Here is a 43,634-nt window from a genome sequence, read left to right as displayed (position 1 = left end):
CTCCGGGGGCAAGTGGGACGGGTGCGCCGGGAGGGGCAACATGATCGACCTTGAAGAGCGCCGTGTCAGACAGCGTCGGCGAGCGGGTGCAGCGTCACGCCGAGTTGATGCTCCGGCTCGGCGTGCGGGACACCGTCCGTGCCCAGGAACAGGTAGAAGTACGCCGTTGTCAGCGGCCTCGAAGTTGAGATCCCGCCCACGGTGAGGCCGCTCAGGTTGCCAGCAGAGTAGACATGCGGCAGCCAGTTCGGGCCCACGATCGCTTCCACCCAGGCCCGCGCCTCCGCCGGGTCAACTGCCTGGCGCGTGCCGAGCTGCTTGTGCTTCGCGGCAACCGACAGCGTCAGCACACTCCCTTCCCGGCCCGGCCGCTCCAAGAGCACGGCCTGGTCCATGAAGTCCCCGACGATGGTCAGGACGGCATGCCGGTCGGTCACCGAACGCACTGGTCCGAAACGGTGCGGCACCGTCTGTCCCTCCGCCCGCAACCGCTCCAGCACGGTTGCGGGCACTACGGAGGCCAAGCCGCTATCGGCCGGGTCCGTGGAGAACAGGCCCCGGCGAAAGCGCCGCAGCTCTTCCTCCTGCTTACGCAGGACAGCACGAATATCCACACACATGCCGTCAACGTTACAAGCCGCCCTGTGGAGCAGCGGATCCCCCGCTGCTCCTCGACCAGAACCGACGCGCCGTCCCTGCCCAGGTGAGAGGCGGTGATCAGCCCTCTGCCCGGAGCAGGACGATCACGGTGGCGTCGTCGCGGTATCCGCTCTCGTCCTCCGCGGCCGCCGCGGCCAGGGCGTCCGCGAGCAACTGTGGGTCGGCCGCGTGCTCGCGGCACAGCCGGGCGAGCACCTCCGGGGGCACCTGGTCGGAGATCCCGTCGGACACCAGCAGCACCAACTGGATCTCCGAGGGGATCTGTACCTGCCGACACGTCGCTGCCCCGGCCTGTGCCAGCCCCAGCCGCGACCAGTTGTCGTGGAGCTCCGCCGCCAGCTCCACCGCCGCGCCCCCGTTGATCCGCAGCCACTCGCCCATCGTCTGGTCGGTCGACCACTGCCTGAGCGAGACCCCGTCCCACCCGTACGCCCTGCAGTCCCCGATCCAGTGGACGCTGGTCGGCTGTCCCGGCTGCGCGCAGGCGAAGACCGCGGACGCGTGCGGGGGCCGGTCGTAGGCCGTGGCCATCTGCCCGGCCGCCATCAGGCCGGCCAGCCCGCCCACCGCGGCCCCGATGTGGGTGATCACCCCCGGGGTGATCGCCGCGTACCGGACCACCTCCGGGTGATGGCCGGCCCCGTCGACGACTGCGGCACACACCATCTCCCCGCGGCGCTGCACGTCGGCTCCGTCCGCGCATGGCGGCTCCGTCCCAGGCCGCTGGGCCAGCCCCACCGCGATCTTGTCGGCGGTCACCGTGCGGGCGTTCTGCTCTTCCATCGTCCATGCCTCCGTTCCGGGGGCCGGAGTGGCCCTCGTGCCCTACAGGCCGCGCGGGACAGGAGCGAGCTATTTAACGAAGTTGAGGCGGATGTGACGCCTGTGACGGCGTCGTACGGACGGCTGCCGCGGGAGCCGGAACTAGTGGGATTCGCCGGTGCTCGGCCAGACCGGCTGAGATCATGGCAAGAGGGTCAGCTCATGATCATGGCACGGCAGTGGGGGCGGCGATGGACGAGACGAACACGGTGCGCGCGGTCGCGATCGACTACAAGGCAGTCCTGCACGGGCCCGGGCGCGCGCACGAGGGGATCGCTGAACTGCTGCGGTGGCTCGATCAACGCGATGTGGCTTGGGCGCTGCTGACCAACGACCCAATGGACGCCAAGTCGGCCCTTGCCGCGGCCGGCCTTCCCGAACCGACCCTGCATCTGTGCCGCGACGACATCCCGGACAAGGCGAAGCGCGGAAACAAGGCATGGCTGGAGGCGGTCGCGGACAGACTCAGCCTGCGCATGAACCAGCTCGTCCTCATCGGGACCTCGCAGTTCGACTGGTACACAGGCATCCACGCCGGCGTTGTCCACATCCACGCCCGCTGGGCCAGCCGCCTGGGAGCGCAGATCACCTCCCTGACGTCCGACGAGCCGACCGACGTCATCGAACTCCTGGAGTACTTTCTGCTGCACGAGCCCCGCTGGGCGTTCCGTCTCGATGACGAGGACCGCGCCTTCGCGATCCGCTCGATGCTGCCCTTCAACGCGCGGTTCCCCCGCGGCGGCAGCCGGACCTTCACGATCAAGGACATCTTCACCTACGAAAACACCGTCAAGGTCGGTGACCAGGACGCGCGCGATGTCCTGATGCTGCACCTTCTGTGTGCGGCCTACCTCGACGGCGCGCTGCCTGGTCAGAGCTTCTTCTGCGTGTACCCCAGCAGCACACCGGCCAAGGGCAACCCGCAGCTCGCCGGCTTCCTGCAGCGCGCCAAGGTCATGACCGGCTCCTCCTACAAGGAGGACCTTCTCGAACGCGTCGCCCAGGCCCCGGACACCAGCCTGGAGCGGTACAAGAGGAGCATCGGCCAGTCGACGGGCCGGGACATCTCCATCGCAGCCCAGGCCCGCACCGTACGAGTCAACCCGGCCTACAAGAAGAAGATCGCCGGCAAGACGGTGATCGTCTTCGACGACTTCACCACCGAGGGCAAGTCCCTCGAGTGGGCCCGCACCCTCCTCAGCGAGGCCGGAGCAGCACGGGTCATCGCACTGACCATCGGAAAGTACCCCTCGCGCCACACCGTCTACCGGCTGCGCCCCGGCGTCACGATCGATCCCTTCACCACCAACGACGTCACCCTGGCGCATTTCCAGACGACCACAGGCCCTGGAGGAGCGGAGGAGGGGCCGTCGGTGTTCCTGACGACTGCTATGGAGCACTTTGCCGCCGCTGAGGAGCGCGCCGTCGAACCCCAAACCCCTGATGCGGCCCCTGGCCGGATGGCTCATCCGGCACCCCGCCCGGTTCCTGCTGGCACCCGCTCCCCCATGACCGCCTACAAGATCGCTCGGCAGCGGCACCTCGGGGACATGCTCACCCACCTCCAGCAGCATGCGTACCCCCTCGTCTGGCGCGGCGAGTACTTCGTGCCTACCGGGGAGACGACGACCACCGCCTTGTGGTGGATCGCCCTGCCAGGACAGGTCGAGCAGTGGTACGACACCAGCGAGGCTGAGCGCCTGGTCAGCGGCATCTGTCTGGCGGTAGGGATCATCTGGGAACCGGTCGCGGCGCCCGGCGGGGCCACCCAGCTCGCCGAAGCCCTCGCCCGTATGGAAGAGCGGCGGCAGGGCTGAGGAACCGGCCTGACGGCTCCCTTCCTGTCCGTACGGGGGCTCCGTACGCCATGATGGAAGTGGCCCGAGTACCTCGCTTCATCCTTCGAACATCCCGGGGCCACGAGTAGAAGGACACCCTGATGGACCTCGATATCACCGCTGACCAGCACGATCTGCTGACCCTGTGCGCGCTGCGCGCCGACGATGCAACCCTCGACTGGAACCTGATCGCCCGCGGCGCCCAGAGCCCCGAGGGCCTGGCCGCGCTCATGGACGGACAGCTGCACGAGGACTCGCGCGCCGCGACCAAGAACCGCCCCCTGCTGCAGCAGGCCCTGGCCGCCGGCCTGGACGACGCCCGTGCCCGCGTCGACGACGAGCTCGCCGCCGCCGACAAGGCCGGCGCACGCCTGGTCACCGTCCTGGACAAGGACTACCCGGCGAACCTGCGCGTGATCGGCAACCTGCCGCCATTCCTCTTCTACCGCGGCGAGCTCGACCAGCGCGACGCCCGCTCCATCGCCATCGTCGGCACCCGCCAGGCAACCGAGGACGGGCTGCGCCGGGCGGCACGGATGGCCCGCGAGCTCGTGGACCATGACGTCGTGATCGCCAGCGGTCTCGCCAAGGGCATCGACGCAGCCGCGCATCAGGCAACGCTCACCGCGGGCGGCCGGACCTTCGCCGTCATGGGCACCGGCATCGCCGCCCCGATCTACCCGGCCGAGAACCGTCCGCTAGCGAAGGCGATCCTCAGCGCTGGGGGAGCGCTGCTGAGCCAGTTCTGGCCCACGAGCCCCCCGGCGAAGTACACCTTCCCCCGCCGCAACGTCGTCACGTCCGGCACCACGCTGGGCAGCGTCGTCATCGAGGCCTCGAGCACGTCAGGCGCGAAGATGCAGGCCCGCCTGGCCGCCGAGCACGGCAAGCTCGTCTTCCTGATCCGTTCCCTCGCCGACACCCAGCCCTGGGCCAAGAAGATGCTGGACGAGGGCCGGGCGATCCTGGTCACCGCCTCCAGCGACATCACCGACCGCCTCGGCCAGGCAGCGGACATCCAGGCGGCCGGCCAGCAGCGCCAGCAGCTCGCCCTGGCCGGCCTGTGACGGCAGGTCTCCCCAATCCGGCAGGCTTTCCCAACTGCCCGGTGTGCGCGTACCGCATCACCGGCACCGCCCGCCTTTGCTCCGACTGCGCCGGCCGCACCCTCCAGCCGGTCGCCGAACCCCACTGCCCCGTCTGCTCCCAGGCCGTCGCGCCCGGCAGGCAGTGCAGTAATCGGGTGTGTGCGCTCCCGGAAGCCGAGCGGGGGTTCTCCCGCGTCGACGCGGTGGCCATGTACTCCGGAGCCCTTCGCGACAAAATCCACACGCTGAAGTACGAGGGGAGGGCCGGCTGGGCGATGATCTTCGGCCGGCTCCTCGTCGGCTGGATGGAAAGCCACCCCGAAGCGATGCACGGCGTCGACTACGTCGTCGGCAACCCCACCCACTTCGGCCGCCAGCCCATCCAGCACATCGAGGCGATCATGGACGCCGCCTACACAGAGGACGTGACCCGGGCCTTCCCGCTCAGCCCGCCGGGCGCGCACCGGCTGGTGAAGCACACGGAGACGGCCCGGTCCGCGAACCGCACCCTGGATGAGAAGCGCGCGGCCGCGACCGCGCATGCCGCCGCCCTGACCTGGACCGGAGACACCAGCGACATCAGGGGGGCCACCATCCTGCTCGTCGACGACGTGTTCACCAGCGGATCGCAGCTCCAGCACGTCGCGCTCCGGCTCCGGGCGACCGGAGCCGCCGACGTCCGGGGGCTCGTTCTCGCCCGAGTCCCCTGGAGCGGATGACGCCGCCCCGGACACCGGGACTGGGCCTGTCGGCTGGCTCCGGCCGGTCGGTCAGTGCCGGACGCTTCGTGTCGAACTCACGCGGCTTGCCCAGGACGGTGGTCATATGGCGGCTGAGGCGCTTCGAGGAGATCCGGGAGGAGTAGCCCGGCGCCACCGTCACCAACCCGGGCCGGTGACGCCGTGGTCGGGGCGTCCGCGTCGGGAATCACGACGATCCCGCCGACGTGGTCAGTGACCCATGTCGGAGGAGTCCGGCCTTCCAGGACGTCGCGCACGTAGCCGGGGACCTCCGCCCGCAGACCGCAGAGCACGTGCGCGAGGTACGGCACGGAGAAATGCCCGTAGTCGTTGGGGACGTTCTCGAAAAGGGCGCCGGTGACCGGGGCGGCGCGTTCCATGACCGCCGCACCGGCGAACTGGCCGTGCCTGATCCGCTGAACAGGCCGGAGAAGTTCCTTTGCCACCCGGCGAGATCCTCGCTGCGGCTGCCGCAGGAAGCGCTCGAGGTCCTCGGCCAGCCCGCGCGCGAGGGGCACGATCGGCGCGTCCAGGCCGTCGGGGCTGGCGATGTCTTCGACGGGAACGGCGTCGTGGAAAGCGCTCACGCCTGCGTTCTTGGCGTCCAGGGCGACGGCGGTCTCCGCCACCAGAGCGGAGACAGTGGACACACCGACCCGGTCGCGCTCCTTACAAGGAACGTCGTCATGGGTGCGGTCGCAGGCCAGAGTCGATCGGTACTGAGCGTTCCCGCAGTACAAGACGTACGCGGCGGGGACATGGAAGCGGTTCGCCGCCTTGATCAGCTTCGAGAGCTGCGTCCGGTCGTCGCCGCGCGTCTTGTAGCTGAAGTCGATGCTCCAGCGCTTGCCGTGCAACTTCAAGATCTTCGCCTGGACCAGGAGCCCGTAGCAGGTACCGTCCCGGTCCACCCACCACCACAGCCAGTCGGCTCCGTTCTCCTTCTCCTCGTCGGCTGCGAACTCGACGAACCGGATGCGCGGGTATGCGGCGGACAGGAGCACCTGGGTCGCCGTCACCTCACGGAACATCCCGGCGGCGTCCAGCATCCCAGTCATCAGACGATCCACTGCCGTCCGGCCCTGCCGGAGCGCCTCATTAGGGCTGGTCTCATGCCCGGAGAAGTGACTCAACGCGGCTGCCCTTCTGCGACTTGGCCATGGCTTCCTCATCATCCCCCCGGCACCAGGTCCGTCGTGGCCGATCCGGCGTCCTCGTGACCGCCTCCCGGGCCAGACTGCGCTCGATCCGCGCTGGGTCCCGCCACGCGATCCGGTTCCCCGATATATGCGATAAGAGATCGGATGGCGCGGTACGTTGGCAAGCAGTCCTCCCGGGCGTCGCGTCCCCCCGTGCGCGGCGTCCGGGGGCATACCCGCCGGATCCTGCGTGACCATCGGCCGCCGCCTGTCTGGTCCGCCCGCCATGCGTTCACCGCCATTCGGGCGTAGCGCGCTATTTGCTCTTCGGCAGCAGCGCACGCAGGCGTGGGTAGCGGGCGAGCAGCCGGGACAGGTGGGTGCTGAGGCGGCCCGGCTTGAGCGTGGCAGCGACGTGGGAAAGCCAGAAGTCCTCCACGATGCGCCTGGCGTGCGTCAGGGCGTCCTGGGACGGCGTGGTCTCGTCGTGGTCGGGAAGGTGCCGGCCGTAGACGGGAATCACCTCGATGCCGGCGGCACGCAGCGCGCACAGGCGGTGCTGACCATTGGTCAGATTCTGCTGTCCGGTGTCCCACCAGATGTGGCCCCCTCCGATGAGGGAGCGAAACCAGGCGCGGTCGCGCCCGCTCAGGTGCGTGGCGCGGTAGAGCCGGTCCTGTTCGTCGCTGTCGGGTTCGGCGCGGGCGAAGGCGAGCACGGCCTCGGTGATCGCCCTCCAGTCGTCGGCCTGGTGGTAGGGGCAGGCGGCGAAGTCCTGATCGCTGAGCCGGGTGAACAGCTCGGCGTGGGCGGTTTTGCTGTGACCCTTGGGGTAGGTGGCGGCCAGTGCCTTCGCCCGCTCACCGTAGGGACACTTGAACAGGCCATGTGGCCAGGGAAGTTGGGAGGCGGCGACGGGGCGGATGCCGGTGACGCCGTCCAGGTGAAGAGCCCGCTGGGCGGGGCTGCTGAACCTGCTGGGGTACAAAGCTGCCTCCGAACCAGGCGGCTCCGGCCGTAGACGGGCCTCGGCGTGGAGCTGCTCGGTGAGGTCGGGTTCGGTGACACCGGCCAGTTCGTAGAAGGGACCCTCGTGCCAGGCTTCGTCCTCGTCGGAGCGGCGACGCTCCGGGTTGGGCTGGATCAGGACGGTCACCGGAACCTCGGGCAGCACGAGGATGCCGGACAGGCCGTGGACCGAGGCGAGGGTAAGGCGGCCGCACGCCCAGGCAGGATCGTTCAGCACTGCGTCGAGGGCGTCACCGGCGAGGTGGCCGATCCATTCGACACGGTGGAATCCTTCGTCGATGCGCATGTCCCACTTCGGGTGCCGCAGGGCATGGATCTGCAGGTAGTCACCAACCATGACCATGTGGGCCGGCTTGTCGAACACGGCTGCCCGCTGCCGCGGCGGCTGCGGCTCGGTCTCGGCGGCCGGCGCCACGAGGTCGGGGCCCTGGATGGTGTTGCGAAAGGGGTGCGGTCCGGCGGCCAAGCGGCTTCCGGTGAAAAGGGGCTCTGGTGTCTCTGGCCACCAGGGATGGGCGCAATCCCAGCGGGCCCGGCCGCTGTCGACCTCGCCGAGGGTCCACTGATCACCCTCGCACAGCATGACCGGGCCCGGCATGCCATGACAGAACACGACCGCGATCTGCCGGGCTGCGCGCATACGCACGTGGGTTGAGCCCGGAGCCAGGAAACCGATGTCGGTGATGACCTCCACCCGCTCGATCCGGGCGAACCCCTCGCCGTCCGGCACGCCGTCGACGGCCATCCGTTCCGAAGCAATCTGGAGGTAGTCCCCCGGGCGAAGCGCGGTACTCACGTGCGGAACGGTCATTCCCTACCCCCGGTGCGCCGCCGCGCAGTGCGGCGGTCTGTGATCTCCTCGTGTATACCGCACCGGACCGACAGGTCCTGTCCGGTCTCGCGAGAGGACTAGCGCCGGACGGCCTGTACCGGATGGGACCAACGACCACGCGATGCAGCCGAGTTCGAGAGCTTGTATACGGCTGTGGTGGGGGCCAGAGGGAGGTCGCGGCCGATCCGGGTACGGGGGACGAACCGGCGCTCACGGGTGAACGTCGTGCCCTCCACGGCTCCGTCCTTGTAGACCGGTCCGACGAACCGCCCGCCGCTTTCGCGGATCCCGATCCGCACCCCTGGTTTTCAGTGCGCCCGGCGCCACGTGCCGAACTCGAGGGGCCCCGCGAGTCTGCCGGAGCGGCGCGTTCCTCGGGCGGCTCTTCCGGCGGCGGAGTGTGCCGACAGGCAACTTGTGTCCAGGTGACCATCGACGGCCGCGTATCGGCACAGCGGGTGGCGAGACGTTCTCCGGTTGGCGATGTCGTTGGGGCTTGGGAAACTGGAGGCTATGGGCGTCGATTGGGACGTAACGAGCGAGTGGGCCAAATTCGCTGGAAAGCTCGTTTGTAGGCTGAGCAATGTGCATGATGCTCTCGTCGTTGATGCTCGCGCTGCCGAAGACGACGAGACACGTCAGCACAAAGAGGCGGACCTGACGAGAGCACTTCGTCGCCTGGGAGAGAAGTGCAGGAGTGACAACCTGTGGGAGTCGCTTGATTTGCACAGCCCTGAGTCCGACAGGGATGAGGCCGTAGGGCGCGCTTTTGCGGAGCTGTACCGCGATGTTGCCGCAAAATGCTGGAACCGATATTCAGGGTTGCGTGACATTCCGAGCGATAATCATCCGGCTCGTCTGGCGTTCTATCTGGCGCACCGGTCAACAGATCCCGATTACGACAACAAAAGCATTCACAATGATCATTGCGACAGAGCGATGGGCGTATATTTCGCAGAGGTGACGACGCCGCACAACCTCCATAAATATGTTAAGCAATCGGCTTTGAAGGGGGGTGAGATTCCCCATCCGGGGATCAGGGAGGAGTTGAAAGCGTTCTCGCTGATGTTTTCTCAGGGGTTTGCCGATCGCGTCATTGCCGACGGACTGACCCGGAGTCTCGATACAGATGCCCGTGGGCCTTCCTCTGAGGCCGAGCGGCTCTTTTACCCACTGGCGCCGCCGCGGCTGGCAAAGCTTTTTTCGGAGGGTATGGGAGAAGACCTGAACCCCATGCAGAAGTGGGTTCTCGAGAATCTTCGCAAGGTCGTGGAACAGCGTGCGGCGATGTTGGTCACGGCGCCGACAGGGACGGGGAAGTCTCGGATCGGTCGGGCGGTGCTCGCGTTCGGGGCACACCATGGAGGTTCATCGGCTGTGCAGATCCTTCCGCTAAAGGCGCTGGTGGCTCAGGAGTTCGCAGATTGGGAGGGCCTGCTCGAGCAGGCGCAGCTGAACTGGCAGGTCCTGGCGGCGTCACGGGACTTTCCTCAGTTCGACGGCTTGGTCGCCCGGGGCCGCTTCAAGATCTCTCTGGCGATCTACGAGAGCATCGGGGGGTACTTGGCGGCCGGGTGCCGTCCGCTGAGACGGGCGCGGGTCGTGCTCGTCGATGAACTGCAGTATCTCGCCGACCGTGAGCGCGGTATCAAACTCGAGATTCTTCTGACCCTCATTCGTCTACTTCCGGAGGGTGAGCGTCCCGCACTGGTTGGTCTGTCTGCCACGCTCGATCCGCACAAGGAGCCAGCCTTGCGGCAGTGGCTTGGGGTGAACGAACTGGTTTCGCCTCCGTGCATCCGTCCGGTCCCCGTGGACGCCTACGTGCTGTCCACGGAACCCAACGAGGCGGGTGAATATGTGATGCTCGGGCAGACCGACGCTCATCTGATCGGTACGCCAACCCCAGCTCAGGGCGCAAAGGTACGGGCTGTGCACGGTTACGCTGAGGCCGTCAGCGGGCTTACCAACGAGGTGTATGCGCGGCTGGAATCTCCGGAGAAGTTCGCCGTCGCTTTGGTGCGAGACCTTCTCAAGGAAGACCCGACGCGACGCATCCTCGTCTTTGCCAGTTCCCGCAACAACGCACACGAGATGGCAAAAGCGCTAAACCACGCCCTGGATGCCGACGATCCGATACCGTCCACGGCCAGGCCGAAGGGTTCCGATAAAAATCCCTGGATTACCGGACGCTTCGCCGACAAAGACACCAAAAAGAGGGCCGACGTCTGCCGGAAACGACTTCATGAGCTCACCAAAGGTGATCCAGAAGCGGAGAACGACCTCAATTCATGGCTGCGTCGAGGGGTGGCCGCACATACTGCCCGTCTGCTTCCACATCTGCGCCGCCAAGTCGAGCAGGAATTTCGCGAGAAGCACAGTCTGCTGCGCGTTGTGGTGGCCACCGATACCCTTTCTGTCGGCATCAACCTCCCAGCAGACATCGTGGTCGTCACCAGGCTGACCGGGAATGTTGGCGGAGGCCAGAAAGCCGTTCTGAACGTGGCCGAGATGGACAACAAGACCGGCCGGGCCGGTCGTCTGGGACAGGGCACACAAGCACGCGGCAGGTACTACCTCATCACCCCGTCCCTGGATGACCTGTGGAGCGTGCCCGCAGCGGACGGACAGCTGGCCAGCCCGGAGGGCGTGTTCACGCGTTATGTGACGGAGGCAAACCGTGCAAGCACGGTGCGTTCACACCTTTGTGAGGCTACCGACATGGCCCGGCTCGTACTGGCAGGCAGGCCTCCCCGGCAGAAGTCGTCTGACTTCGAGCGGCATATTAAGAGCGTCATCGATGCCACGCTCCGCGCCGCAGAGGTGCAGCACGAGCGGGTGCGTGGTGGGCTGCCGGCACCGCAGGACGTTATCAAGATCCTACGCGAGAACGGACTGCTGAGTGAGAGCAGGGGAGCGGTCAGACTGTCTGGGCTGGGTTTGGCCGTGGCCCGCGCGGGGCTGCCGGTGTCCGCAGCAGAAGACATCGAGAGGGTGGCACGGCAGGCTGCCCGGGGCGCGAGTGAACTGGAGGTGCTGTTCGAGGCCGCAATCAGCCCGTTCATCCGGGGGACGGTGGACTGGGTAGCCATCCCCACTCATCGCGACCATCAGCACGACCTGATCGACAAAGTGTTGTCGTATGCCCGGCCCTATCGGCTGAGGGGGGACAGGCGACCGAGTGCGCTGTTGGACGCCATGAACGTGAGCAGCGGTTCGAGCCTGGCAGAGCTCTTCCTACAGGACCGGTACGTCGAACCAGCCGAAGCCGATGCTCTGCTGCGCGCTCTGGTCGCCCTCGAATGGGCTCATGGACAGCCGTTCCAGGCCATCCGAGACCGTATGCGGACGGCGGTGGTCCCTGACCTCCCGCGAGCCTTCGATAGGCAGCAAAGAGAGCACCGCAGGCGCGTGATGGACGCTACGCGGCTCCGTCTCTACATGGCCGATGTCGTCCATTTGACCGAGCAGCTCGCCTGGATACTGGCCGCCGGAGCGGAGGCTGTCGATGCGCATCAGGGCCCACAGGCGAGAAGCATGCTGCGCAATCTTGCCCGCACTGTAGGTGCTGGCGTACCACTCCACCTGGCCCCTCTGGCAGACCTGCGCATCGCCACTCTTCAGCGTGAACAATTGGTCGCCCTCAGTTCCAAGGTCGATCCCCACGACGAGGGCTGGGAGAGCATCCCCCAGCTCCTGCGTCGCAACGGCACCACAGTGCCGAGCGAGGACCTGCAGCGCGTCGACCGAATGTACGAGCGGCTGCAGCAAGAAGACCATGTTCTCAGGCATACCCTCCCCGAGCAGTGCGACATCGACATCACCGACAACGACGAGCGCGAAGACCAGCCGCGGACATTCGATGACTGGCTCGAGACGGCAGGCAAGCTCACGGATCCCACGGAGTACCGGGCCGCGTGGCAATCGCTCATGCAGACCCTGGGTGTGCCAGCCGAGACAAGCGGTGAACAGGGCCATCAGCAGTGGGCAACCGGGGCCGACACACTCACCGCATGGATACCCGACGGGCCTGTCACCGGCAGTCAAATCAGCCGGATCAACGCAGACCTTGTGATCTGCTGGCGTGGGATGTCGGACCGGGCAGCCGCCCTGATCGAATCCGGCGAAGCCGGTCGTACACGTTTCGTGGAGCCGTATCAGCCGCTCGAGACGATCGCCTGGACTGTCCACCAACACCGGGCAGGTGAATATCCAGACCAGGAGCTACCAGCAGTCCTGATGATGCACCTGTGCGAGGGCACCGACCCGCGCCTTGCCCCGCCCCCGCCGTATCCGTCCGGCCGTCCGATCCCGCGGCCGCCCGCCGCTACAGCGCCTCCCCCCGACGACGTTGAGCCGCTCATGCCACCGGAATGACCCCCCAGAAGCACGCGCCCCGGAAGCCAGGCAGTATCCGGGGCGTGCAAAGCGTCGGCGTAGCCCCTAGCGCCCGGAACGTCGGCCATCCCCGTGGCCCTGTGACGCTCAAGCACGCTCATCTTCAGCCCGTGCTGGAAGCCCTCACATCCCCGTGAAACAGCACTGCCCTCGGTGAAACAGCCGTACCTCCGGAAGTCCACTTCAGAGCAGACCGCTCGCCTACCAATGGACGAGACGCCGCTGACCGGAACGCGGCCGAGTCGAGGGAGGTGAGCCAATGCTGCGGGATCTGGTGATCTCAGCGGCCGGCGGGATTATCGCCGGTCTGCTGATCCACTTCGCGCTGCTGATGTGGCACCTGGTCGCCTGAGGGTAAGCCGGCCAGCTAGCGCGTCAGGCGCCAGGTTAACCACGTCCGGCCCTACCGGCAGCCATGCGGAGCCGGTAGCGGCCTCCAAGGGCGACACTACTCGCCCCGCCTCTCAGAGGCACTCGCCCCTCCACCGCCTGCTCCCCCCTCTCGGGGAGCAGGCCCAACACTGTCAGTGCTGGCCCGAGGTGCGGTTCGACCGGATCGTGGCCGCTTGCTCGTTCCGCGCGGTGCCGCCCAGGCCCGGCCGGGCAGGTCGATCCTGCCCACGCTGCCGGGCTGGCTCTCCGGGTACGCGCGGGTGCGCACCGATGAAGAATTCGCCGCAGCCCTGGCCGCCGCCGAGCAGCGCCTTGCCCGTGCTGCCGACGCTTTCAACGCGGCTGGCGCCGAACTTGATGCCCTCACCCGTGAGGCCCTGCGCCGCGGCATGCCCGTGCCGACCGCAGGCCGTGGAACGGACGACACAGCCAGCAGCCCTCGGCGAAGCGCGGCTATCGGCGTTGCTCGTCAATGAGCTCGAGGTAGCGGGTGTACTGGGCGTCGGTGATCTGGCGGTTGCGGACGAGGCTTCCTTCTTCCATGCGGTAGGTGCGGTCGGGATCGCCCTTGAAGGAGAGCCAGTTGAAGGACGTGGTGACCCAGACGTCGTCGTAGACGAGGACCTTGGCGTGGGTGCTCTTGAGGCGGGTGAAGGTGAACTTGTCCTGATGGCGGGCGGCGAGGTTGTTGAGCTTGCGGACGGCAGCCGGGTCGGTCTTGGTGTCGTTGTCCTCGTAGCCGTAGGCGATGTCGACCTTCACGCCGCGAGCCAGGCGGGTTTCCAGCTTGCTGAGGAACGTGGTGGTGATGATCGCGTTCTTGATCCACGGTGAGATGATCAGCAGGCGGCGCCGGGCGTGGGTGAGGGCTTCGTCGAGGATTTCCGGGTGTTCGAAGACGCCGATGGCGCGGATCTCGTCCGCTTGGGGCTGCGGTGCCGCCGGCGGGGCCGGGGTGGGGCTTTGGGCGCCGAGCTGGAAGGCAGCCTGCTCGGCGCGGTGCTGGGTGACTTCCTGCAGGGGGACCCGGGCCCTTTCCAGGTCGGGTTCCAGGGCGGGCCGCTCGGGCGGTGGGGCGACTGTGATGCCGAGGGCCTTGGCGCCGCCGTGGCCGATCAGGGCGAGTTCGTGAGCGTGGCTGAGTTCCCCGTCGACGACGACGCCGAGCTGGATCTCGCTGCGCTCTTCGTCTCCGTACACGAGGATCTTGACCGGCAGCACGCGGCGTGACGGGGCCTGGGTGATGGTTTTGACCTGGAGTACCTCGCGGTCGGTGGTGCCGTTCTCGCGGAGCAGGGCGGTGATGTCGGCTGCGGTGATGTCGCTGTCGTCGACCGGTCCGGACCGTGCGGCAGGCAGCATGATCAGGCCGTCTTCCTCGGCCTGGCCGCGCCGCAGGGTGGTTCGCCGGTCGTAGGGGGCCACCTTCCACAGCACCTGGTCGTAGACCAGGGGCTGGTTGACGCGCACGGGTGCGACGGCGGCAGCCTTCTGGACGGTGACGCGGCCCCGGTCGGTGAGTCGCAGCGCTCGGCTGCCGGAATCGGTCGCCTGTGCTGAAGGCGCCCACTTGAGGCTGTCCGAGTGGAACAGGTCGGCGACGGTCTGGTCCACCATGCGCTCGGGGAGGCCGAGCATGCCGGAGATGCCGCGCTGGCTGTTCACGCCCTGGTCGATCAGCCGCAGGACGAACTCCTCCATCAGCGGCAGGTCCTTGCTGTCCTGGGCGAGGACCTCGGCCGTGATCAGGGCGACGGGCAGCGCGGCGTCGATGATGGTGACCAGTTCGAGCCCGGGGCGGGCGTTGTGGAAGCGGACGGCCAGGAGGCTGTCGGGGCTGAAGCTAGGCATTGCGGATCACGCACTCCTCCGGGTGGCCGCTGATGTAGTCGAGGACGTCGCGCAGGGCCCCGGGCTTGCTGCGGCAGAAGCCGGCGTCGCCGACGATGATCAGACCGAAGCGCGCCCGGCTGAGGGCGACGTTGATGCGGCGCCAGTAGGGCTGGCCGAGGAACCCGAAGTGCCCGTGCATGTTGCTGCGGGTCACGGAGAAGACGGCGAGGTCGCATTCGCGGCCCTGGACGGCGTCGACCGACAGGACTTCCGGGATGATGTGCTTGAGCTTCAGGGAGGCCAGGCGGCGCGTGAGCTCTTGGACCTGGCGGCCGTACGGGGCGATGACCAGGACGTCGAGGCGCTTGCCTTCGGGAACCCTGATCACCTTTTTGTCGATGGCCTGGTCGATGACCTCCAGGCGGCTCATCGCCAGCTTGGCTTCCAGGGGGTTGGAGATACTGGTCTCGGCGGTGGTCCGGTCGGATTCACGCCGGCCGGGCAGGGCACTGGTGTCCAGCCAGAGCACCGGCTTGTTGATCGTGTCGTATCCGGGCAGCGTGTGGTCGTTGGGCGAGATCAGCTTCCCGTTGTAGAAGCAGGTGCTGATCATGTCGCCGATCGCCGGCGTCATCCGGTACTGCTCGCGCAGCAGGTGCTTGACGGGCGTGTCCGTGCAGTTGGCGAGGTACTGGAACAGCGTGGTCATCACCAGCTCGGGGATGAGCTGGTGGTCGGCCATGATTTTCTCGTCGCGCAGCAGATCCTCGTCGATGGGCGGCAGCTGGTTGGTGTCGCCGACCAGGATCCACCGCTTGGCCCGGGCCAGCGGCACCAGCGCCTCGGTCGCGGTGGCCTTCGACGCCTCGTCGAAGATGCACAGGTCGAAGTCCAGGTCCCTCACCGCGCGGTGGCCGAGGAAGCCCAGAGCGGTACCGCCGATGACCTGCCGGGTCCGAAGGAACGCGCTGATGAGGTTCTGGTCGGTGCCGATACGCTGCAGCCACTCACCCTGCAGGCGCAGCAGATCCATCAGCTCCCGCCCCGGCCCGGACGGGCCGAGGAGGGCTTCGACCGCGTCGCGGGCATCCGCAGCGCTGAGGTCCTCGCGAAGGGTGAGTTCGCCGGTGAGCATGGACTGGACCTGGGCGAATAGCTCGGAGCGCTGCTGGAGGAGCTGTTCGTGGCGGGCGCGGGTGGTGACGAGCTCCTCGGCGAGATCCCGGGCGGAGCTGGTGCGGTCGGGTGCCGGCCGGTTCGACAGTTCCTCCAGCTTGGCCGCCACGTGCGCCAGACTGGCGGCCACGGAGGCGAGTTCCTCCAGCACGAGGGCCGCCTTGAGATGGCGGGCCTCCATCTGGTTGCCGGCCGCCACCGCGTCCAGGTACTTCTCCGCCCGCGCCCGAACGCCCTGGGTCCACTTCTTGATCTGCTTGTCCAGCAGCAGCGGCTGGGCGCTCTCGGCCACCCGCGGATCGCCGACGTGGCCCAGGCGGACCAGGCCGCTGATGCCGGCGTCCTCGATGCGCTTGAGCGCGTTGTCGATGGCGATATGGGTCTGGGAGACGATGAGGATCCGGGCGTGAGGGTTGCGCTTGAGGGTCTGCTCGACGATCTCGGCGATCACGGTGGTCTTGCCGGTGCCGGGTGGCCCCTCGACGAGGAGGAGGTCCTGGCTGCCCAGGGCGTGGGCGACGACATCCCGCTTGCTCTTGTCGAGGTCCGCGCGGAACCAGCTGGTGACATCCACGGGCGGTCGCGAGGGGATGGACGCCGGGTTGTCGATGATCTGCCGAAGGAGCGGGTTGGCCGTCTGACCGGCGGCGACGGCGCTCAACGCATCGCGCTGACGGCTGATGGCAACCTGACTCGGCCCGAGGAAAGGCAGCAGGACGCCCCGGGAAGGAAGGACCGCCTTGGGGCGCGTCATCCGCAGCACGACGGTGTCGCCGGTGTGGTTGGTCACCTCACCGCGGTCGATGGTCCGGCTGTAGGGGTACTCCGCCACCGACCACTCCTGGCCGATCTCCACCACGGTGTCCGGCGAGGCCAGGTGGAACACGCGGGTCTGACCGCCGCCCTCCATCCGCTCGTACTCGATCGGCAGCCGGCCCTCGGCCGCGACATCCTCGCGAGCATCCAGCACCCGACGCCAGCCATCGAACAAGTCACCGAGCTGGTGGCCCTTGCGGACCTTGGCCAGCTGCTCGCGCGCGTCCAGATGCTCGTCGAGGCTCTCCAGCAGCAGGTTGAGCCCGAGGTACGCCGGATCCTCACCCGGATCGTCGAAGGTCCAGGTCAGGACGGGCCCGAGCTTGAGCGCGGACGCGCGGCGCTTGGCCAGCCACTCATCCGGCTTTTCCTCCGCTGAGATGATCACGCACCGGTCCGAGTGCTCCTCGTCGTTGACCAGGCGCAGAAACAGCGTCCGGCCGAACACTCGCACTGTGGTGGTGTCGATCTCGCTGGTCTGCGGGTTGTAGCCGTAGTCGACATGCACGGTGCCGGAGATGTCCTGGAGGACATCGGCCTTCACTCGGGTCCAGTCGATCTCCCCGCCGGCTGGGGCGTTGCTGAGACTCTCGGCCGCGCGGCGCGTCATCTTCAGCCAGAGCCCGTTGCGGCGGCGGGCGTCCCGGTTGCCGCACACCCGTTCGGCTTCCAGAAGCCGGTGCTCCAGCACGCTGGCGTTGGCCGGCCGCTTCTGCGGGTCGTAGTCGATGCAGGACTTCAAGATGTCCCGGATCTCCGCATCCAGATCCAGCTCATCGAGAACGTTCGCCAGATCGGGGTAGTCGCGGGCCTTGTTGCGGGAGAGGACCTGGATGGCGAGGACCGCGTAGGCGTACACGTCCCGGACATAGGGGATCGCGTCGCTCTGCTCCGGCGGCGCATACAGAGTGGAGCGGAAGTCGGCCACGGTCTCGTCCGTGACGGTCGTGGCCTTGGACAGAATCTTGGCGATCCCGAAGTCGGCGAGCTTGACTGTGCCGTCGTCGCTCAGCAGCACGTTGCCCGGTTTCAGGTCCCGGTGCTCGATCTGGTGCTCATGCGCGTAGGAGAGCGCGGACGCCAGTGGCCTGCCGATGCGGGTGAAGTACGCCTGCCAGTCCAGAGGCCGGCCGCCTGCCATGTCCTCCTTGAGGCTGCGGTCGATCCACTCCAGCGCGATGAAATACCGCTCGCTTTCGGTATCCCAGCCGGAGTCGAGCATGCGCACGATGTGGGGGTGTTCTAGGGCCTTGAGCGCCCCAGTCTCCCGCTCCAGGAAGATCCGGCTGACCGCGTCATCCCGCTGCTTGAGCAGCTTGACGGCCACGTAGTCACCACCCTCGCTGGTGACATCGACCGCCTTGCGGACCTCTGACAGACCACCGCACCTGGCTTCCTGAGGGAGCAACAGAAACCGGCCGTTGATCGTCGTCCCCACCCACTGCTCCTCGCTCAACCCTGCTGCCTGTGCAGCTCGCCCCGAGCCCTCCATCTTGCCAGGGGGCCGCGCCACCGATCAGCCGTTTGGCGAGAGGGACAGATGCGAAGGGGCCCTCGCCGACGCGAACACGCGGCTGGCCGCTCTGCTTTTGCTGAGCATTCACCGGTCACGCTGATCCGGGACATGGCCAAGGGCCGCATGCTTCCCGCGCAGCGGCGGCGGGCCCGCGACGGACGTCGCGGGCGAGGCTCCGGCTGAAAGCTCTGCTCGGGCACCCTCGTGGAACGCGGTGGCGCGGGTACCGTTCCCGTAGAGGCTGCGTTCCAGGAGGGTTGGGGTCGAGGATGCCGTACGAGATCGAGGAGCAGGAGGCGATCGGCCGCAGGATCAAGCGGCAGAGGCTCAATCTCGGCATGACGCAGGCCGATCTCGCGGCCGCGGTCGGCAAGACCCAGGGCTGGGTGTCCAAGGTCGAAGCGGGCAAGATCGAACTCGACAGCGCCGGCCTGATCAACCGGATCGCCGCCGCGCTGCACTGCCACCCGAATGTGCTGCTGGAGCGGCCGTACGTCGGAACGATCGGCGAGAACCAGTGGCAGGCCGCGGCAGCGTCCATCGTGCGTGAGCTGCGCCGCTACGACCTCACCCCGGTCTTCGACGGCGACCCGCGCTCGTCCGCCGAGCTGTGGCGGGACATGACCCGGCTGCACCGCCTGCGCGACGCTGCGGCGAACATCGCGATCCTCAAGGCCCTGCCCGATCTGTTCCGCGAGGCGCGGGCCCTGGCCGAGGTCTCCTCGGGGCACGAGCGCGAGGAAGCGTTCGCCGTGTACGCGGTCTGCTGCAAGTTCGCCCACACCGCCGCCCACGCCCTCGGACATCCCGAACTCATCGCCATGGCCTGCGAGCGTGCGGCGTGGTCCGCGCAGCTGTCCGGCGACCCGCTCATGCCCGCCGTGGCCGACTGGATGCGGGTGTGGGACATGTGGGCGACAGCCGACTGGCAGGACTCGATCGCCCTTTCCGATAAGGCGCTGCGCAGCGTGCAGCGCGAGTACGACCGCGGCGACCCGCTGGCGCTGCGCGTGTGGGGCACGCTCCAGCTGCGGGCTTCGGTCTCCTGCGCCCGCGGCGGCAACACGAGCGAGGCCGAGGACCGCCTGGCGCATGCTCGCGCGGCCAGCGACCGGATGGACGCACTGGCCGGCCCGCCCGTCTACGACCGGCACTCGCTGACCTTCTCCACCGGCAATGTCCAGATCCACCGGGTCAGCGTCGCGCTCGAAGCGGGCGACCAGACGAAGGCACTCGACCTCAACCGGCAGGCTGACCCGGCCCATCTGGCGCCGCTGCCCAAGTCCCGCCGCGGCCACCACCACATGGACCTGGCTCGGGCATGGCTGTGGGACGGCAACCGGGACCAGGCGCTCGCCGAATTGGAGGAGGCCGAGCGCATCGCCCCGCAGCTCGTACGCAACCACCCCATTGCACGCGCCACTCTCCGCAAGATCGTCTACGCCGAACGCGTCGCCACGCGCGAGAAGTTGAGGGGCATGTCCAACCGTTTTCACCTCGATGACCAGGCGGTATTCCCCTGATTCATATTCGCCGGTAACCGCGTCCCTACCGTCAGTTGCATGACGGGAAGTCGTACACCCCAACAGGCGCTCTCCACCGCGGAGTTACCCGACAGCCGGCCGACGTGGACTCCTCTGCGCGGCGACCTCGCCTACGACTCCGCGGCCAGCAGTACCGGTGTCGTGGTGGCCCTGCCCGAGGACACCGGCGCCAACGTGTACCACCTGTGCCCGGAGGGCGGCGGGGACCCGTGGCCGGCCTTGAGGGACAACCTCGCCCCGTCCTCGGACGATGCCGAGGACGGTCTCTTCCTCGATGAGGCATCGAGGCCGCCCGGCGGGTTCGCCCCGGACGGGGGCGGTACGCCGTGAGCAGGCGCCCTGATCTGCCCGGCATCGCCGCCCGTCTGCGCGTGAAGGACCTCAGCGGGGACAGCGTCCTCACGGCTGTGTGGGTCGCGCTGCACGTGCCTGCCGCGCTGCTGCTCGGCCACCTCCTGACCGATCACGCGACAGCTACCGCCGCGGCCCCGCCGCCGGGTCCCGCCACGATGGCCGGCGACACCGCGCCACCCGAATGAGCTCCGGCCCTGCTGCCGGTGAGTGTGCCCGCCTGGCATCCCCCGAGGCCGACGGGCACCGACCATCCCGGCGCCAGGGCGGCACCAACCTCGACCCGCCCCGGTGGGCGGCACGGAGACCTCGCCCACCCGGACGGGCGCGCTTAGCCCGGAGCCCGAGCCGGCGACGACGGAGGCGGCACAGTGATCACGCACACCACGCCCCAGCAGAAGGACATCACGTACGACCCCAAGAAGCAGGAGTTCGTGTGGCCGATCACCGTGCACCGGATCGACGGCACCACCGAGGACACCAGCCTCGTCATCACCCCGGACCAGTTCGCGGTCCTGGCCGTGCAGATCGATCGCGCGGAGGACCGACCACGGGAACACCTGAGCGGCCCGAACACCTTCCGGGAGGGGCCGTGACCACCGTCGTGGACGCCACCACCCTGTCCGACTTCTGCTCCGGTCAGATACACGACGCAGCGTCCTCGCTGTGGCCCGGCGAGGAGATCGTCCTTGGGGCGCACGCGCCGAGCGTCACCGGGTATGTCCAGCATATCGAGGTGGGCGGTCGGCCCTTGTTCGCCAAGCACAGCCTGCTCGGTGTCTCGCTCGTCTCGGTGATGCGCGGCTCCTGCGGCAGCTGGGAGAAGGTGGCGGCAGAGCAGGCCGCGTACGCCGTCGCGCCCGCCTCGCTGCTTCAGCGTGAAGCCGCCCAGCTCGATGCCCTGGCCGTCGGCGGCCTGGCCGTCGCGCGTGCGGCTGGATGCGGCGGCGGGGTGCTGTTCACCGAGCCGGTCACCGGGCCGACGCTGGCCGACCTGGTCTTCAAGTCGCCCGAGCGGACAGGCGAGTTACTCGGGCGGACGCTGAGGGCCCTGGAGGTCCTCCAGCGTCCCGTCGTGGCCGAGCAGGCCGACCGGGCTGCGATCAACGAGCGCGGCATCGACGTGACGTTCCGCCGCAAGTTCAACGGGATCTCCGGCCGGGCCTACCTCGATCATCTCGGCCAGGCCCGGCTGGAGAAGCGGACCCGGCACGGCGTCGCGATCGTCGTGCGTCAGGTCATCGCGCGGCTTCTCCGGCTCCGCCTCGCCACCCCGGCGCTCGGGCCTGCCCAGGTCCTGTACGGCGACCTCAAGCCCGAGCACGTGTTCTTTCCCGACGGTCCCGATGAGCTGCCCGTGTTCATCGACCCGGGCCTGCAGCGCGGGCCCGCGCACGCGGATGCTGCCAAGCTCGTCTCCCGCACGGTCCTCTCCCTGATTGCAGCGCCCCCGCCGGACGGGACGACGGCGATCCTCGACGGCATCGCCGCCTTCGTCCAGGAGCAGCTGCGGCCGATGCGCCGTGCGTCAGGCGGGCTGTATCTGCGGAAGCTGCTGGTGACGTGGCTGATGGACACCACCAACATCACCACCACCTACCTGTCCGCTCCCGTGGGTCTGCCGCTGCCCGAGCACGCCGGTGCCGTCGTCGAACGCATCGAGGTGGTGTGCACGCTGCTGGACCGGGTCAGTGCCCTGCTGATGGCCGACGCCGAGCCCGCGGCCTCATGGCGCCTGGCCCTGAGCCATGTGGCGAAGGCGGCCAACCGATGAGCGGGTTCACCGTCGGGGTGATCGGCGCCGGCGCGGTCGGGCAGAGCGTGGCCGCACTCCTGGTCCAGGAACGCTGGTGCGCACGCCTCATGATTGCCGCCCGCACCCTGGAGTCCGCGACCGGACTGGTCACCGATCTTGAGGACATGCGGGAGATCACCCTGTCCTCCGTACGAGCGGAGCTCTCCCCGGTCGCCGCGATGCGCGCGGCCGACGCCATCGTCGTGTGCCCGCGCGCCACGTTTACGAACACCGCCACCAGCGACATCCGGATGGCGGGACTGGCCGCGAACGCCCCGCTGATCCGCTCCCTGGCCCAGGATGTGGCCGGGTACCGCGGACACGTCATTGTGGTCACCAACCCGGTCGACGTTCTGACCCGGGTCTTCGCGACCACCGTCGGCCGGGCCGCTCGGGTGTACGGCATCGGGTCCAGTACCGACTCGGCCCGCTACCGGCTCGCCCTCGCCATCCACCACGGAGTCCCGGCCGCTGCCGTGCGCGGCTGGGTGATCGGCGAGCACGGCGACGGCGCGGTCATCTGCGCCTCGACCACCACGGTCAACGGCCGCGCTGCCGACGTGCCGTTGGAGTACGTCCGGACCCAGCTGTCCGCACGGCCGCGCCAGATCAACGCCGGGATCGGCCGCACCCGCTGCGGCCCGGCCGGCGCGATCCTCGGCGCGCTGCGCAAGACGCTCGGCGTCAGCGACGGCACCGAGGTGCTCTCCGTCAACCACGACGGCGTGTGGCTCGGAATCCCGTTGCAGTTCTCTGTGGGCCGCCCCACCGTGGCCCTGCCCGACCTCGATCCTGATGAACAGCGGCAGTTCACCGCCGCCCGCACCAAGATCGACTCCGCCTACCAGCAGACCCTTCAAGGAGAGACCGCGTGCTGAGCGCCACCCGAATCCACGCCGACAAGGCGACCGTCACGGTCGTCAGCGACACCAAGGACATCACCGACTGGGCCCTGCGCTACTTCGGCGGCTGGTGGAACGCTACCGCTGCGGATGCCCCGGCCGCGCCCAGCGGCAGCATCGTCGAAGGCGGCGCCCTGCTCCTGGCCGACGTCGACAGCAAGCGCCTGGCGGACATCGAGACCCTGGTCGGCGACTACGACCACGACGAAGTCGACTACGCGAACGCCCGCACCCTGGTCGCCCGGCACGAGGACGGCGCGATCTACGCCATCCAGCCCGCCGAACGCCTCGCCTACCACTACGACCCGGCCACCAGCCGGCTCGTCATCGTCGGCGCACAAGCCCAGCCGGTCGCTGTCGCCGCCTCCCGCCTCGCCCGCGAACTCATCCGCGGCCAGCTGCTGCGCGCCGGGTTCCACATCCTGCACGCGTCCTGCGTCGTCCGCGCCGGCCGCGCGCTCCTCACCTTCGGCCCCAAGGGCGCCGGCAAGACCACCACGGCCCTCCTGCTCGCCCGCGAAGGGTACGAACTCCTCGCCAACGACCGGGTGTTCGTCCGCCCCGAGGAGGAGGGACTGCGGATCCTGCCCTGGCCGTCGGCCGCCGCGATCGGCTTCGGCCTGCTGGAATCCGCCGGCCTGTACAAGCCGTTGCGCGCCCGCGTCCTGGACGGCGAGCAGATGCACCCCACTCAGGACCAGCGCGTGACCGACGCCCTGCACGCCGGCAGCACGACGCCGATCTGGAACGCCAAGGGCAAGGAGCTCAAGCCGCAGTTCTTCCCCGACCAGCTCTCCTCGATCCTGGGCATGACGCTCGCCACCCAGGCCCACGCCACCGCGCTCCTCTTCCCCCGCGTCGAGAAGGACACCGAACCCCAGCTCGTCCCAGCTCCGCGCGCTCTGAGGGAAGAGGACTTCTTCACCAGCAAGACCGAGGACCGCTACCCGGACATCTTCCGCCTCGCGCCCGACAAGGCGGCCCCGGCAACCGACCTTGCCGACCGGCTCGCCCTGCTGCCGCGCCGCGCCCTGGTCCTCACCCACGACAGCAGTACGTCCGCCGAACTCCTGGCCAAGACCGCCGAAGAACTCCTCGCCGAGTAGAAGCCCCGCAGAACTGGCCGGACTCCGCCCCTCAGGAGTCCGGCTCGTCCACCATGGAACACAACGGAAGGGAACGGCTCGTGACCATCGCACCCGAAGCCCCGACAACCCCCCTTATCCCCAGCTTCCTTGAGCTGGAGATCACCCGCCGCTGTCAGCTCACGTGCGCCTCGCACTGCTACGCCAAGGCGGGCCCGACCCAGGGGCACGGCGTCATGACCGGCAAGGACTGGAAGCGGGTCATCAGCGAGGCCGCAGCACTCGGCGTCAAGAAGATCCAGCTCATCGGCGGAGAACCCACGCTCCACCCGGACTTCGCCGAGCTCGTGGGACACGCCCTCGCAGAAGGGCTCGGGGTCCACGTCTACTCCAACCTGTACCGCGTCCGCGCCGAGCAGTGGGAGCTTTTCACCCGCCCCGGCATCACCCTCGCGACGTCCTACTACGCCGACACCGACGAGGGACACGACAAGGTGACCGGCCGCACGGGCTCCCATGCCGCGACCCGCGCGAACCTCATCGAGGCACACCGCCGCGGCATCCGCGTGCGGGTGGGGATCGTCGACGTCCTCGACGGGCAGCGCGTCGAGGAGGCCCGGGCGGAACTGCAAGAGATCGGAATCACGCAGGTGCATATCGACCGAGTCCGCGGCGTCGGCAACGCAGCCAAGGACGCCGGCCTGCCGTCCACGTCCGAGCTGTGCGGCCGGTGCGCGACCGGCATCGCCGCGATCCTGTCGGACGGCACTGTCACCCCCTGCGTACTCGGCCGTTTCCTCCCGGCCGGGCAGATCAAGGACACGCCGCTGGAGCGGGTCTTCAGCTCGCCGCAGTGGCAGCGGGTCGCCGCGAGTATCCCGGCAGGCCGCCATGACCCGTGCGGTCCCGATTGCGGTCCCAATGACGACAGCAGCGGGGGCGGAGGGACGTGTTCCCCCGCCGACGACAGCGTCAGTCCGAGCGCGGGCTGAAAGGCAGGACACTCTTGATGGACTGGGAATCAGCAGCACAGCGGCTGGCCGCCAGCACCGTGATCCGGCCCGAGTCACGCTGGCATCAGCCCCTGGCCACCACACCGAGGCATCTGTTCGTGCCGCGGTGGTGGTCCAGGGCCACCCGCAGCAGCGGCGAGGAGGTGTGGGAGCTGCGCGACGGCGCGAGCGACACCGAGGCGTGGCTGCGGGACGTGTACGCCGACACCACGCTCGTCACCCGCGTCGGCACCCTTCACGCCGACCACGCCGAGGTGGACCAGACACCTGCCCGGGGGCGAGCGGGCCGCTCCACCTCCTCCTCCACGCTGCCCGCCCTGATGCTGATGATGTACCGGGCCGCGTGGATCACCGACACCTCCCGGCTGCTGGTGACCTGCGGCAGCGGCTACGGCACCGCTCTGGCCTGCGCTCGTCTCCGCGCAGAGCAGGTCACGAGCGTGGACATCGATCCGTACCTGGTGCAGGCGGCCCGGAAGCGGCTGGCCGAGGTCGGCCACCATCCGCGCGTCGAAGTCTGTGACCTGACTGGAGACCTGCCCGAGGGCACCTACGACCGGATCATCTCCACCGTCTCTGTGCCCGGCGTGCCCGGCTCGTGGCTGGAGGCGCTCGCCCCTGGCGGACGGCTGGTGACCACCATCGCCGACACCGGGCTGGTCATCATCGCGGACAAGACCGTCGACGGCGGCGCCGTCGGGCACGTCGCGCCGGAGGCGGCCGGGTTCATGTCCGCGCGGCACGGCGAGGACTACGACGACACCTTCCCGGAGAACCCGCCGCTGTGGCAGACCGCTCAGCACGCCGAGGGCGAGAGCATCACCACCAGCCGCTACCCGCTGATGTACGTGCCGGACACCTGGGACGTACGCTCCACCCTCGAACTCCTCGTTCCCGGTATCGACCACCGTCAGCAAACGGCGGACGACGGTACTCGCACCGTCTACATGCTCCACGCGGACGGCTCCTGGGCCCGCGCCACGGCTGCCGGACGCAGGGACTCCCCGACCGTGCACCAGGGTGGGCCGCGGAGACTGTGGGACGAACTGGACCGCATCCGCACCTGGCTCGTCGTCGACGGCGACCTCCCCATCCGCGGCGCCACGGTGACCATCACCCCCGACGGCGCAGCCACATTCTCTCGGAAGGGCTGGTCGGTCACCCAGTGATCGGGATCAGCGGGACTGACGGGACGCAGAAGCACAGATCGAATCGGTCCGAGCGCTCGCGCCAGCCGCAGCGTGCAACAACGCTGTTGCTCGACGTGGAGACCCAATAAACCGTGGAACAGGGAGTATGTGCCGCGTCGTGCGCTCCGCGCACTCCGACACACTGGCGGAAGAACGGCGCCCGCCGACGCGACCGGCATGAACAAGGCCGAGCGGGACCGCGCCTACGACCGGCTGCGTGAGACGTGGGCGACTCTCAGATTCGTTCCCTACGGCGGCCCCTCTACACGATCTTCGCGACTGCTGGGCCGACCCCGACGAACCATGCTGTCTCTCCAGGCGGGGGTCGACACGGTCCTCGGTACGGAGACGCTCCCGGACATCTCGCCGGGCAGCGCCGTCGACGAGGCGGCCCAGGTGGTCGCCGCGAAGAACGCCTTCTGGGTGGCGGCGGCCGACTGGCTGGCCTCCGCTCGCACAACTCCGTTCGACGCGGCCGCCGTGGCCGGGGGCGAGCCCGCGGCCCAGTGGCCCCCTGCCAAGGCGCACACCACCGGCCGTGCCCCCATGCTGTGGCTGGCCGGTCCAGCCGGCTGACGCGACGACGGACGACCCCGCCACCAAGCCCTCGCCAGGCGGCCGCCCTCTCGCCAGATCAGTCCCGCCGCTTCCGTCGCCGGTACAGGCGCTGGTGCACGACGCCCGGGCCTACAGCAGGTCAACTTCCGCGTCGACGTACCCGAACTCCCGGGCCATGCGCACCAACGCCTCCTGAAGCAGGCTCTTGCGCTCCGCCTGGCCCATGGCCGGCGCTGCGATGATGGTCACAGCCATCCGCGATCTGGGGCCTCCGTCGTTGGAGCCGAGCGGCGCCAGATCGACGAGCGTGTCCAGTACCGGCAAGGCGCCGTTGTCCGCGGGCTGTTCGCACGTCATCCGCAGTTCGGTGGTGGGCGGGGCGGCCCACGACAGCCCGGCCGGGTCGCCGACGACGTCGGGCAGCAGCTCGGCAGCCGTCTCCCACGCGTCGAGCAGCACGGCTTGGACCTCGTCGAGGCCCAACTGCGTGTCCCAGCCGGGGCCAAGGGCTGCAGCCCACGCCTCCGCGTCCTCGATCAGGACGTCCGCGCAGGCGACCACGGTGGACTCCATGGTGGTGGGCAGGGCGAGCATGACGGAGGCCTTCAACGCCGGGCCGCCGGGCGGTCCCGCGATCGTGCACGTGTAGCCGACGGAACGGGCCGAGTTGCCGAAGGGTCCCCGCTCCCAGCGAGCGGCGGGCAGATCCGCGCCCCGGCGCCTGGACAGCATCGTCACCGCCCCGGCTACCGCGCTGTGCGGAAGCTGCTGCTCGAGCAGCGTGCGCCGGGGTTTGCTGATCTCCAGCCGGCCCGCCTCGGCCCAGGGCAGGTTCACCACGGCGCGCAGGCGCAGCGCCGGCGTCTGGCCGGAGGTCCCGATCTCGGCCGACCGGCCCTGGTTGAGGCTGAAGCGGGGGAGCGGCTGCCACCTCCACACGCCGCGCCCCGAGCACGTCAGGCGGCCCGCGCCCCACGATCCGCCATCGACGTCCACACTCCGGGAGTCGGCCGCGATCACCCACGGTGTGTCCGTGCCCTCGGGCGGGCGGGGCAAGCCGATGGCGGCGAGCGGGCTCTGGCCCGGTGCATGCCGGCCGGCTTCGACGATCGCCTGCCAGACGGGCGCGGCGACGGCGACCGGAGGGCATCCGGCCACCAGGCACAGCACCCAGCCCGGCTCGCCGTCCCGTTCGTGGTGCAGATCCTGCAGAGCGGCCGAGCCCAGCGCCCATGCCTCTCCGGCCGGCTGGCCCAGTCCTGCTTCGGCCATCTGCTCGTACGCTGCCCGCATCTCCCGTTCGCGGTCGGGCAGGCCCTGTCCGACCCGCAGCCCGCCGTCCGGCCCGGCTTCAGAGACGGCCTGCCGTACGAGCTCGGTGAGGGCCTGGGCGGTGGGCATGCCGGAGGCCCGCACACCGGCGGAGAGCAACTGCTGGATCTCGGTCCGCGGCAGCCAGTGCGTGCTGTCGCCGTCCCGCCTCGGCACGGCGACCGTGTCCGTGCGCGGCGAACCGGGCTTGCCCACCGGCGCCGGCACGACGAACAGCGTGTCGACGGCCTGCGCGGGGACGTCGATGAACATCACCCGCTCGCCGTCCGCACCGGACCATCCGACGCGCACCCCGCGAGGAGTTGGGGTGATCCGCTGGCGGATCAGTTTGCGGATCTGGTCCACGTTCACCGCGGCCGGGTCGAGGCCGACGATGTGGTCCAGGACCTCTTCGTCCTGCTCGAGTCGGGTGGCGATGCCGATGACGATGACCCCGCCGCCTCCGTTCGCGAACGCCGCGACGTCCTTGGTGAGTTCCTCGACCGCCTTGGGGTCGGCCAGCTGGTACGGCGCCGCCTTGGCGTCGAGCCACTGCGTCTCGCGTATTCCGAGCAGGGAGACCGGCTCCTGGGCGTCCAGCGCGGCCAGCGCGCTCTTCAGATCCTGTACCACCCCGGCAGTATCCACCGCCGCACACCTCGGGCCACCGGATCTCGAAGACCCCGCCTACGCACGGCCGCTGATCCGTCGACCGCATCTCTCACAAAGAAGTTCGCGACGACTGTCACACGCGCCGGAGATTCGACACCTGTAGCAGGTGACAGCACCACCGACGCAGGAGAGCCCAGATGATCACCGACCCTCGACCTCGACGCATAGATCGGGACGTCTTCCGTAACGAAGAGGAACCCGAGTACACCTTCCCGGGGGATGTACGCCGGTGGGCCACGGGTGAGCCCTTCCGGCTGGCCAGCGAAGAGTGCCAGGAAGACACCCTGATCCCCACCGCGGGCGAGATCCAGGCTATGGGCGAGGCGCTCCTGCTCGATGCCCTGATCTCCGAGTACGGTCTCCACCGGCCGGCGCTGACCGGCGGTCCGTTCGGGATCATCATGGTGACCCCGCGGCCCCAGGAGATCCTGATCCGTGTGGCGCCGCGGCAGCTCCCCCGTTGGGCAGCAACAGTCCTGCGCACCGTCACTACGGGCGCGACGTTGCTTTGGTCTGCCGAGGAACACGGCATCGCGTTGACTCTTGCAGGCGCCCGCGTGGTTCTCGTCGCCACGTCAGAGTCGGACTGGCGTGCGGCTATGAACCGGACAGAACACTTCGCCGCCGAGCCGGGCAGCGCGCGGGCCCAGGACGACCGCATCGGCTATCTGTCGCCGATCGTTCCGCTGCTCTCGGCCACCCTGCGCCGCGTCCGTCTCCTGAGTGACTCCGAGGTGGGCAGTCCGACGGTCGAACTGGTCGTTGCCGAGCACCGCGGTGAGCCTTGCCTGTACGACGCCTCCGGCGGCGGCCCCTCGGCGGTACCGCTGTGGCAATCGGTGGCCGTCCCGCTCGAACTCTGGCCGCCGGCTCCGGTCTACCGTTCACCGGCCGCAGCAGATGTCCGCGGGGCGATCAGTCGGCTGATGAGTGAGGCGGGTGACGGTCTCGGGATTCCAGTGCGGGACTTCGCCGAAGCGCTCTGCAAGGTGGCAGGAGTACCCGCCGTGCCGCTGACCCTGCGGGCGTCCCAGGCCGCAATATCGGTTGCCGAGGAGGTGCTGGCGGACCCGCGCTTCGCCTCGCTCTTCGACGGTGGGGGATGGGCAGCCAACCGTCGTCGCGACCTGGACATCGCATGGGTTGCCCATACGGACGAGGCGGTGGTTCCGCCAGGCGCAGAACGCCTGGTCGAGGCATTCACTGGAGAGCTGGACATGCTCGGCATGCTGACCCTGTCCGAGGAGCACGCCCTCACCGAGTCGCTCACCGCTGCAGGAGAACTCGAAGAGGACGTCGCCGCCCTCGGCCAGCAGACGCTGACCTGCCTGCTGGATTGGGCCTTGGCAGCGGCCACTCGGCCGACAACGCCCTGGTTCTGGTACAGGCCCGAGGGATCCAGCGCCTTGCACTCGAACGCGCCGACGACCGCCCCCGACGGCGTCCTGCAAGTCAAAGCGGCAGCGGACTCGTACGCGGTGAGGGTTGCCGCGCCCTCACTGCGCGAGGACGAGTACGTACACACGTGGGAAGAGGGCGACGCCCCCTCCGCGGCCGCCGCGATCCTGCTCGCCGAGAGCGCAGCGATCACCGCCGGTGTCGCGATGCACTACGTGCGTGACCCGCGCAAGGGGCGGCTCCTGCTCCCCCGACCCGTTGACGAGCAGACCGACCTGACCGCCGCCGGCGTGATCCTTGCCGCGCACGCCGATTCCATCCTCGGCTTCACGGCCCTGGCATCGATGTTGTCGAGGCTGCGCTATCGCGCAGAAACGGCAGCTAGCGCTGCCGAGGGACACTGGCGTCGCGATGCTGCGGACCCCGACGACCCCTACGACTACACACACTCCCTTCTGGGGGACGTCCAGGTCTGGGTTGGCACGCCCGGAACACATGATGGGGAACCGGCGAACACGGCATTGCCCGACAGCCTCGAGTACCGCCGTCACCTCGCTGCGCACCGCGCCGCCATGGACCCTTTCGTCACCTGCTACCTCACCGCCGCCGCGCAAGCCGAAGACGCCAAGGACTTTGACGACCGTCACCGCGCCGGTGCTGCGGCCCTGCGTAACGCCGACCTGGAGCAACTGGCCGCCAGCGATCCTCGGTCCGTAGCTCAGCGGGTCCTGACCGCCATTACCGCCATTCCCCTCGACGGCGACGCAATCGACGCGTGGTACGAGGCTTACTTCGAGGAATGAGGCAGTCCAGGAGGCGCGACGGCCTTCGCGTCCGGCGCTGCGCGCACCGGCACCGGGCCACCGGTCGGCGGTCGCCGGAGACGCGCCATCGGTGCAGAAGGAGGGACGCCGGGACTCGGCACTGCGCGCCGCCGACCAGTCCAGCGGTTCGGCGGCGACGGCGTCGAGGACCGCCTCGGCGGAGCGGAGGGTTCCGGTGGCGCTGCGCCCGCAGGGAGCGAGAAGCCCGGCTTCGAGGAGGTAATCGAGCTCGCGCCGGTGCAGCCCCAGGTACCCGGCGGCCTGCTCGGGACCGAAGGCCCGGCCGTCTCCGGCGACCGCGGGCGCGGGGACGGAGGCCGTGGCCTTACGGTCCGTCTGCTGTGGTTGCATCACCGAGTCCCCTTGGGTCCCTACGCGTTCGGGTCGCCGTCCCGGCCGACCTCGTCGGCGAGGTGGAGAACACCCCTGGTGCCGAAAACGGTGTGGAACATCACCAGGCCGCCAGCCTGGTCGGTTCCGGAAGCCGCGTCATCGAACCAGCGGCTGGAGCGCAGGGCCTGGGCGACGCACTCGGCCACCGCATCACCGACGGGCGCGACCGACGTATCGGGCGACACCAGCTCGGGCAGGTCCTCCAGGTCCATGCCGTGGTGCTCCAGGTGCTGGATGAGCAGATGCGCCAGGGCACGCGACGGGTCGCTGGTGTGGCGCTGCCCGTCGTCGGGGTCCATCAGCCCGGGGAAGACCACGGCGCGGGTGAAGAAGTCGCACAGAGCCCCGAACACCTCCGGGTCCGGGGCGTGGCTGCGGTCGTCGCGTGCCTTGAGGGCCCACTGCAGGATGACGTCCACGTGGGCGCGCCGGGCCCGTTCCGCTGCGTCCGGCGTGCTGGCGTCGCTGGACCCGGGGGCGTCGGCATCGGCGATGCCGACGCCCCCTGCGGGCACCTGTGACTCGGCAGGATGAACACCGTCCACCTCGTCCTGCCACCGGTCGAAGGCCGCGGCTTCCTCCTCGGCACGCTGATAGGCCGCGTCGTACTTGTCGTCGCCCAGGACCGCGGCCGACTCCGCCCACCTCACGAGGATCGTGGAGTGCTCCCACCGGTCCTCGGATGCGGGAAGCTGGTCGCGGCGCCCGTCCATGAGGGCCGGCAGCAGCGCGGTGATCGCCTCCGGCGCCGCCAGCACCGGCACCGGCAACGCGACGGGCTTGTCACCGCCTCGCTCGTGGTACGCCCAGCCCGTGGACGAGTTCCACACCAGTTCCAGCCCGTCCGGCCACTCCTCGCTGGTCAGCTCCGCAGCGCCGCCGATCCACGACCACCGGGCCTCCGTCGTACCCCGCGCCTCTGTGCGGCGCACCGCGAATTCGGCATCCGCGTAGCCGGCGCGTGCGAGCGCACCCTCGATGACGCGCGGGTACTTCTTCCAGCCCCTGAACTGGTCCACGGTGTGCCCTCTCCTGCTGCTGCGAACGGCCTTGCCTGTCTCCTGGTCAGCCTGCCAGCCGCCACCGACACCACCCCCGCCGGTAATCGAACGCGAACCGAAAATGGGATCGGCCGTGCGATTTCTGCGGCCGCCCGGCATCCGCCGAGCCGGCGGACGTAGGCCCGGCCATCCGCCGGTGGAGTCTCTGAACGAAGCCGGCCCGGGCGCAGCCGTACGCTGCCAAGGTGGCACCCATGGAATCCGTCGACACCGCCCTGGACCGTGTCTGGCCTGCCCAGCTACGCACCGACCGTCTCCTCCTGCGGCCGGTCACCCGGGAAGACGGCCCCCTGGTGAGCGAGTTGTTGACCGACGACCGTGTCCGCGCGCACCTCGGCGGTCCGGTCACGGAGGAGCGCGTCGCCGTCCGGCAGGCCGCCCACCCGACGACGGCCGGCGCCTTCACCGTCGTCCGCGTCGCCGACCAGCGGCCGATCGGCATGGTGACCATCGGCGCCGACCACAGGTGCGAGGGCCGCGCCGAAATCTCCTACCAGCTGCTCCCCGCCGCCTGGGGCGAAGGCCTGGGCAGGGAGGCCGTCGCGGCAGCCGTCAGATGGTGGACGGACGCCATCCCCGGCGGTGGCCCGCTGATCGCGGTCACCCAGAAGGCCAACCGCGCCTCGCGCCGCATGCTGGAGGCGATCGGCATGACCGTCGTCGACGAGCTCGACGAGCACGGTGCGCGCCAGTGCCTCTACACCCCCGCGGGCGACCAAGACGACAGCGACCTGCGCTGGTTCCGCCTGCTCGCCGAGCGCCGGGACGCCGTCGAGCGTCGCCGAGGCGCCCAGGCACGCGCGACCGAGGCCGGCCAGAACCTTCCCGACGACCTCTCGGCGCTCACCTCCGAGGAACTGGCCCGGTTGTGTCCCGCCCGCCACGGCGCCTACGGCCGGATCTGCGCCCGCATGGCCGATCACACGCCGGACCTTCACCTGGGCCGGGCACAGGACGGCGCGTGGATCGCCTGGCTGACGACGGCTGACGCCTAGTAGGGCTTGTCCGGTGGATCGTGGGCGGAGCACGCTTAATGCCCCACGACCTCACGGAAGTCGTGGTTCGCTTACTCCAAGCGCCACCGTCCAGCACTGGGGCGCGACAGCGGTCAGGGGCAGGCGTAGGGAGAGGCCAGAGGTGAACGAGGAGAGGTTCGGCGAGATGGCGGGCCAGCTCGCCCGGGCCAGCTTGGATTCGTGGCGCGCGGGAAACCGAGCCTTCGCGGTGCTGCATTGCGGTATCGGGTGCGAACACATTCTCAAGGCTCTCTTGTGCCACCACGACCCGCTTCTCATCTCAGAGAAGGGCGACCGGGCCCACCGCTTCCATGCCCTCGGATTCGGAAACGCGCCAGGGGTCAAGCCGCTGGCCGAGGCTCGAACCATCGGCATCACGGAAGCGTTCAGGGACGCGACGGTCTTCATGGACGGACGTATGCCCCTCGACGAGCGGGGCTTTCACCCGGTCGCCGCATCACGCAACGGCGTTGCTCATTACGCGCACCACAACGAAGAGTCTGCGGCCGAGGTCGTCAAACTCGGCCTCCAGGTCATCGAAGCCGTACGCGCCGAACTGTGCCTCGACTCCTTCACCTTCTGGGGCGATTACCAGTCCGTCTTCACGAACCTGGACAAGGTCGCCGACCTGCCGAGCCAGAAGGGCCAGAGCGACCGGCCGGCCATCGAAGGAGCGACCGAGCAACTAGCGTTTCGCCAAGCCCAGAAGGTCTTCCGCGAGCTCACCACAGCCGCCCGGACGGCTCAGTCGGTCACTTCATGGTGGGCTGAGGCGCGGCACGCCGACGTCCAGGAAGCTGTAGCCCGCACGACCTTGATCGCAGCCCTGCTCACCGCCCTCGACTCCGCTGGGTACCGGGTAAGGGACGCTGCGAGAGAGCTTCTCGTCGCCTACAACATAGTCCCCTACACCTTCCCGCTCGAAGCTCCGCCCAGCCCTTCCGAGATCGAGCAGCGGGCGCGGACCGCAGTGATGGTGAAGGTTGTACTCGCATCGAGCGTGGGCGCCGCCGTCCGTCGCGTTCACAACGACTTCCCTGCCTTGTCCATCGCGTCGATCCTGGCTGAAGTCAGCGCTTCAGGGCGTCTACTGGAAGACCGATTGGCGAAACCCGGCGCACGCCGCTGGTGGCATAACTGCCCGGCCTGCGGCTACAGCAGCAACGTCTACGGTGACCTGGAGCCCAGGGGCTGCTCCTGCGAGGGGGAGTGGGACATCTGCCCGCACGACGACCGGAACGAGGGGGTGGGAAGTATCGAGTCGTTCTGCTGCCCGTTCTGTGGGCTACTCCTGAATCACAGCGCGGAGTTGGCGGCGGCCGGCGTCGCGCCCGAGACGGCAGTGCCCTCGGACGCGTCCCCGGCGAGTGGATGATATAGAACCACCGCCTTGCGCCAGCACGGCCTGCAAGATCCGCCGGACGGACCCTAACCGCCCTCCCCGGCGTGAGCGCGTCGGCGCTCAGAACTCGTCGGCGCGCATCGGGACGAGCCCGGCGACCTCGAACTGGGTCGTCTCCGGGTGCAGTTCGAGGAAGCGGGCGATGACCTGGGCGTGCGCCTGGCCGGTGAACAGGTCCAACGCCACACGGTCGAGAGGACCGTCCAACTGCAGGTACGTCATGGCCAGATGGGCGCCGTGGTGCAGAGCGTCCTTCTCGGTGGGGTAGGTCCAGGTGCTCAGCTCGCGTTCCGGCTCGCTGCGGTGCAGCAGAACCCACGGGCCGCCGGCCGCCCCCTTGGGCGCGTCGGCCAGGGCCCGGCACATGCGGCACCACGATGCGTTCGCGGCAAGCCGCTCCGCCGAACCGGCACCCCACACCGGCTCCGGCACGACGACGCGCGCGACCGCCGGCCGTACGGGCAGGGCCTGCGGCTCCCGGGTGAGCAGTTCGGGGACCCGGTAGGCGGTGCGGGCGCGGCCCTTCCTGCCGGCCGGAGGCTGCCACAGTGCCCGCGGCCACGGCTCGTCGAGCGTTACCGAGGGGCTGCGGCTGAGGAAATGACCGAGGTTGACCAGGTCCCCGTCGGACGGTGTCGGCTCCTCCCCCGGAGGCAGCGGCAGCAGCCACCCGGCCGCGTCCTTCACCCAGGACTGCCCGCAGCCGCACCAGTGCACGGCGGCATCCTGCTCGGCGGGGCTGTCGTACCAGTCTGGCTCTTCCCGGCCCAGCCCGAGGCGCGCCATGGCGGTCGGCTTCTCGCACGGGCAGGACGCGAACCGGTACAGCTGCACATCGGGCTGCTCGTCGCGCGAAGCGTGCAGCCACGCCGGATGGACACCCAGCGCGCCCGCCAGCGCCTCCCGCTCACGCTCACCGGGCCGGGACCGGCCTGCGCCCGATCTGGTGCGCGCCGACGCCGACGTCGCTCCCCAGGCCGACCGCGGTCTTCGCGGCCGCCTCCTGCAAAAGCCGCAGACGCCGCGCGAAGGGGGACATCTCCAGCAGCGCCCACACCGGGTGCTCCCCCTGGGGCTCGACGTGATCCGGATCGTCTTCCCACACCTCATGGAGCTCGTTGTAGGACGAGGCGTGCTCGGCCAGCGTCTCGGTCACCCACCGGCGCACCGCGGCGTCGTCCGCCCACTGCTCGTCGGTAGCCCCCCAAGCCGCGGCGTCCGCGTTCTCCGCCAGCACCAGCTCCTCGTGCAGCGGGAACACCAACTCCTCGACGGCCAGCAGCGCCCGGGAGGCGACGACACGGCGGGCCGGCTCCGGCACCGCGCCGCTCAGCACGCCCGACAGCACGTCGACGGCCCGTACCACCAGCCGGTCCTGCTGCTTTCCCCCCCTGCTCACCCTGACCCCACTCCCGCGGCCGCCGCGGCCCCGCACGTGCCACATCATCCCGGCCACGACACGGACGCGGGCGACAACGCCCGAAGTTCACCCACACTAGAACAGACCCGCTCCGCACCCCGGACAGCCAGCAGCGCCCGCCATCAGACCCAGCACAATCGCCAGATGCACGGCCACATACGCTGTGCCGATGCCCGTCGTGCCCCCGCTCTTCAGCGATGCCGAGACCGACCACCCGGCCATCGCCCAGTGGTGCTCCACCATCCTGGCCGGCGACACCGCCCGCCTGCTCCTCCTGGGACCGCACTGGTCCGGCAAGTCCCACGCCGCTTACGCCGGGCTGCGCCGTCTTCTCGCCGCCGGCTACCGCGAGGAGAACATCACCGTCCACCAGGCCCACGATCTCCGGCGCAGCTACGAGCCCAGCTTGATCGAGAACACCACCGCCGTCACGGTCATCGACGACCTGACCCTCTCCGTCGACCTGGTGCGCGAGGCGAAGGTGCCGCTGAAGCCGGACCCCGCCGACGTCCAGGCCATGATGGCCCTGGAGGCGGGAGCACTCGCGGATGCCGTCGCCCGCCTGAGCCTGCTGCCGCGGCGCTCCTGGCTCCTGATCGCCTCGAACCTCGACTGCCTCGTCGAGGCGGTCGGCCACGAGACCGCCGAGCGCCTCGTCGCCGTCGCCGAGCAGGCCGAACTCGCCCCACGCCCCCGGCCGACCCTGCGCTGGTAGCAGCCGGACAACCAGCACGCCCGCCCCCGCCTCAACCAGCTGGACTACGCTGCGCGTTGTCGTCAGGGCGAAGGAAGGGCGGGCTGTGGCCAAGCGGACGAACGGCTCCGAGAAGAACCGCAAGGAGCCGCTGTCCGGCGTCGCACGCCGGCTGTGGGCGTTCTCCGGCAACGAATGCGCCTGGGGCGACCCGCACTGCTCAACCCGGCTGGTCACAGAGGAGGGTGCCTGGGTCGGCAAGATCGCCCACATCATCGGCGCCGAGCCCGGCAGCGCCCGTCACGAGGCGTGGGTCGGCACGGACGTCGAACAGCTACGGGACTTCGACAACCTGATGCTGCTGTGCGGGGTGCACCACGACCTGATCGACAGCAGCGTCACCCGACACGACTACACCGTCGAGTACCTGCGGGCAGTCAAACAGAAGCACGAGGCCAAGTACCGGTACACGGTCGAGGACATCGAGGCCGAGTTCCGCGACACGGTCAACGGCTCCCTGGTCCGGCCCGCCACCACCATGCGTCGCTTCTTCGCCTGGGAGGACGCCGACCAGGAGCCTTCCGACGAACAGGACCTCCTTGAGCTGGTCAACCGCTTCGCGGGGCGTGTCGGCGGCCTCACGCGGATGGCCCGCCAGGTGCTCGCCCTCGTGGTGCACGAGGAGACCACGGACTTCGAACTGGTGCTGAGGCGCTTCTCGGCGGACCGTACGACGCTGCTCAGCGTCGTACGCGAACTCCAGAAGGCGGAGATGGTCTACCTCCAAGCCGAGGAGTACGACGAGGACCGCGGACAACTGTCCCTGCTCGGTGGCGCTCTGGAGGGCGTCCCCGAAATGTGGGACGAGCTTCGAGGCTTCTGCCACGACGAGAAGGTCGACCTGAAGGAGATCCTGGTGGATCTCGACTTCTCCCGCTTGGACTGAGCCGCCGGCGGGCGTACGACCTGCGCCCGGGGAGTGGCGGCCCCGGCCGTACTGCGTCCCGTCACGGGGACTGGGGCCTGTCCCGCACACTCATTCCGGCACGGGCCACGGCGAGCCTAACGGGTGAGCCGCGAGCCCCTGCACGGATCTCCACCGGCCCGACTCATCGGCCCGGTACGAGGCACCGAGGACAAGCACGGCGAGGAGACTGCCACAAGGCATTCACGCCGCCGGCTTCCGCACAGGACAGGTACCGCGAGCGGCGACACCGACGGCATCGTCCTCACCGTCCTGGACGCGCGCCGTGTCGGCCTCGGCGGGCCTGGCGGTGACACCGTAGAAGCCGCCGAAGGCTACGACACCCCTCTTCCCCTCCAACTGGGCGAGCAGCGCCGCCGCTGCCACGCCGCGCGCAAGTTCACTCGCGGTCCGGACCACACGGTTCTGCGCGCGTCCCGACCGAGGACGACCATCGCTGAACTGCAGCACGTCACCGTTCTCGCCCAGGCTGCCACCAGCGCGCTCGGCCTCACCACGTAGCCAGGCCTTGGCCTGCTCGCGAGAATGACCCCATTGCCTGAGCCTGTACACGATGTCAGCGCCGCACAGCGGAACGGCGAAATCCAGGAAGAGCCGCAGCTCATCAATAGCATTCAATGGTTCAGGCTGGCGCATAGAAGAATCTCCTAGAACACAAAGAGTCGGAAACTCGAAATAGGGCTAAAGAAGCGGCTGGGTTCCAGGGGAAAGCGAGCAAGACGCGTCAGTCGGAAAGACGCCGTCACGATCGGGCCACACGGCCTGCCAGTACGGCACGGCAATCTCCTGGCCGTACACCGCCCGCAGCATCGCGAAGGGCTCCAAGGACTCCACGGGGCGCATGAGCAGCTGGAATCCGTTCGCAAGAAGCCCGTCCAGTACCTCGCCGGCGACCGGACCAGACGATCCGGCGAGCCGCTCGACGACGGAATGGAGCACGCCCTGCATCACCCTGACGTCCAGCCCGGCCATGACGAACTCATGCCCCAGAGACTTGTGCAGACCGATGGTGTAGCAATAGGCAGCAGAACCCTCATCAGCAAGCACCGGCTGGACGGCGAACCCGTGCTCCGCGATCACGGCCCGCAGTCGAGCAACGTATTCCGTCATGAAATCGGGCGGACACACGGGGCAATCCGCGTCCCCGCAAGAATCGTGAGGACGGCCCTCCGGCAAGACATTGGCCGCGACGTCGGGCGTGAAATCCCGATCGCGAACGACCAGTTGGGACAGATCGCCGTCCGGACGGCACGACTCCAGAGCCGGAAGGTCGATAGGGCCCCACCGGCCCTGCGACAGGTCACCCCCCAGGCACGACCACCCGTAAGCCTGGCCGCTCGCGTCGTCGACCTCCACGACGTACCACTGGCCCCAGGTGGAGAAGTACCGGAGGGCGACCACCCTGTGCTCATGCGGTTCCAAGACCGTTGCCCACAGACCCGGGATCTCGGCCAGCACCGCCGGGGCCGGGTAGAAGCTGCGGTCGCGCTCCTTGCGCCACAGCTCGGGCGGCCGCGTCCTGACCGGAGCGCCCCCCTGCGCAGAGCGCTCGGGTTCGACCTGGGCGCGGAAGATGGCCTGCTCCACATCCGGGTGATAGACCGACACTTCTTCGCCGTCCCAGCGCACGGCGCACGCCTCCAGGTCACCGGGCAAGGCACGCAGTTCGGGGACGGTCTCCATCGCCCTGAGGAAGAGGGCGATGAACAGTTCCTCGTGTCCTCCGGCATCGGCAGCGACGGTGGTTCGCTCCCAGGGGTGCCCGAGGAAGCGCATGCGGATGTCCGCCATGATCAGTTCTCCAGTGAATCGTGGGTGGGGAGGCCGACGAGGGCCTGGCCGAGGACGTGCGTCGTCGCTCGGGCGATCGCGGACCGGCGGCGCTGCGCGATCGCGCGCATCACGGGCCATCCGGCCTCGACAGGTGAGAAGGGGAGGAGCCCGGAGCCGGACGACTGCCGTGCCTGGTACTCGCCCACTACGGCGAGCACTGCGACGCCGAGCAGGTCGGCCCCCTCACCCGCCATCCAGTCGCCGAGCGTCGCTCCCGGGCTGCTGCTGAGCCGCTGGATGAGCTCGTGCACGCCGACATGCGGAACGCCCTCGGCATCGCAACCAGCCTCGAAATGCCCGAACTTGGGGACGTACGCGTGGTAGTGCCCGTCGGCGCTCCAGTGAGGGTCCTGCCACAACTCGAACACTGCGTTCGGGGCGTCCTCCTCCAGCCGCGCGGCGACCTCCTCGCAGAGTCCCAGCGCGGCGTCCCGGGCGCGGTAGACCTGCCCCAGCGTGAGGGCCTCGGCGGGACCATGCTCATACTCGCCGCGGAGTTTGTGCTCCCGCATGAGGTCGAGAAGCGCGACCACTTCGCCAGCGGGAGCCGAATGGATGCGGAGCTGCAGATCAGCAGACACGATTCTTCCTAGGTATCGAGCGCCACGGTGGGCGCGCATGAAGAGGGAGGGGGCAGCGCCGCGCGCGTTGTCGGCAGCGGTGAAGGAGAGGGGCTTCGGCGGCTCGGCCGGCGCCCTCGCACCTGCGGGGGAGTGGGACCGGGCGGCGTTTGGTGTGTGGGCGGCTCTTCGGCCGTCTGGCGTGACGTCGCAGACCTGCTTGAGGGCAGCCGTCAGAGCCGCGATGCCTCACGCCGCCAGCTGCGCGTCTCGGCGCGGCGAACCAGACGGCGGAACCAGGGCCCCTTTTCGCCTTCATCGCTGTACCGGCCCGGCAGGATCTTGCTCCCCACGGAGCCGGTCCGAGCGTTCTTGACCTTGCGACGCCTCGCGGGACGCTTCTTCGCCCCGGTTCCCGGGACGGGGGTACTCATGTTTAGATCAACTCCGCATTCGCGCCGATGCATTACGCGGCGTCGTTCTCAGCGCAGTCGGGGCAGTCGTCGGGACAGCGGTTCAGGGTGCCGTAGGTGTGAACCTCACAGCGCACACAGGGGTCGACGGAGGCGACATAGTCGCCGTCTTCGGCACGGGTTTCTCCGGCCCAGTCGTCAGCCGGGATCCCAGTCGGTTCGTTGCAGTGGCCGCAGTTGACCTCGCCGGGACGGTAGATGGCCATCAGAGCTCACGCTCGGGCAGACCGCCGTGGAGCCTCCACAGGAACTCCGACATGTCGACGCCGACTTCGTGCTCGGCGTCGGAACTGTCGCCATCGACGGCCTCGTTCCAACGTGCGAGAAGTTCTTCGACCTCGGCCAGGTCGGAGGGGCTGAGTTTGGTGCTCAAGACGCGGTCCTCTTGCTTGCGCGCCCCGACGAGCGGGGTCGGCTGATGGGGTTCGGGCATGGCCCGTGAGGGTTAGAAGGTCAGCCACGTGAGGCTGTTCAGCTCACGCTTCACTCCTCACCGACCACCACCCGCACGCCCGACATCCGGCACTTCTGGCCGCGCACGAAGTGGCGATCCAGTCGGCCGTTGATCAGGTCGACAACCGCACCGCACCCGGCGGACGGACAGCGGACGGCCATCACCCGGCCCTCGTCGTCGAGGAGGGGCATCTCGGGTGCGAGGGCCATCGCGGTCTGCTCGCCTCTCAGGCGTACGGAGAAGGTCACCGCGCCGCCGGCCTGTACGTCATCGAGACACGACTGGCACAGGGGCCGCCTGCGGGCTCTGGCTGTGGCCTCTGGTGACGGGGTCACACGGTGGCCGTCGGGGGAGATGCCGGGCGGCAAGCCCGTCTCGGGGTCGATCAAGAGGCTCGGGGCGGTGTGTCGTTCCAGTTCGTGAAACACCGTCGGGCGGCCGCAACAAGGGTACTTCATCAGGTAGAACAACGCGAGCTCTCACGATCGTCGGAGTGGTGTGGGTAGGCGCGGAAGGCCCTATGGGAAAGGGCCGTTCTTGTGCGTGGCTGTTCCAGGGAGATCCAGCCGGTGACCTCGGTCGGGTCGTCTTCCTCGACGAGGCCGCGGGCGGCGGTCTGCTGGTCGGGTGGCTTCTCGGCCGGTTCTTCGTTCCCCGGCCTCACAGGAACAACAGTACACACTGAAATGCGAATATGCAACATTCTTGGGATGCTTCCCGGCACCCCGGCACCCCGGCAAGACGCGGCGCGGTCCGGCCGCCAGCCCGTACGGGAATGGGGACCATCTGCGCCTCGGTGCCCCGAACCAGGTACCGGAAAGCGCGAGAAGCCCATCCGAGCACCGCCGTCCCTAGACCGCGCCGTGCCCTCAGGCCCCCGCCCCCGCACAGCCGTCTGCCCGCCCTCGTCCCCGGCCCCAGCGCGCCAGGGCAGAAAGGGGCGTGCAGAGCCGACAGATGTGCGCCCTGCCCGAGGCACGGCCGGACCCGTACCGTCGCAAGATCGGGCCGAAGACCCCCCGGGAGGACCCCGGGACACAGCGGCCGGGGAGGACGGTGGCGTGGTTGTGGAGCGCAGGAGGGTACTGGGCACCGGGCTCTGCGCGGCGGTGCTGTGGACGGGCGGCACGACATCGGTGCTGGCCGGCGAACGCGGCCAGCACCTGGCCGAGGGGGATCTGCCGGCCGCGCGCAGGCTGTTCGCCGCCGGCAGGTACGACCGGCTCCACCAGATGCTCCCAGGGATGGTCGCCCGCGCGAGCGAGAGCGAGCGAACGGGCCCGGTCGGCGCCAGCCGGGCGGCGGGGGTATGGGTACTCGTCTCTCAACTAGCAGTCAAGGAAGCCGAGATGGACACTGCGGCCGCCTTCGCGGTCCGGGCCGGGACGGCGGCCCGCCGCTCGGGCCGACCGGTACTCCTCGCGGCCGCCGCGCGCGCGGCCGCGACACCGCTGCGCCGTACGGGCCGCGCGGACACGGCCCTGGAGCTGCTCGGGGAAGCGCACGATGCGCTGGACACCGCTCCCCGGCCGTCCGCAGCCGTCCTGGACGCGTCCGGCATGGTGGCCCTGACCGCGGCATACACCGCCGCCCAGGCCCGTATGCCCTCCGTCGCCGAGCAGTTCGCGTCCCTGGCCGAACAGACCGTGGCCCGCCTCCTCCGCGACCGCGGACGGGTACCGGCGGGCGGGGAGCTGTCGCCGGCGCAGTGCGTGCTGTACCGGGTCGGCATCCACCAGAAGCTCGGCGACGTCGACCGTGCCCTGGCGTACGCCGCGGGTCTGGAGCCGGCCGTGCTACCCACGCCGGAGCGCCGGGCCCGCGCGGCGACCGACACCGCCCGCGCCCTGCTGGCCGCCGGAGACGTGCCGACCGCGTTCCTCCAGCTACAACTCGTGGAACGGGCCGCGCCGCAGGAGGCCCGCCGCCCCTCAGCCCGCGCGTTGACGGCCGAGGTCGCCGCGCGCCGGCCGGACCTACCCGGCGTCACAGCCTTCGCCCGCCGCACCGCCCCGCCGACCGAATCCCCACCGCGCCCTCTTAGAGCTTGATCAAAGTCGATCAGACCTCGCGGTGGGCATCGTCAGCCCAGGTAGTAGGTGTGTGTCGGGCGAAAGGTCGGGTATAGCAGCTCGAATCCACCCGGGCCCCGCGGGTCGTCGAAGGCGAGCAGCGCCGGGTCGTCCAAGCTGCAGCAGCCACACTTCGGATCCATCCACGTGATGGTGATGTGGGGGAACTCGGCCGCCATCGCGCGGAGGCCTTCCTCCCACGCTGTCTTGTCCTCGTCACGCCAGTCGTGCTGGGTCCCGTCCATGTAGACCCGGTCCAGGCGCTCGGCCCACTCGTCGAACGTCACTTCCTGCGGCCTTTCTGTGCTTGGTGGGGTGGGTGCCCGGCCCGGCCCCGGTGGAGGGGGG

Annotated in this window: 38 protein-coding genes; 21 read left to right on the top strand and 17 right to left on the bottom strand. The window is 69.2% G+C overall.

The window, feature by feature from the left end; all coding sequences use genetic code 11:
* Window positions 1-65: 65 nt before the first annotated feature.
* Entirely contained in the window at window positions 66-620 is a 555-nt protein-coding gene (locus GUY61_RS03195) for a hypothetical protein (RefSeq protein ID WP_166628486.1), read from the bottom strand.
* Window positions 621-717: 97 nt separating this feature from the next.
* Window positions 718-1,443, bottom strand: coding sequence for a PP2C family serine/threonine-protein phosphatase (locus GUY61_RS03190; protein ID WP_208105501.1), 726 nt, complete (start codon window positions 1,441-1,443; stop codon window positions 718-720).
* 230 nt (window positions 1,444-1,673) lie between these two features.
* On the opposite strand from GUY61_RS03190, the gene GUY61_RS03185 reads away from it, so the two are divergent.
* The 3 genes from GUY61_RS03185 (at window position 1,674) to GUY61_RS39665 (ending at window position 5,127) form a co-directional block, all read left to right on the top strand.
* Entirely contained in the window at window positions 1,674-3,299 is a 1,626-nt protein-coding gene (locus tag GUY61_RS03185) for a hypothetical protein (RefSeq protein ID WP_166628485.1), read from the top strand.
* Between the two features lie 122 nt (window positions 3,300-3,421).
* On the top strand, window positions 3,422-4,387 hold the full coding sequence (locus GUY61_RS03180) for a DNA-processing protein DprA (protein WP_166628484.1): 966 nt from the start codon (window positions 3,422-3,424) through the stop codon (window positions 4,385-4,387).
* 176 nt (window positions 4,388-4,563) lie between these two features.
* Entirely contained in the window at window positions 4,564-5,127 is a 564-nt protein-coding gene (locus tag GUY61_RS39665; protein ID WP_313896484.1) for a phosphoribosyltransferase family protein, read from the top strand.
* 77 nt (window positions 5,128-5,204) lie between these two features.
* Here the strand turns inward: GUY61_RS39665 and GUY61_RS03170 are convergent, their stop codons facing one another.
* Both GUY61_RS03170 and GUY61_RS39660 read right to left on the bottom strand, forming a co-directional pair.
* Window positions 5,205-6,206 (bottom strand): hypothetical protein, encoded by a 1,002-nt coding sequence (locus tag GUY61_RS03170; RefSeq protein ID WP_166628483.1) that lies wholly within the window; start codon window positions 6,204-6,206, stop codon window positions 5,205-5,207.
* Between the two features lie 397 nt (window positions 6,207-6,603).
* Complete coding sequence (locus GUY61_RS39660; protein ID WP_243766138.1) at window positions 6,604-8,112, bottom strand: hypothetical protein; 1,509 nt, start codon at window positions 8,110-8,112, stop codon at window positions 6,604-6,606.
* A gap of 549 nt (window positions 8,113-8,661) precedes the next feature.
* On the opposite strand from GUY61_RS39660, the gene GUY61_RS03160 reads away from it, so the two are divergent.
* Both GUY61_RS03160 and GUY61_RS39655 read left to right on the top strand, forming a co-directional pair.
* Window positions 8,662-12,525, top strand: coding sequence for a DEAD/DEAH box helicase (locus GUY61_RS03160; RefSeq protein WP_166628482.1), 3,864 nt, complete (start codon window positions 8,662-8,664; stop codon window positions 12,523-12,525).
* A gap of 587 nt (window positions 12,526-13,112) precedes the next feature.
* Window positions 13,113-13,415: a hypothetical protein gene (locus GUY61_RS39655; RefSeq protein WP_243766137.1), complete on the top strand. Its 303-nt coding sequence runs from the start codon at window positions 13,113-13,115 to the stop codon at window positions 13,413-13,415.
* On the opposite strand, the gene GUY61_RS03150 is transcribed toward GUY61_RS39655, so the two are convergent.
* On the bottom strand, window positions 13,393-14,790 hold the full coding sequence (locus GUY61_RS03150) for a phospholipase D-like domain-containing protein (protein WP_166628481.1): 1,398 nt from the start codon (window positions 14,788-14,790) through the stop codon (window positions 13,393-13,395). The genes GUY61_RS39655 and GUY61_RS03150 overlap by 23 nt on opposite strands.
* On the bottom strand, window positions 14,783-18,202 hold the full coding sequence (locus GUY61_RS03145) for a serine/threonine-protein kinase (protein WP_166628480.1): 3,420 nt from the start codon (window positions 18,200-18,202) through the stop codon (window positions 14,783-14,785). The genes GUY61_RS03150 and GUY61_RS03145 overlap by 8 nt, the downstream gene beginning before the upstream one ends.
* A 347-nt stretch (window positions 18,203-18,549) precedes the next feature.
* Between GUY61_RS03145 and GUY61_RS03140 the strand changes: the two genes are divergently transcribed.
* From GUY61_RS03140 to GUY61_RS03090, 10 genes are all read left to right on the top strand, one after another.
* Window positions 18,550-19,803: a helix-turn-helix domain-containing protein gene (locus tag GUY61_RS03140; protein ID WP_166628479.1), complete on the top strand. Its 1,254-nt coding sequence runs from the start codon at window positions 18,550-18,552 to the stop codon at window positions 19,801-19,803.
* 39 nt (window positions 19,804-19,842) lie between these two features.
* Entirely contained in the window at window positions 19,843-20,154 is a 312-nt protein-coding gene (locus GUY61_RS03135; protein ID WP_166628478.1) for a hypothetical protein, read from the top strand.
* Window positions 20,151-20,363: a hypothetical protein gene (locus GUY61_RS03130; RefSeq protein ID WP_166628477.1), complete on the top strand. Its 213-nt coding sequence runs from the start codon at window positions 20,151-20,153 to the stop codon at window positions 20,361-20,363. Before GUY61_RS03135 ends, GUY61_RS03130 begins: the two co-directional genes overlap by 4 nt.
* Window positions 20,364-20,546: 183 nt before the next feature.
* Complete coding sequence (locus GUY61_RS03125) at window positions 20,547-20,771, top strand: hypothetical protein (protein ID WP_166628476.1); 225 nt, start codon at window positions 20,547-20,549, stop codon at window positions 20,769-20,771.
* Window positions 20,768-21,949 (top strand): phosphotransferase, encoded by a 1,182-nt coding sequence (locus tag GUY61_RS03120; protein WP_166628475.1) that lies wholly within the window; start codon window positions 20,768-20,770, stop codon window positions 21,947-21,949. Before GUY61_RS03125 ends, GUY61_RS03120 begins: the two co-directional genes overlap by 4 nt.
* On the top strand, window positions 21,946-22,848 hold the full coding sequence (locus GUY61_RS03115; protein ID WP_166628474.1) for a lactate/malate family dehydrogenase: 903 nt from the start codon (window positions 21,946-21,948) through the stop codon (window positions 22,846-22,848). Before GUY61_RS03120 ends, GUY61_RS03115 begins: the two co-directional genes overlap by 4 nt.
* Window positions 22,842-23,978, top strand: a complete 1,137-nt coding sequence (locus tag GUY61_RS39045) for a hypothetical protein (protein WP_313896483.1) — start codon at window positions 22,842-22,844, stop codon at window positions 23,976-23,978. The genes GUY61_RS03115 and GUY61_RS39045 overlap by 7 nt, the downstream gene beginning before the upstream one ends.
* Before the next feature lie 80 nt (window positions 23,979-24,058).
* Entirely contained in the window at window positions 24,059-24,949 is an 891-nt protein-coding gene (locus GUY61_RS03100; protein ID WP_166628472.1) for a radical SAM protein, read from the top strand.
* A 17-nt stretch (window positions 24,950-24,966) separates the two neighbouring features.
* Window positions 24,967-26,139 (top strand): methyltransferase domain-containing protein, encoded by a 1,173-nt coding sequence (locus tag GUY61_RS03095; RefSeq protein ID WP_166628471.1) that lies wholly within the window; start codon window positions 24,967-24,969, stop codon window positions 26,137-26,139.
* Window positions 26,140-26,463: 324 nt separating this feature from the next.
* Entirely contained in the window at window positions 26,464-26,736 is a 273-nt protein-coding gene (locus tag GUY61_RS03090; RefSeq protein WP_166628470.1) for a hypothetical protein, read from the top strand.
* Window positions 26,737-26,847: 111 nt separating this feature from the next.
* Here GUY61_RS03090 and GUY61_RS03085 read toward each other — a convergent pair whose 3' ends face one another.
* Window positions 26,848-28,662, bottom strand: a complete 1,815-nt coding sequence (locus tag GUY61_RS03085; protein ID WP_166628469.1) for an RNA-binding domain-containing protein — start codon at window positions 28,660-28,662, stop codon at window positions 26,848-26,850.
* 176 nt (window positions 28,663-28,838) lie between these two features.
* Between GUY61_RS03085 and GUY61_RS03080 the strand changes: the two genes are divergently transcribed.
* Complete coding sequence (locus GUY61_RS03080; protein ID WP_166628468.1) at window positions 28,839-30,902, top strand: hypothetical protein; 2,064 nt, start codon at window positions 28,839-28,841, stop codon at window positions 30,900-30,902.
* 392 nt (window positions 30,903-31,294) lie between these two features.
* Here the strand turns inward: GUY61_RS03080 and GUY61_RS03075 are convergent, their stop codons facing one another.
* Window positions 31,295-32,335: a hypothetical protein gene (locus GUY61_RS03075; RefSeq protein WP_166628467.1), complete on the bottom strand. Its 1,041-nt coding sequence runs from the start codon at window positions 32,333-32,335 to the stop codon at window positions 31,295-31,297.
* Between the two features lie 236 nt (window positions 32,336-32,571).
* Between GUY61_RS03075 and GUY61_RS39650 the strand changes: the two genes are divergently transcribed.
* Both GUY61_RS39650 and GUY61_RS03065 read left to right on the top strand, forming a co-directional pair.
* A complete protein-coding gene (locus tag GUY61_RS39650) occupies window positions 32,572-33,372 on the top strand; it encodes a GNAT family N-acetyltransferase (RefSeq protein ID WP_166628466.1) in 801 nt (266 codons plus the stop codon).
* Between the two features lie 142 nt (window positions 33,373-33,514).
* Window positions 33,515-34,768, top strand: coding sequence for a hypothetical protein (locus GUY61_RS03065; RefSeq protein WP_166628465.1), 1,254 nt, complete (start codon window positions 33,515-33,517; stop codon window positions 34,766-34,768).
* Window positions 34,769-34,855: 87 nt separating this feature from the next.
* Here the strand turns inward: GUY61_RS03065 and GUY61_RS03060 are convergent, their stop codons facing one another.
* Together GUY61_RS03060 and GUY61_RS39645 are read right to left on the bottom strand one after the other, a co-directional pair.
* Window positions 34,856-35,581, bottom strand: a complete 726-nt coding sequence (locus tag GUY61_RS03060; RefSeq protein WP_243766136.1) for a hypothetical protein — start codon at window positions 35,579-35,581, stop codon at window positions 34,856-34,858.
* 127 nt (window positions 35,582-35,708) lie between these two features.
* Entirely contained in the window at window positions 35,709-36,194 is a 486-nt protein-coding gene (locus GUY61_RS39645) for a hypothetical protein (protein WP_243766135.1), read from the bottom strand.
* Between the two features lie 190 nt (window positions 36,195-36,384).
* Between GUY61_RS39645 and GUY61_RS03055 the strand changes: the two genes are divergently transcribed.
* Both GUY61_RS03055 and GUY61_RS03050 read left to right on the top strand, forming a co-directional pair.
* Window positions 36,385-36,930: a hypothetical protein gene (locus tag GUY61_RS03055; RefSeq protein ID WP_166628464.1), complete on the top strand. Its 546-nt coding sequence runs from the start codon at window positions 36,385-36,387 to the stop codon at window positions 36,928-36,930.
* 85 nt (window positions 36,931-37,015) lie between these two features.
* On the top strand, window positions 37,016-37,855 hold the full coding sequence (locus GUY61_RS03050) for a hypothetical protein (RefSeq protein ID WP_166628463.1): 840 nt from the start codon (window positions 37,016-37,018) through the stop codon (window positions 37,853-37,855).
* A 222-nt stretch (window positions 37,856-38,077) separates the two neighbouring features.
* Here the strand turns inward: GUY61_RS03050 and GUY61_RS03045 are convergent, their stop codons facing one another.
* The 6 genes from GUY61_RS03045 to GUY61_RS03020 form a co-directional block, all read right to left on the bottom strand.
* Window positions 38,078-38,530 carry a hypothetical protein gene (locus tag GUY61_RS03045; RefSeq protein WP_208105499.1) on the bottom strand — a complete coding sequence of 151 codons (453 nt, stop codon included), beginning with the start codon at window positions 38,528-38,530 and terminating at the stop codon, window positions 38,078-38,080.
* Window positions 38,531-38,575: 45 nt separating this feature from the next.
* Window positions 38,576-39,685 (bottom strand): DUF4262 domain-containing protein, encoded by a 1,110-nt coding sequence (locus GUY61_RS03040; protein ID WP_208105498.1) that lies wholly within the window; start codon window positions 39,683-39,685, stop codon window positions 38,576-38,578.
* A 2-nt stretch (window positions 39,686-39,687) separates the two neighbouring features.
* Window positions 39,688-40,308: a hypothetical protein gene (locus tag GUY61_RS03035; protein WP_166628462.1), complete on the bottom strand. Its 621-nt coding sequence runs from the start codon at window positions 40,306-40,308 to the stop codon at window positions 39,688-39,690.
* Between the two features lie 445 nt (window positions 40,309-40,753).
* Entirely contained in the window at window positions 40,754-40,966 is a 213-nt protein-coding gene (locus GUY61_RS03030) for a hypothetical protein (RefSeq protein ID WP_166628461.1), read from the bottom strand.
* Window positions 40,966-41,133 (bottom strand): hypothetical protein, encoded by a 168-nt coding sequence (locus tag GUY61_RS03025; RefSeq protein ID WP_166628460.1) that lies wholly within the window; start codon window positions 41,131-41,133, stop codon window positions 40,966-40,968. Before GUY61_RS03025 ends, GUY61_RS03030 begins: the two co-directional genes overlap by 1 nt.
* Before the next feature lie 110 nt (window positions 41,134-41,243).
* Window positions 41,244-41,423 carry a hypothetical protein gene (locus tag GUY61_RS03020; RefSeq protein ID WP_166628459.1) on the bottom strand — a complete coding sequence of 60 codons (180 nt, stop codon included), beginning with the start codon at window positions 41,421-41,423 and terminating at the stop codon, window positions 41,244-41,246.
* Between the two features lie 852 nt (window positions 41,424-42,275).
* Between GUY61_RS03020 and GUY61_RS03015 the strand changes: the two genes are divergently transcribed.
* Window positions 42,276-43,265 carry a transcriptional regulator gene (locus GUY61_RS03015; protein WP_166628458.1) on the top strand — a complete coding sequence of 330 codons (990 nt, stop codon included), beginning with the start codon at window positions 42,276-42,278 and terminating at the stop codon, window positions 43,263-43,265.
* A gap of 32 nt (window positions 43,266-43,297) precedes the next feature.
* Here the strand turns inward: GUY61_RS03015 and GUY61_RS03010 are convergent.
* Window positions 43,298-43,634 (bottom strand): hypothetical protein (locus tag GUY61_RS03010; protein WP_208105497.1); only part of this gene is annotated, 337 nt, incomplete at its 5' end.

Source organism: Streptomyces sp. GC420 (genome assembly GCF_009916105.1).
GTDB lineage: Bacteria > Actinomycetota > Actinomycetes > Streptomycetales > Streptomycetaceae > Streptomyces.
The sequence above is the reverse complement of the archived record's forward strand: the minus strand, read 5'-3'. Positions and strand labels throughout refer to the sequence as shown.

Bases quoted from the DNA above. Each gene is read 5' to 3' on its own strand.
- GUY61_RS03160 (WP_166628482.1), top strand. From the start codon at position 8,662: ATGGGCGTCGATTGGGACGTAACGAGCGAGTGGGCCAAATTCGCTGGA.
- GUY61_RS03080 (WP_166628468.1), top strand. From the start codon at position 28,839: ATGATCACCGACCCTCGACCTCGACGCATAGATCGGGACGTCTTCCGT.
- GUY61_RS39650 (WP_166628466.1), top strand. From the start codon at position 32,572: ATGGAATCCGTCGACACCGCCCTGGACCGTGTCTGGCCTGCCCAGCTA.
- GUY61_RS03170 (WP_166628483.1), bottom strand. From the start codon at position 6,206: ATGACTGGGATGCTGGACGCCGCCGGGATGTTCCGTGAGGTGACGGCG.
- GUY61_RS03185 (WP_166628485.1), top strand. From the start codon at position 1,674: ATGGACGAGACGAACACGGTGCGCGCGGTCGCGATCGACTACAAGGCA.
- GUY61_RS03060 (WP_243766136.1), bottom strand. From the start codon at position 35,581: ATGGCGCGCCTCGGGCTGGGCCGGGAAGAGCCAGACTGGTACGACAGC.
- GUY61_RS03040 (WP_208105498.1), bottom strand. From the start codon at position 39,685: ATGGCGGACATCCGCATGCGCTTCCTCGGGCACCCCTGGGAGCGAACC.
- GUY61_RS03090 (WP_166628470.1), top strand. From the start codon at position 26,464: ATGCTGTCTCTCCAGGCGGGGGTCGACACGGTCCTCGGTACGGAGACG.
- GUY61_RS03135 (WP_166628478.1), top strand. From the start codon at position 19,843: ATGACGGGAAGTCGTACACCCCAACAGGCGCTCTCCACCGCGGAGTTA.
- GUY61_RS03195 (WP_166628486.1), bottom strand. From the start codon at position 620: ATGTGTGTGGATATTCGTGCTGTCCTGCGTAAGCAGGAGGAAGAGCTG.
- GUY61_RS03150 (WP_166628481.1), bottom strand. From the start codon at position 14,790: ATGCCTAGCTTCAGCCCCGACAGCCTCCTGGCCGTCCGCTTCCACAAC.
- GUY61_RS03020 (WP_166628459.1), bottom strand. From the start codon at position 41,423: ATGGCCCTCGCACCCGAGATGCCCCTCCTCGACGACGAGGGCCGGGTG.
- GUY61_RS03095 (WP_166628471.1), top strand. From the start codon at position 24,967: ATGGACTGGGAATCAGCAGCACAGCGGCTGGCCGCCAGCACCGTGATC.
- GUY61_RS03055 (WP_166628464.1), top strand. From the start codon at position 36,385: ATGCCCGTCGTGCCCCCGCTCTTCAGCGATGCCGAGACCGACCACCCG.
- GUY61_RS03140 (WP_166628479.1), top strand. From the start codon at position 18,550: ATGCCGTACGAGATCGAGGAGCAGGAGGCGATCGGCCGCAGGATCAAG.
- GUY61_RS03045 (WP_208105499.1), bottom strand. From the start codon at position 38,530: ATGCGCCAGCCTGAACCATTGAATGCTATTGATGAGCTGCGGCTCTTC.
- GUY61_RS03190 (WP_208105501.1), bottom strand. From the start codon at position 1,443: ATGGAAGAGCAGAACGCCCGCACGGTGACCGCCGACAAGATCGCGGTG.
- GUY61_RS03180 (WP_166628484.1), top strand. From the start codon at position 3,422: ATGGACCTCGATATCACCGCTGACCAGCACGATCTGCTGACCCTGTGC.
- GUY61_RS03115 (WP_166628474.1), top strand. From the start codon at position 21,946: ATGAGCGGGTTCACCGTCGGGGTGATCGGCGCCGGCGCGGTCGGGCAG.
- GUY61_RS03030 (WP_166628461.1), bottom strand. From the start codon at position 40,966: ATGGCCATCTACCGTCCCGGCGAGGTCAACTGCGGCCACTGCAACGAA.